Source organism: Prevotella veroralis DSM 19559 = JCM 6290, from assembly GCF_000377625.1.
In the GTDB taxonomy this organism is placed as follows: domain Bacteria; phylum Bacteroidota; class Bacteroidia; order Bacteroidales; family Bacteroidaceae; genus Prevotella; species Prevotella veroralis.
In genome coordinates this window covers 173014-222997 of record NZ_KB898328.1, presented here as the reverse complement: position 1 = coordinate 222997, position 49984 = coordinate 173014, and the positions used below count along the sequence as shown (strand labels likewise).

The following is a 49984-nucleotide window of genomic DNA, read 5'->3' as shown; positions in this document are numbered from 1 at the left end:
GGTTCGTTTCTTTTACCCATCTGTTTGATTCATAACCAAACAGACGCTTCTTGTACTACTTCTCTGTTTATGTAAATCTTTTCAAAGAACTCTTTTCTTATCACTCTATACGTTATAAGCAAACCGCCTATTTCGTAAAAGCGAGTGCAAAGGTATGGATAATTTTGATATCCTCCAAATCTTTTGAAAGAAAAGTTTGATAAAAAATGATTTTTTTGCGATAGAGAGGAGAAGAAATAGCCTACACCTTATATATATAATATCTGGGGAAAGCTTGACAAGAAGTAATCAGAAAAAAGATAGAGACTTGTAATAACGGGAAAAAGAAGTTCGTCTTAGCTCAAAGAGTACACTACTTAAGAGCCCAATTGGAGATTAATCTCCAATATTCTCCACAGTTGGTTTCTTTATCTCTGGTTTCGGAACCTTAACAGCTGGCGTAGTCTCCGCCTGCCCCTCGGGTACAGTTGGAACAATAACGGGCTCCTCAGACTCATCAGCAGACTCCTCTTGTCTTTTCTCAATAGGCTTAGGTTCCTCTTTCTTAACCTCCTCCTTCACTTCTTCTTTCACCTCCTCTTTTGTCAAAACAGGCGTCTTCGGACCATTATCAACACCAATAACTTCACCCGACATATCCACCTCGTACTTCCGTGGAGGCGCCATCTCGCGCGTTTCCATGAGTACACCCAAAACAAGAGAACCTACTGCCAAAACGATGGCACAGATAGCTACTGGTACTTTATAAGTTGGTTTCTTCTTCATTATTCATGTATTGTCTTACATCTACGTGCCCACGATCCAGCACGCTACAAATTTATTAAATAATTCAAAGAGAGGTGTTATTAGATAGATGATTTTAGTTTTTTTAAGACTGAAGATACAAAATGTACGGATTGTGAAAGTATATACATTCACAACTAATTATGCGAAGTACACGATTTCATAACTCATAATTCAAAATTACTAATGATGCTATAAAATTGCAACCACATCATTTGCATTTAATCAGTCAGAGTCCCTTTTATCCATATTAATACCTACTAATAGGTATTTTATTGTATGGAAAAGCAAATAAACGGCGTTTTATCAGTTTTTTTCTCTACCTTTGTTGGTTAGTCAGGATGATAAAAAGGGGAGCAAACCAGCAACGCCTTTGATGCACCCAGGCGGACAATGCAAACAAGGAAATAGATATGAAACTATCAGCATTACGAACGGGTGAGACCGGAATCATCGTTAAAGTCTCTGGACACGGAGGCTTCCGAAAACGAATCATAGAGATGGGCTTCATCGAAGGGAAGCAGGTGGAGGTGCTCTTGAATGCGCCTCTTCGCGACCCGGTGAAGTATAAGATCATGGGATATGAGGTCAGTTTGCGACATAGTGAGGCTAATCAAATAGAGGTTGTACCCGTTGATAAAATGCAAAAGGGGCAACAACAAGAGGGGAAACAGAATAGGAATAAAGGGGTGACTGCCGACCCGAAGGATGTGGAAGACCACGCCCTGACCCCGAACGGAGCATTGAAAGAGGCGGAGAGATGCAGTAAGACGATCAGTGTAGCACTCGTTGGCAACCCGAACTGTGGGAAGACTTCCTTGTTCAACTTCGCTTCTGGCGCGCATGAACGCGTCGGTAACTACTCCGGAGTGACCGTAGATGCAAAGGTGGGGCACGCTTCGTATGAGGGATATGAGTTCGATCTCGTCGACTTGCCAGGCACTTATAGCCTGTCAGCGTATAGCCCTGAAGAGCTATATGTGCGTAAACAGTTGGTCGAGGAGACGCCCGATATCGTCATCAACGTCATTGATGCGTCCAATTTGGAGCGTAACCTTTACCTCACCACACAGCTCATTGACATGCACGTGCGCATGGTTTGCGCCCTAAATATGTATGATGAGACCGAAGAAAGGGGCGATTATATTGATTACGAGAAGTTATCTGAGCTCTTCGGAACGCCTATGGTGCCCACAGTCTTTACCTCTGGACGTGGTGTGAAAGAGCTTTTTCATCAGGTGATAGCCGTTTATGAGGGCAAAGAAGATGAGAGTTTACAGTTCAGACACATCCATATTAACCACGGACATGAGATAGAACACGGTATAAGAGATATTCAAGAACATTTGAAAAGTTACCCTGATTTGCGCCAGAAGTATTCTACCCGCTATCTTGCCATCAAACTCCTTGAGGACGATAAGGATGTGGAACGACTCGTCCAACCGCTTGGCGATTCCCTAGAAATATTCCAGCACCGTGACACGGCGGCGCAACGTGTGAAAGAAGAAACGCACAACGATTGCGAAACAGCCATCATGGACGCTAAATACGGGTTCATTCACGGAGCCTTGGAAGAGTCGGGTTATACCACAGGGGATAAGAAAGACACCTATCAAACAACCCATCTCATCGACAAGATACTAACGAATAAGTACTTAGGGTTCCCTATCTTCTTCCTTATCTTGCTCTTGATGTTCACCGCAACATTTGTTATTGGACAGTACCCGATGGATTGGATCGATGCAGGAGTAGCCTGGTTGGGCGACTTCATCAGCCAGAATATGCCTGACGGACCTGTTAAAGCGATGTTAGTAGACGGAGTTATCGGTGGAGTAGGGGCTGTTATCGTGTTCTTGCCACAGATTCTTATCCTCTACTTCTTCATCTCTTACATGGAAGATAGCGGTTACATGGCACGCGCGGCATTCATCATGGACCGCTTAATGCATAAGATGGGACTGCATGGAAAGTCCTTCATCCCCTTGATCATGGGCTTTGGCTGTAACGTGCCAGCGGTGATGTCGACCCGAACCATTGAGAGTCAGCGCAGTAGACTCATAACAATGTTGATCCTTCCATTGATGAGTTGTTCGGCAAGACTACCTATTTATGTTATGATAACAGGTTCGTTCTTCGCCCTTAAATATCGGTCATTAGCCATGCTGTCACTCTATGTCATCGGTGTGTTAATGGCAATTGTAATGAGTCGATTGTTCTCTACCTTCGTTGTAAAAGGCGAGGACACGCCCTTCGTGATGGAGCTTCCTCCTTATCGATTCCCTACTTGGAAGGCGATTGGAAGGCATACTTGGGAGAAGGGAAAGCAGTATTTGAAGAAGATGGGAGGCATTATCTTGGTCGCATCTATCATCGTTTGGGCTCTCGGTTACTTCCCTCATACGGACGATCCGAGCATTTCTAATCAGCAACAACAGGAACAGAGCTACATCGGAAGAGTAGGTCGTGCGGTCGAACCAGTGTTCCGTCCGATGGGATTCAACTGGAAGTTAGATGTCGGACTGTTGGCTGGTGTGGGTGCAAAAGAGATTGTTGCATCCACGATGGGAGTGCTTTATTCTAACGACGATAGCTTTAAGGATGACAGTAACTTCAGTTCCGAATCAGGAAAGTATGTGAAGTTACACGAACAGATAACGCAAGATGTGGCACAATTACATGGTATTTCGTATGAGAAAGCCGAACCCGTTGCAACGCTGACAGCCTTTTGCTTCCTACTTTTTGTGCTCCTTTACTTCCCCTGTATAGCCACGATTGCGGCGATAAAAGGCGAGACGGGCAGTTGGGGATGGGCTCTCTTCGCAGCTGGCTACACCACAGTTCTGGCATGGGTGGTCAGTGCGGTGGTCTTCCAAGTGGGCTGTTTATTTATAGGATAAGGTATAGAAAAGGACCTTACAAGCCCTTACAAATAAAAAAGCTAGTTGTCTTAGGAATCCTAAGGGAACTAGCTTTTCTTGTTTATTAAGGCTCTTTCGGTTCTCTCAATGCCCTATTCTCTCTTACTTTCCCAGCCTCGCCAGAAACTTCAGAACCCATAGCTGCATCAGAGTCCCTAGTCCTCCAAGCCTCTTGAAAACACCTAAAAATAAAGAACAAAAAGCTACTCTGCGTCTCTCATAACCATCATAAAAAAAAGAAACGGCAGAGCACTCGCTCTTCCGTTACCTCCGAATAACCACCATCTCACGACGTTGATGTTTCTACAATCTTTACCTAAAATATAACTAAAAACCTAAATCTATTACTAACCTAAACAAATCTTCTTATTTAAATAGAAATCCTGAGCAATCTTAAATACCTATAAGTCACTAAGACCTAATCTATGACCCATTATGTATTATCTCGTGATTCTGATGCAAAGGTACAGTCTTTTTTTGAACTACCAAACGTTTCGTAGGATATTTCTTATCGAATCCATCATTTATTGATATATATCAATTATAAACCGTAATATTCGTTGGTTTTTTAGTTAATAATGGTAAGTTAAAACACAACCAGCCTCCCCCACAAGAAGAGGAAAAGCCTCACCCCCGCCCCCTCTCCGAATGTTAAAACCCCACCCAACCTCCCCCAAGGGGAGGAGTGCCTAACGGAAGCGAGTTAGGAAAAAGTTTCTTTAATTCAAAGAGGGCATTTCCTCGATGTGAAGGAAGCCTCTCTTCGATGCAACGGAACGCCCTCTTCAAATTGAAGAAGGCGTTTCTTTAATTAAAGATAATGCCAACCTGTTGGGACAGACGCCCTCGGCTGGAAACCCCTCCCAGCCTCCCCCAAGGGGAGGAGCGCCTAACGGGAACCTATTTGAATGGTTCTTTCTATCCAAAGGGATGCCACAAAGTAGGGACAGACGCCCTCGTCTGTCCGCCAGAACACAACCAGCGAAAGCCTCCCCAAGCCCCTCAAAAGGAGAAGATGTTGCCTGACGGGATGACACATAGGGGTAAATGGGCGGACAGACGAGGGCGTCTGTCCCTACAGTGTAGTGCTCTATTGCACAGAACAAACAACTTGTTTACTTGTCAACTCTCCACTCGTCCACTCTACCTAATCATAATTTTGATTTTTGAACTTTGAATTTTGAATTACACGTGGGCGTCCGCCTCTGTGGATTCCCATGTTCCTTTAGGAACTCTGTGTTGCCTTCAGGCTTCGTGCCATCCGTGTATTCCGTGTTAAGTGAAGCCTCACCCCCACCCCCTCTCCCAATGGAGAGGGGAGTAGATGGTATCATTTCCCACAGAACAAACAGCTCGTTTACTTGTCAACCCATCCACTCGCCACTCGTACCAACCACATCTTAGAAGTTAAGCAAGACCTTTGGGGAAGACATCCCCTCCTTCGGAGGGGCTTGGGGAGGCTTTAATTTTGAATTATGAATTATGAATTTTGAATTACACAAAGTGCTTAAAAGCTATACTGGAAGCCGACAGATGCGAACTCTTTAAGCTGCCAGAAAGCATAATGGGAGTCTCGGCTCACACCGTCATCGAAGCGGGGATAGATGAACAACTGGCTTGAGATGAAACGATTGAAGCGGAGGGTGAGGGTGTTCTCCCACTCCAGTTCGGCGCGCTTATAGGTGGTGTAGCCATAAAGACGGGTCTTCCATGAGAGCATTTCCATAATTTTCCACTCCAAGTCGACGGTGAACTCCGATCCAAAGTCGTGTAGGAAGTGATTGTCATTACCGATTCCCAACCGCTTTGACAGGCTCCGGAAGCGGGTGTACTTCATGTTATATGCCAACGGAGCAAGGTGTACATTGCCTTTCAAACGATGTTCGAACCAGTCGACCGAGTAGTCCATACCGAGAGAGAGGTTCAATGTGAAAGGTGCAAGGAAGTCGGCATATACTGTTGGATCATTCGACTTGTAAGCCCGTGAGAATTGCGTTTGTCCGATGAGCTGGAGCGTATAGTACCATCGTTTCGTAGCCTGTAAGCCCAGCTTGGAAGTAAGGCGTATCAAGTCCTCCGTACTCTTGAAGCTATGTAACGAGTCCGACCTGCTACTCTGCAAACCGTATCTTAGCTCCAAGCAGTTATCCCATTTCACCTTTTGTTTATTGTTATAATTAGCCTGCATGACCACTAAACCACGTGCAGCATAGTTGCTTTCGCCCCCTCGATACCAGTTTCCTGACACGTAGTTCTGCAAGAACTGCAGGGCATAGTCGCCTTTGTAAGTCCAGAAGTTAGGCTTTTTAACAAGTATTTCAACCGGTGCTTCGACGGGTTCAATAGGTGGTTCTTTCACCCTACTCACCATGTCCACCTCATGCTGAATAGGCTTTTCAATTTCATTGAGTGTCGTTTGTTGTTGCTGCACCGCCCGTTCCGTCGTACTCACTAAATCGGGTCGATTGAGGTAAAGGTGCATGAGATTGGCATTGAAATCACGCTCGGCATTGGCGTTAGAGAACAACTGTTGCGTCACATCCCGATAGAATGTCAATGGGAAGAGAAGCCGCATGTGGTTCTCATCTGCCACTTTCAGCGATGTTAGTTTCTGTTTTTTCGGTTTGAAAAGACTGTCTCTCAACGATTGCAAGGAGTCGGCATAGGCTTGAGCAACACTGTTTGTTGCATTGTCACCACGCACGGCCACGGTCGAATGATGCGATTGCGCAGCCACCTCAAGACCGATTGAGAGGAATAGAAAGAACAATATTTTCTGCTTCATATAATAGATATTCACCAATAATAGACTTACTGAATTGCAAAAGTACATCATTCTTTTTAATTACCTCGCAATTACCTGGAAAAACTAAGCGGAGCCTCCGCTCTATCCTTGAATATCGTTGGGTACAGAAAGTGAAGTGGTCTTTTATCGTACTGATGACACACTTTTCCATCGTTTTATTTGCTACTTTCGTTCTTTTTTAAGAACTTTGTCAACCGAAGTCTAAGCCTTTCTCTATCCATGGGAACGCCCAAATGGACTTTAAAAACCTATAGATTAATTATTTATTCTAACCTACATAATTTACAGAATGAGGCAAATTAAACTCTTACTATTGGCAGTCTGTCTGCTGGCAGCAGGTTCTGTCGTGGCTGCAAAACAAACGAAACATACGTTCGCCATCGCTAATGGCAACTTTATCTACGATGGGAAGCCCATCCAGATACACTCGGGTGAGATGCACTATGCGCGTGTTCCGGCTCCATACTGGCGTCATCGCATGAAGATGATGAAGGCTATGGGGCTCAACGCAGTGGCTACTTACATCTTTTGGAACCATCACGAGACGAGTCCGGGGGTGTGGGATTGGACCACAGGAACGCACAACTTGCGTCAATTCATTAAGACTGCGGGCGAAGAGGGACTGATGGTTATCCTCCGACCAGGGCCTTACTGCTGTGCAGAATGGGAGTTCGGCGGTTATCCGTGGTGGCTTCCTAAGGCAAAGGACTTGGTGATTCGCACCGATAACAAGCCTTTCTTAGACTCCTGCCGAGTATACATCAATCAGTTAGCAAAGCAAGTGCTTGACCTTCAGGTGACGCAGGGTGGACCCGTGATAATGGTTCAAGCAGAGAATGAATTTGGTTCCTACGTGGCTCAACGCAAGGATATTCCACTCGAAACACACAAGAGGTACGCTGCACAAATACGTCAGCAGTTGCTCGATGCGGGCTTTACTGTACCCATGTTCACGTCTGATGGCAGTTGGCTCTTTAAGGGTGGAGCCATCGAAGGAGCACTTCCAACAGCCAACGGAGAGGGGGATATTGATAAACTCAAGAAGGTTGTCAATGAGTATCATGGTGGAGTTGGACCTTACATGGTGGCTGAGTTCTATCCAGGATGGCTCAGTCACTGGGCGGAACCCTTCCCACGTGTATCGACGGAAAGCGTTGTTAAGCAAACAAAGAAGTATCTCGACAATGGTATCAGCTTTAATTATTACATGGTACATGGCGGTACTAACTTCGGATTCAGCGCCGGGGCGAACTATAGCAACGCAACGAATATACAGCCAGACATGACCAGCTACGATTATGATGCACCTATCAGCGAGGCGGGTTGGGCTACTCCTAAATACAACGCATTGCGCGACTTGATTGCAAAGTCGGTCTCTTATAAGGTGCCCGAAGTGCCTGAACGCATCCCAGTCATCGCTATTCCGAATATAACTTTGGGTAAATCGGTCGACGTAATGACGATGATTAACACGATGAAAGCCGTTGAGAGCGACCATCCTATGACTTTCGAGGAACTCAACCAAGGCTCTGGTTATGTGCTCTATCGCCGCCGTTTCAACCAACCCATCAGTGGACTCATGCGCATGAAAGGCTTGGCTGATTACGCCGTAGTCTATGTGAATGGTGAGAAGAAGGGCGAGTTAAACAAGGTATTCGACAAAGATAGCATGGAAATCAACATTCCTTTCAACAGCACCTTGGATATTCTTGTGGAGAACATGGGGCGCATTAACTACGGAGCACGTATCGTTCAGAGTTCGAAAGGCATAACCCGTCCTATCACAATAGACGATAACGAGATTACTGGCGAGTGGCAGATGTACCCGTTGCCAATGGCTTCTATGCCTGATACCAACCGATTACCAGCAGGCTACAAAGCAGGTTTACCAGTTCTTTATAGTGGTTCGTTCAACCTCGACAAAGTAGGTGATACGTTCTTAGATATGGCACATTGGGGCAAAGGAATCGTCTTTGTCAATGGTATCAACTTAGGTCGTTACTGGAAAGTGGGACCTCAGCAAACCCTTTACTTACCTGGTTGTTACCTCAACAAGGGCAAGAATGACATTGTAATCTTCGAACAACTCAACGACAAGAAGCAGTCCTCTCTATCGGGAGTCACTACTCCGGTGTTGGATAAGGTAGTGAAGTAAAAGCCTCCCCCAACCCCTCAAAAGGGGAAAGAAGGAGCCTCACCCCCAACCCCTCTCCGAATGGAGAGGGGCGTAAATACTACTATTAGCTTGCAAAATAATACTAAACGGGAATAGAGGTAATAATATTCTATAATTAAAGAAACGCCCTTCTCCAATCGAAGAGGGCGTTTCCTTGCAATGAAGAGGGCGTTTCTTCACATCGAAGAAACGCCTTCTTTATTTGCAAATAATACTATCTACTCCCCTCTCCATTCGGAGAGGGGCTGGGGGTGAGGCTTCTTATCCTACGTATCAAAGGCGTTGGGTGTCCCTCATAATATCGGTGTTTATCGAAGGCAAAAGCCATCTGCTCCTGTGCATCCCACCCACAGGTGAAGCTGTTGTAATCGGCATCCTTGAGCATTACCTCACGATAGTATATGTGTGTCGCATCCCTCCCGTAATCGCTATCTTTATCATTGTCATCACTCGAATCAACCGTTAATAACAACGATGGCATAGGGCTGAATGTGGCTGGATTAGCCCCCTTGACCAGTCTATTCTTCCAATAGACGTGGTGCAGGTCCTTACTCCAATCGGTGTAATCAAGCGATTGCAAGTGCTTTAAGTCAGTACCTGAAGGCATCTTCAGAAGCTCAAAGTTATAGACTGATTGCCCATAAGTATAATAGTTATCATTGATGTTTGACGGCGTTAACAACCGATAATCTTTCAATTCGCGAGGCTGTCCATCGTAATAAACACACGTCTTATCCTGTCCCACATGCCTATTGTCTTTATAAGTAAAGAATGTGGCGGCATCGGCACCCTGTACCACCTTATCTTGAAAATACACCTGTTTCTTGTCCTTGGCATACAGCTCGTTCAAACCTTTAAACGACTTCCAATCGCTGATCCGAAGCCTCTTTGCACCTTCTTCCTGCGCATTCTCACCCACATAATAGGCGTATTTACAATCCAAATCCCAGTTCCCTTTACCCATGCGGAACGTCTTATAATCAGCAACATGATAGGGCTTTCCATAGATGAAATAGTCTTTTCCGTCGTAAACCTTGCCGTTCTTTCCCACCTTAAAGGTCGTTGGATCAGCCCCTTTTAGCACCTCCCCAAGATAGTAAACATGGTTTTTATCCACGGCATAATCGCCTTCGTTGGTCATAACCTGGAATGTCTTGGCATCCGCCCCCTTAACCTCTTGAAGCATATAATACACATGGTTTCTATCCTTTGAATAGCTCCCGTCGATGTCATCTCCAATCCGTTTATAAGTGAAGAAGTCTGCTCCTTTTGGCAACTCTTGCGCTAATGGACTCACAGCTAAGAGTATGCTGAGTGCCAGTAATATAATAGGTGCGCCCGAGATGATATAAAACAACGATGCTTTCCCATGCTTCCTTGCCATCTTCTTAGCCATGAAGAGCAAGGGAATGATATATACAGGATAAAGCCAGATAACGAGTGTAACCACCCATCTGGATATATCAATAGCCAGCGGAACACTGCTTCTGTCATATAAAAAGAGAGTCCCCAAGGCAACTAAAGGCCATGCAAGAAGGAGTGAAAGGAGTAACATCGAAAAGAATATCTCACCGACTGTTACCTGTCCTCCCATGCGTCTCTTCATCCACGAACAACATTTATCTATCATTCCCATAACGATTCCTTGTCTTTAAATTCATTTGCTGCAAAGATACAAAAAAGGTGTGAAGAAATGAACAAGTCAAAATAATTTGCTATCTTTGTGGGCGTGTTTATGGCACATGAAAACCTAATCTTTATGTAGACCAATATAACCAATACCTTATTATATAACTATCTCCTCATGCAAAAGAACAGATTCTTTCTTTTACTGATAGTCGTTACTTTCAGTTGTGCCATGCGTGCGCAACAAGCCATCGGACTCATTCCTCAACCGCGCGAAATCGTTGCGACGGGTGGAACACTGCGTTTGCCTGCTTCGTTCTCGATAGGTGGTCGACAACTTCCAGATACTATCTTGACGGAAGCCAAGAACTTCGCTGCCCATTACCAGCAGGTAACTAACCGCCAACTCAAGGTTTCGAAGAATCTTAAGAACCCTTTTATCCATCTCATACACACGACAACCGAGGGCGCAGAAGGCTATCAGCTCCATATCACTCAGCGTGATATTACGATTAAGGCAACGACCACAGCAGGATTTTTCTATGCCTTCCAAACCATTAAAAAGCTCCTTCCACCAGCCTTCGCAGCACGTCAGAAGGTGGACAGAACAGCCCTCACTCTACCTTGCATGAGCATTACGGATAGTCCACGCTTCGCTTATCGTGGCTTCATGTTAGATGTGGCTCGCCACTTCTTCGGCGTCTCTGAGATTAAAAAACTGCTTGATCTCATGGCGAACTATAAGATGAATAACTTTCATTGGCACCTCACTGACGATCAAGGATGGCGTCTTGAGATAAAGAAGTATCCGCGTTTAACCACCGTTGGAGCTACTGCCCCGGGTACGAAATACTCGGATGTGAAGTTAGGAGAAGTGCGTAGTAACGAACCTTACGGACCCTTCTTTTACACGCAAGAGGAGATTCGCGATGTTGTAGCTTACGCTCATCAGCGACATATCAACGTGATTCCTGAGATCGACATGCCCGGTCACTTCATGGCAGCAATGGCCGCTTACCCCGAGTATAGTTGCGCCCCTGCAGGGCAGCACAGCGTTTGGACAGAGTGGGGAGTGTCTCATGACGTGTTGAATGTGGCTAATCCTGCAGCCGTGGACTTCGCTCGTGACATATTAAAAGAGGTGTGCGATCTCTTCCCCGGACGCATTGTTCACATCGGAGGGGACGAGTGTCCAGATGATGCGTGGCGGCAGAATGAGGCTTGCCAAAGCCTCTATAAGACAGAAGGACTTCATAACTACCGACAGTTACAGAGCCGTTTTATCAAGCAGATGGCGGATTATCTCCATTCGAGAGGACGCACGACAGCGGTGTGGAACGAGGCTATCACGGCTGAAGGAGCAGAGTTAGATCTGATCAAGGAAGCGAACGTGAAGGTCTATTGTTGGTATCCCGCAGCCCAGTCGGCACGCATGGCAGCGGAGCAGAAGCTCGATAACATCGTTACTTTCTTCGGCCCTTATTATATCAACAGGAGGCAGAGTACGACAGCAGATGAGCCTAACGCAGCAGGCAAGGGTGCGGATAGCTTGCGTGTTACCTATTGTGCCAAACCTGTTCCCGAAGGCTTACCAGCATCATTGCAAACCTATTACCAAGGTGTGCAAGCGACGTTTTGGACAGAGCATGTAAAGACAGTTTCCTACTTAGAATACCTCGCTTTGCCACGTCTCTTGGCTGTTGCTGAAGCGGGATGGACACCCGAAAAGCTCAAAAACTACGATAGTTTCCGTGAAAGAGTATCGAAGGATGCAGCCTACCTAAGCCTTGCTGGTTTCAATTTCTGTCGACGAGATCTATTGAAAAAGTATGTCGATAAGATACCTGTCAAGCCCTTGCAGTAATCGTGGGCACATATTCTTCGGTTATAGTGCATGCTTATCAAGGATTTTAACTATCTTTGCAAACAACCTAAACAATTACCTATTAGAATGAAAAAGACTTTACTTTCAGTTGTAATCATGCTCCTTGCGCACACGAGTTGGGCACAAGAAGCCTATCATCCCACGCCTGAAAACATTCAAGCACGTCAACAATTTCAAGATGAGAAGTTCGGTGTCTTCCTGCATTGGGGGCTCTACTCGATGATGGGAGTGGGCGAGTGGGTGATGCAAAACAAGGACATTAGCTATCGAGAATACCCTAAGTTGGCTAAGACCTTCTACCCTTCTGAGTTCGACGCAGACGCTTGGGTGAAGGCTATCAAGGATGCCGGTGCGAAATACATCACCATTACGACGCGTCATCATGATGGTTTCTCGCTCTTCAAGACGGCGACAAGTACCTATAACACTGTCGATGGAACGCCCTTCAAAAGGGATATTATTAAGGAACTGGCAGCGGCTTGTCAGCGGCAAGGGATCAAGCTCCACCTCTATTACTCACACCTCGATTGGGGGCGGGAGGACTATCCACAAGGGCGCACGGGACTTGGTACTGGGCGTGACAAGAGCAAAGCGAACTGGGCAAGTTACTATCATTTCATGAACACACAACTAACCGAGTTGCTCACAAACTATGGTCCCGTCGGTGCGATATGGTTTGATGGTTGGTGGGATCATGATAGTGATTCAAAGCCTTTCGATTGGCAGTTACCAGAGCAATATGCCCTCATTCATAAGCTACAACCGCAATGCCTCGTAGCCAATAACCACCATCAAACGCCTAACGAAGGCGAAGACATCCAGATCTTCGAGCGTGACTTACCGGGCGAGAATAAGGCTGGTTTGTCAGGACAAGACATCAGTCGGTTACCGTTGGAGTCGTGTCAAACAATCAACGACCACTGGGGTTACAACATTACCGATACCCTTTACAAATCGCCGAAGGAGTTGATTCAGATGCTCGTGAGGGCTGCCGGTAAGAATGCAAACCTATTGCTCAACATCGGTCCGGAGCCTGGTGGAGCCTTGCCAGACCTTGCCTTGAATAGACTAAAGGCTATGGGTGAATGGTTGAAACAATATGGTGAGACCATCTACGGCACTCGTGGCGGTATAATTGCACCTCACGACTGGGGCGTAAGCACGCAGCGTGGCAACAAGCTGTACGTCCACATCCTTGATTGCATAGACTCCAGTCTGTTCCTCCCAATGGGCAATCGCAAGGTAAAGAATGCTAAAGTCTTTGCCACGGGTAAGCCTGTTCGATTCACAAAGACGGGTGATGGTATAACAGTTAACATGGGTGAGGCTCCGAAAGCGATTGACTATGTTCTCGAACTCACACTTTAGACAATCTCACGGGACTATGAGCAATGATCTAACCAAGTCCTATTTCTAACGAAGAAAACAATTTATTTATCAATACAAAACATTTAGAAACAACGAAGAAAATGAGAAAGATCCTACTTTCCGTGGCTCTTATGATGGCGTCAATAGCCCTACATGCCACAGATGCAAACTATCGGGTAGTACCTTTACCACAATCTATTACAATGCAGAAAGGCGATGCTTTCGTCCTTGATGGTACAACTTCTGTGCTCTCACTAAGCACCGATGAGGCGATGCAACGCAATGTTCAATTCCTGAAACAATATATTCGTGAGACCACAGGCATTAGTCCCGAAGGCACCAGCAAGAAAGGTTCTGTTATCCTATTAAAGCTCAATGACAAGATTGAAAACGCCGAAGGATATGTCATAACAGTAAAGACTAAGAACATAACTATCGAAGGGAAGACAGCCGCAGGAGTGTTCTATGGCATACAAACATTGCGTAAGTCGTTGCCAGTAGAGCAGGCACAGAACGTCAGTTTCCCTACTGCTCAAATCGTGGATCAGCCTCGTTTCGGTTATCGTGGTACGATGCTCGATTGTGCGAGACACTATTTTAAGGTGGAATTCATTAAGGAGTTCATCGACATGTTAGCACTTCATAACCTCAACACGTTCCACTGGCACCTTACAGAAGACCAAGGGTGGCGAGTGCAGATAGACCGCTATCCGAAGTTAACAGAGGTTGGTTCGAAGCGTGCGCAGACGGTAATTGGACGCAACACAGGGCTTTATGATGGTATTCCTTACGGTGGTTTTTATACGAAGGAAGATATGCGTGAGATAGTAAAGTACGCCTCCGACCGCCATATAACAGTGATTCCTGAGATCGATATGCCCGGTCACATGCTGGGCGCACTGGCTGCTTATCCAGAGCTCGGATGTACTGGTGGACCTTACAAAGTGGCTGAGTCTTGGGGCGTGTTTGCCGATATCCTCTGTGCCGGGAATCCGAAGACTTACGAGTTTATCTATAATGTTCTCGATGAGATAACGGACATCTTTCCATCGAAATACATCCATATCGGAGGTGATGAGTCGCCTCGCGACAGATGGAAACAATGCCCCCGTTGCCAAGCGGAGATTAAACGACTCGGCTTGAAGGGATCGAACGGCTTTACCGCAGAAGCACAATTACAATGCTACTTCATGAGCCAAGTTGCGAAGCATTTAGCCGCTAAGGGACGCTCGATAATAGGCTGGGATGAGATCCTCGAAGGCGATGTCGACAAGGGCACAACAGTGATGAGTTGGCGCGGAACAGACGGAGGTTTCGAAGCTGCTAAGCGTGGTTTGGATGTCATAATGTCGCCTACTACGTACTATTACATCGATTACTACCAGACGAAGGACAATAGGCTCACGCTCATAGGAGGGTATCTCCCGACAGAGAAGACATATAGCTATAACCCCGTTCCTGATGATGCAACACCAGCGTTAAAGGCGCATGTTAAGGGTGTACAAGCTAACCTTTGGACAGAATATATAATGGGTCGTGACCTCGCTTTCTACCAACTCTTACCACGTGTGGCAGCCTTGGCAGAGACGGGATGGACCGATAACACGAAGAAGAACTACACCTCTTTTAAGGAGCGCGAAGCGAAGTTGAACATGCTTTACAAGCACTACGATTGGAAGGCATGTCAGGACATCTTCACCCCAGCAAAGTAATAGGAAGGAGCCATCCAGCCTTTCCCATAACCTCTCCTAACCTCCCCCATAACCCCACCTAACCTCCTCTAAGGGGAAAGGAGGAGCCTCACCCCCGCCCCCTCTCCGAATGGAGAGGGGGCGGGGGAGAGGCTGTAGATGGAATGGGGAGAGGCTGTAGTTGGACTTTGATGAGGCTCCCTTTCCTATTTAACAACAAATCTTCTCATTTCTTTGGAAGACTTCTCAAAAAGTATTACATTTGTGTCGACAAACCTAAATGGGGGTGATTACAGGAGATTAGACTCGCTGACTATGATCCTGACAGCCCTCCTTTAAAACCTAAAAGTCAGTCATTACCTATGCAAACTAAAATCCTATGCTGCATAACAGGCACTCTCGCCTTGGGAGCCATCCTACCTGCTCAGGCACAGAAGAAGCCCATGAACATCGTTTATATTATGAGTGACGATCATTCCTATCAAACGATTAGTGCCTACGACAAGCGTTTCATTGATACACCGAACATCGATTGGATTGCTAATCATGGTGTGAAATTCCAAGAGAGTTTCGTTGCTAACTCCCTTAGCGGACCCTCCCGAGCATGTATGTTAACGGGTAAGCACAGTCATGCAAATGGTTTCACAGATAACACCAAGACGTTTGATGGAGGACAGCAAACCTTTCCTAAGCTCTTACAGAGTGCAGGGTATCAGACCGCAATGATCGGTAAGTGGCACCTCACATCACTGCCTACTGGCTTCAACTATTGGGACATTCTCATTGGACAAGGCGACTATTACAACCCCGACTTCTTATGTAATGGCAAGCCACTAAAGCGTCAGGGATATGTGACGAACATCATTGCTGACCTCGCAATAGACTGGATGGAGAATAAAAGAGACCCCTCCAAGCCCTTCTGCTTACTAATGCACAACAAGGCTCCTCACCGTGTTTGGAACCCTGACACATGCGACTTGAACCTCTTTGATGATATACAGTATCCGCTGCCCGAAACGTTCTATGACAACTATGAAGGGCGTTTGGCAGCACAGAAACAGAAGATGAGTATTATCAAAGATATGGACATTGTCTATGATAATAAGATGGCGGATCATGAGCAGGAGATACACTCTGACAAGGAGTTGGAGGCGTGGGGAAGGCGAAACTATGAGCGTATGACATCCTCACAAAAGGCTCAATGGGATCGCTATTATGACCCAATTATACAGAAGTTTAAGGCTGATAAGCTCACCGGAAAGGCGTTAGCTGAATGGAAGTACCAGCGTTACATGCATGATTATATGCGTGTGATTCGATCGGTAGATCGCAATGTTGGACGTGTAATTGAGTATCTCCGCGAGAAGAATTTATTGGATAATACGATGATAGTCTACACCTCCGACCAAGGCTTCTACATGGGTGAACACGGTTGGTTTGATAAGAGATTCATGTATGAAGAGTCGTTCCGTACACCACTACTAATCTATTGTCCGGGAGGGAAACAAGGCGTTGTTGATGAGATGGTACAGAACATTGACTATGCTCCAACATTCTTAGAAGCAGCAGGAGTAAAGGTTCCTTCGGATATTCAAGGGCGTTCGCTCTTGCCGTTGTTACAGGGTAAGAAGCCTGCAGACTGGCGTAAATCGCTGTATTACCATTACTATGAATACCCCGCAGAGCACTCTGTCTGCCGTCATTATGGTATTCGGACGAAGCGTTACACACTGATTCATTTCTATAACGATATAGACTCTTGGGAGCTTTATGACCTCAAGAAAGACCCCTCACAACTACATAATATCTATGGAGAAAAGGGTACGGAGAAACTCACTGAATCGCTCAAGAAGGAGCTAAAAGAGCTGCAAGTACAATACAATGACCCCATAAGAAACCAATATTAGGTAGCGACCTTTGTACTTTTCAAGGACTGTTAACTATCATGAAGAAGCCTTGGCTCGGGAGAGTCAGGGCTTCGCTTTTTGACAGAAGAAGCCTCACCCCCAACCCCTCTCCGAATGGAACAACCCCACCCAGCCTCCCCTAAGGGGAGGAGTGCCTAACGGGAGCCAGTTAGGAAACGCTTACTTTAATTCAAAGAGGGCGTTTCTTCGATGTGAAGAAAGGCTCTCTTTGATAGGAAGAAACGCCCTCTTCGATTGGAGAAGGGCGTTCCTTTGTTTTTAGTTCTGCTGTTCCAGTTAACGAGGCAATGCCTCGTTACATGCCGACCACCCCTCCCTTTTTTATGCAAACGATGCTATTCACTCCCCTCTCCAATAGGAGAGAGGGGGTGGAGGAGGCTTTAGGAGGCTTTCTCCAAAGGGAGCCTATCCACACTTTCGCATACTATTTCAGAAAGAGTCAACGCAAAAAAGCAGAGGAGAAGATGGAATAATATAATTAAAGTTGTACCTTTGTAAGGTTTTAAATTACATATATTATGGTACAAGGAACGTACAACTTAGGGTTTATCTCTGATGAGGACATCTTCAATCACGTAAAGACTACGGTCTTAAAATATAAGACTTTCATAAATTTAAAGATGTTTAATAAGAATCTGATAGACCCTATTAAGCTCACTTTTGATGCTAAGGTATATGGTAAAACATTTGAGGAAATAATTGAGTCAGAATGTATTAGGCAAATAGATAAGACCAATAATAACCATATCGGCTACTTCCATCAGAATCTATTCAGCTATGCTGGCAATGGTTGGTATATACCTAAAACAGGCTTCGATGTGGCTAATGAAGAAAGAAAGATATATGTGGAAATGAAGAACAAACACAACACAATGAACTTTGCTTCAGCCCATGCAACATATATCAAGATGCAGCATCAACTCTTGAAAGTATCTAATTCAACTTGTATGCTTGTCGAAGTCATTGCCAAACAAAGCCAGAACAAGCCATGGAAGATTACTTTAGACAACCAACAATACGAACACGATAACATAAGAAAGGTATCAATAGATAAGTTCTATGAGATAGTTTTTAACGATGCTGATGCTTTTATGAAACTTTGTAAGGCTTTACCAACAATCTTAGATGATGTTATCGGTGAAACTGATAAGGGCTTGATTAACAACAGAGTATATAGTGAGTTGCAGGAACTCTCCGTCGACACGATTAAGAGTCTGTACTTACTTGCATTTGAGAATTACGAAGGATTTAGTCGCTTTTAACATGGAGTTATTCTTTACGATTAACAATATTGCGGACATATTAGGCGTATCTTTTCATACTGTTAATACGTGGGTTAAGAAGGGAACACTCATCTTAGAGCATGGGAATAAGGGTCAAGTGGGCTTCTATGCACATCAATTGAAGGGGATTCCACAAGTAGAAAGCATGGTTAATAGCAGTTGGGAAGAAGAGAGCAAGGTGCAACCTGTAAGAGACTTCACCTCTATTGAGCTGTTTGCAGGTGGTGGTGGACTGGCGTTAGGGATGGAGAAAGCAGGCTTTAAACACGTCCTTCTCAATGAGTTCGACAAGGCTGCTTGTGCCACTCTTAGGCATAATCGACCATCATGGAACGTGGTTGAAAGTGATGTCCATAACGTCTCTTTCAAGGATTATGAAGGGAAGGTTGACTTCCTTTCTGGTGGCTTTCCATGTCAAGCCTTTAGTTATGCAGGTAATAAAGCAGGCTTTGAAGATGCACGAGGGACACTCTTCTTCGAGCTTGCCAGAGCCGTGAAAGAGGTGAGACCAAAGGTGTTTATGGGCGAGAACGTGCGTGGTTTATATACTCATGATCATGGACATACGTTTGAAGTTATTAAGAGTGTGATAGCCGACTTAGGCTATACTCTGGTCGAACCACACATCTTGAAGGCCATACAATACCAAGTTCCACAGAAGCGAGAACGCCTCATCTTGATTGCTATTAGGAATGATTTAGCCGAGAAAGTATCGTTCCACTACCCCTCTCCTTACCATCGAATTGTCACTTTGCGAGACGCTTTCTTCAAAGGAGTTTTATATGATTGTGATGTCCCAAAGTCTATCGGGCAGCAATATCCTAAGCGTAAGAAAGAGATCATGGAGAGGGTTCCGATGGGTGGAAACTGGAAAGATTTGCCTGACAACTTGCAGCGTGAATACATGAAAGCAAGTTATAATATGGAGGGTGGTAGGACGGGAATAGCCCGTAGATTGTCCTTAGATGAACCCTCATTAACGCTTACTTGCGCTCCAGCAATGAAGCAGACGGAACGTTGTCATCCAACAGAAACACGTCCATTAACCGTAAGGGAGTATGCACGAATACAGACCTTCCCTGATAGTTGGGAGTTTTGTGGCAACATGTCAGCACAATATAAGCAGATAGGAAACGCTGTTCCTGTAAACTTGGCAGCTGCTGTTGGACGCTCTCTTATTAGATTGTTTAATGATATCGAAGCCTTGAACTCATAAGAAAGAGAGTGCTTTTCCTTACCATATAGGGGCTAATCGGTGTGTAACGAGGCTGAGTACGCACCACTCGAACTCCCCCCAGTAGGGACAGATGCCCAGGAGGAAACCCCACCCAGCCTCCCCCAAGGGGAGGAGTGCCTAACGGAAGCTAATTGGAAGAGCCTCACCCCGTTCCCTCTCCGAATGGAGAGGGGGAGTGAATAGTATCGTTTGCATAAGAAAGGGAGGGTTGGTTGGCATGTAACAAGGCATTGCCTCGTTAACTGGAACAGCAAGACTAAAAAGAAGAAAATACCACAAAGTAGGGACAGACGCCCTCGTCTGTCCGCATAAAGCGGGGAAGTTGGTTGCGGATCTGGCATTCCTTGGCGGACAGACGAGGGCGTCTGTCCCTACAGGTTGGCATGTTCTTTAAATAAAGGAACGCCCTTCTCAATATGAAGAGGGCGTTTCCTTGCAATGAAAAGGGCATCTCTTCACATCGAAGAAACGCCCTCTTTGAATTAAAGAAACTTTTTCCTAACTCGCTTCCGTTAGGCACTCCTCCCCTTGGGGGAGGTTGGGTGGGGTTTTAACATTCGGAGAGGGGGCAGGGGTGAGGCTGCAGATGGGTTAGTGTGAGACCTTAATTTAAATCATGGATTTTGCTTTTTGAATTATTTTCTATACCTTTGCGAAGTTAAAGAAAGGGCGAGGTAGCCCTTAGAAATCAATGGAGACCATAAGTGGTTATCAATTATGAAGAAAGTATTTGCAGCTTTTGCAATGATAACGGTTATGTCTTTAACGGGCGTAACCATCGTGTCAGCACAAACGAAAAGTAATCAAACTCCAGCAGTAACAGCCGTTGCGTCAGCCGATACTCTATCGGATGATGCACTCAATGATACGGGTGTTGCCGATACCAGTAAGGTGCAGTCTGCGACCCAGCCAATGGGTTTCCACCAGTCGTTGAAACGTAAGTTTATTGAGGGAAATGCGGGCTTCATGTCGCTTGTGGCACTATCATTAGTATTGGGATTAGCCTTTTGCATTGAGCGAATCATCTATCTGAGTCTGTCAGAGATAGACGCTAAACGCTTCGTTGGTAAGTTAGAGGATATGATTGAGGCAGGCGATATCGAGGGGGCAAAAACACTAAGTCGTGACACGCGCGGACCCGTTGCTTCAATCTGTTATCAGGGTTTGCTTCGCATTGACGATTCGATTGATAATATCGAACGGAGCGTTACCTCATACGGTAGCGTACAAAGTGCTAACCTTGAAAAGGGCTGTTCATGGATTACGCTCTTCATCGCTATGGCACCGTCACTGGGCTTCCTTGGAACCGTGATTGGTATGGTGATGGCATTCGATCAGATACAAGAAGCGGGAGACATCAGCCCTACGATTGTTGCAGCAGGTATGAAGGTCGCGTTGATCACCACGATTTTTGGTATCATCGTAGCCCTTGTTTTGCAGGTATTTTATAACTATATTCTATCGAAGATAGAGCACATCACAGCCCAAATGGAGGAGTCGGCAATCTCCTTATTAGACGCTATTATGAAGTATAAACTCAAGAGATAGCGGGCGAACGGAGGCTTGTTTCAATTCAAAATTCATAATTCAAAATTCATAATTATGATTACTTTCAATTGCTGAAAGCATCTATCTATATTGAGAATGATGGTTTATGAGTTAGGAATCAGGACTTATCATAATTTTGAATTGTGAACTTTGAATTTTGAATTGACGCTTATCATAATTTTGAATCGTGAACTTTGAATTTTGAATTGACGCTTATCATAATTTTGAATGATGAACTTTGAATTGTGAATTGACGCTTATCATAATTTTGAATGATGAACTTTAAATTGTGAATTGACGCTTATCATAATTTTGAATTGTGAACTTTGAATTTTGAATTAACTATATGATGAAGAAGATAAAAGGTATAACTAAGATGGATGAGGAGCGCATTTCGCAACGAATCCTCTATGTGATGGTCGCGTTAATAGCCGTTGTCTTCATGGCATTCTACCTAGTTGGATTCAACGAACCATTGGCAAGTGACCCTGCATTTAATGCTCCTTTGCTCACTGATGTACTGATCGGTTTCATGTGGTTCTTGCTCGTTGTTGCTGTCGTGGCAGCGTTAGTAGCGATGGTGAAAGGGCTGCGCACGAGCAATCAAGAGGAGGGATTGAGCAATGGAATACCGTCTCGGAAGATTGCATATATTACTTACGGCGTAACGATTCTACTCCTTGTTCTGTCTTTCGCATTGGGTTCTTCGAAGGCAATGATGGTCAACGGAGCACACTTCACAGATGCTTTTTGGTTGCGTGTGACCGATATGTTCGTCAATACCTCATTGTCACTTCTGGTCATAGCAGCTGGTGTTGTGATCTTTGGAGCAACCCGTTATTATAGAAAGGAACACCAGAAATGATGCGATTTAGGCGTGAAAAGAAACGCACAGTACCGAGCTTGAACACTACATCAACAGCCGACATCTCATTCATGTTGTTGATCCTCTTCCTCGTAGCCTCATCTATGGACCTCGACAAGGGAATCTCCCGTCAGTTGCCACCGATGGATAAGACGCAGAAACAAGCAACTGCCATTGACGGTAAGAAACTGATGCGTATTGCGATAGAGGACGATAATAAGGTGCAGTTGGAGGGTAAGGCTATTGCCGTGGGGACGCTCCATCAGCGTGTACAACAGTTTGTTGAGACGAACGGAAAGGCGCACATGATACAACTGCAAACCTCCCGTAAGGCTTCGTATGACGTTTATGTGCAGGTGCAAAACCAGTTAGTTGAAGCTTATAACACCCTTCGCAATGCTCGTTCGGAGGAGTTATTTGGAAAGGAATTTGAGCTTTGTAGTCGTGAACAACAGGCTCAAATCATGGACGAGATACCGCTAAGAATATCCGAAGTATATGCTATTCCTGCAACAGGAAAAGCCGAGAAAGGAGGTACGGAATGAGACTTTACAGACGTCGTAACCACGATATTCCTGCATTGAACACCGCTTCTTTGCCTGATCTTATCTTCTCCATCCTCTTCTTCTTCATGTTAGTTGTACACATGCGAAAGGCTACTGTACACGTAAAATACCAAGTACCGTCGGCTACGGAACTGTCCCGACTGGACAATAAGTCGCTCGTTCAACATATATATATAGGTCGACCGATGGACGAAACAGGCAAGGTAACAAGCCAAACACCCGTTGTGCAGATGAATGATAAGGTCACCAACATTCCCGAGATACGCAATTATCTCATCCATCTATCCGCCTCCATGCCTCCAGAACAGCGCAAGCAGTTAAGCGTGAGCATAAAGGCTGACCGTCACGTAGACATGGGTTTGATCATTGACCTTAAGCAAGCTCTGCGTGAAGCAAACATCCTCAACGTTAATTTCTCAGCCACTATGAGTCATAAAAAAGGGTAGGAATAATCACTGTTAGTTGTGGATTATTACGAAAGAAGACTTTTTTCTTTGCGGATTAAAGGCTTTTTTGTATCTTTGCAGATAAATAAATAGTTTATTCAGAATGGCACATAGAAGTTTAGACAGGCTTGACAAGAAGATATTGCACTTAATATCTGAGGATGCACGAATCCCTTTCCTTGAGGTCGCCCGTGCGTGTAATGTGAGTGGAGCAGCTATCCATCAACGTATTCAGAAGTTAACAAACTTAGGTGTACTAAAGGGTTCGCAATTTGTTATCGACCCAGAGCGTATAGGCTACGAAACCTGCGCTTTCATCGGTCTTAACCTAAAGAATCCAGAGAAGTTCGACGATGTTGTCGATGCTTTAAAGCAGATTCCAGAGATCGTGGAGTGCCACTATACAACTGGTGAATACGACCTCTTCTTAAAGATGTACGCACATAATAACCATCATCTGATGTCTATCATCCATGACAAACTCATGCCCCTTGGTCTGTCACGTAGCGAGAGTTCTATCTCTTACAACGCCGTTATCGACCGCGCCCTACCTATCGAAGGGATGAAGGTAGCCGATACAATGTTGCTTGATGATGATAACGATGATGACGAGTAAGTAATCACAATCAATCTAAATATTGATATCAAACAGGGATACACATGCTGTGTATCCCTGTTTTTGGTATATAGAGAGAACACCTCTTAAGTTTCCCGAAAACCCCACCCAGCCTCCCCCAAGGGGAGGAGTGCCTAACGGAAGTTAGTTAGGGGAGGCTTTTCTTTAATTCAAAATTCAAAGTTCATAATTCAAAATTATGATTACTTTGAGTTGACGAGGTGACTGGTTGACAAGTAAACGAGTTACTTGTACTGTTGTTAGATAGTATTATTTACAAACAAAGAGGGCGTTTCTTTGATGTGAAGAGACGCCCTTTTTATTGCAAGGAAACGCCCTCTTCAAAGCGAAGAAGGCGTCTCTTTGTTTTTAGTTCTGCTGTTCCAGCTAACGAGGCATAGCCTCGCTACACCCCGACTATACACCACTTCGTATGCAAACAACTCCGTTTACGCCCCTCTCCATTCGGAGAGGGGACGGGGGAGAGGCTGCTTTTCCAACAGAACAAACAACCCGTCTACTCGTTAACTCGTTTCCTTGTTAACTCTACCCAATCCCCATTTTGAATTATGAATTGTGAATTTTGAATTAAAAAAAGGTACAGACTCTTTATGATCTGTACCTTTTCTATAACGTTATGCGCCGTTACGACGACAACGCAACAAGCATATTAATTATTCACCGTACCTCCAACAATATCCAACAACTCGGATGTGATGGCTGCTTGACGCGACTTGTTATATTGCAAATTGAGTGAACGAAGCAACTCATCGGCATTATCTGTTGCCGTTTGCATAGCCACCATGCGGGCTGCATGTTCGGAGGCATTGCTGTCAAGAAGTGCTGTGTACACCATAAGATGGAGCAGCTTTGGCACTAAAGCCTGCAATACTGTAGGTAAATCAGGCTCAACGATGAAGTCATCATTCAATGGAGTAACGACCTCATTATTCGTCTTCTGTGTTTTAACCTGCCCTTTCTTCTTCAAATAGTCTTGTGCTGCTTTGGTTGAGATATCCGATGAGAGGTCACGTTCGGTATCACGATTCAGCTCTTCGCTAAGGTCTATTGGTAGGAAAGGTTTGCGCTGGAGAATCTGACTACCAGCACTCTTAAAGTGGTGATAAATCATCTCTACCCTATCAAACTCGCCTTTCAACCACTTCTGTCCCAGCTCTTTAGCAATATTACGACACTCTTCCGAGTTAGGCTTATCAGCAAGGTTTGGATAAGGATAGACGCATGTGTAACCACGTTTATTCGCTGTCTCAGCCACCTTTCGACCAACAGGATAGATCACAATATCATCCTTTGTCAACCCTTGCGCATGATATTCATCTATCGTATGCTGCATGAGCTTGATGACATTCGCATTAAATCCACCACAGAGCGAACTATTGGAGGAGAACACAAGTAAGGCTACACGCTTCACCGGTCTCTGTACATCAAAAGGAGTCTCGGTATTCGGTGTAGAGACAAGGAAAGCCTTGAGAATATGCTCGAGCATCGCTTCGTAAGGGAGCATGTTCTCGATTGCATTCTGTGCATGATGCAACTTACTCGATGCTACCATCTTCATTGCACTCGTAATCTTACGCGTGCTTTGGACACTGGCTATACGAGTCTTTATTTCCTTTAACGATGCCATTATGTACTGTCTTATTTATATTGTCCGGCAATATTGCCCATCACTTCTTCTATTACCTTTATAGAAGAATCTTCCAACTGACCTGCAGCAAGGGAACTGATGACGTCGGCGTAAGATGAACGCATACTATCAAGGAATTGCTCCTGACAATGGCGAACCTGATCAACTGGTACATCGCGCATCAAACCATGTACACCACAATAAAGGATGGCGATCTGCTCTCCTACTGGCATTGGGCTGTACTGAGGTTGTATCAAAAGCTGGTTATTCTTACGACCACGGTCGAGTGTCATTGCTGTCACTTGATCCATATCAGAAGAGAACTTTGAGAATGCCTCAAGCTCACGATACTGTGCCATATCAATCTTCAGTGTTCCTGCCACCTTCTTCATACTCTTTACCTGTGCAGATCCACCTACACGAGATACTGAAATACCGACATTGATGGCTGGACGGAAGCCCTGATTGAAGAGGTTTGACTCGAGGTATATCTGTCCGTCAGTAATGGATATCACGTTAGTTGGAATGTAAGCAGACACGTCTCCAGCTTGAGTCTCGATGATAGGTAAGGCTGTTAACGAACCACCACCCTTGACATGTCCCTTCATACACTCAGGTAGATCGTTCATCTGCTCAGCAATCTCTTGCTGGTCATTGACACGTGCTGCACGCTCCAATAGACGTGAGTGAAGATAGAACACATCGCCTGGGTAAGCCTCACGACCAGATGGACGGCGAAGGATCAAAGATACCTCACGATAGGCAACAGCTTGTTTTGACAAGTCGTCATAAACGACAAGAGCAGAGTAACCACGGTCTCTGAAGTATTCACCAATAGCGGCACCTGCGAACGGAGCATAGTATTGCATAGCTGCTGGATCGGCTGCAGTTGCACTCACGACAATCGTATATGGTAATGCACCACGTTCCTTTAGATTCTGCACCAAAGTAGCTACTGTAGATGCTTTCTGCCCTATGGCAACATAGATACAATATACTGGTTTGCCTTGTTCATAGAAACTCTTCTGGTTGAGGATGGTATCAACAGCAATCGCAGTCTTACCTGTCTGACGGTCACCAATGATAAGCTCACGCTGACCACGACCAATAGGAATCATTGAGTCGACAGCCTTCAGACCTGTTTGGAGCGGTTCCTTCACTGGTTGACGATAGATCACACCAGGAGCTTTACGGTCCAATGGCATCTCGAAAGAGTCGGTTAGGTCGATATCACCCTTACCATCAATCGCTTCTCCCAGAGGGTTCACCACACGTCCCAAGAAATTGTCATTCACACGGATTGAGGCAATACGATGTGTACGCTTAACGCTTTGTCCCTCCTTGATACCCGTTGTAGGACCAAGAAGAATACATCCGACATTGTCTTCCTCCAAGTTCATGACAATAGCCATAGTGCCATTCTCAAATTCAAGCAACTCATTGGCTTCAGCATTACGAAGACCATACACACGTGCTACACCATCACCAACGGTTAACACAGTGCCGACTTCATCAAACTTCTCCTCTGAGTTAATGCCTTGCAATTCCTTTACAAGAATCTCAGACACCTCACTTGGTTTAATTTTATCTGACATGTTATTAATTTATTACTTTGTTAATTGTGTGAGGATAGCATTCAGTTTGTTCTTCACACTCGCATCCATCCTGTAAGTATCATACTCGAGTATGAATCCCCCAATGAGCGATGGATCAACTTCGGTGTTGAACTCAACAGTACCCTGACTACGGGCTTCCACCAATGCTTTCATCTTATTCTCTGTTTCTTCAGAGACGGGTGAAGCGGTGATAACCTTGCCCTGAATGATATGTTTCTGCTTTCTATACAGAGAGACATAATCGTTTGCCATTAACTGTAACAGGTCTTCTCTATCCTCCTTCAGTACAAGAGAAAAGAAGTTACTAACCAAATCGGGACATTTGTCACCACAGGCTACTTCCAATAGTTTGCGCTTCTTATCCTTAGGAAGCATCGGACTCTCGATGGTCACACGTAAATTCTTTACTTGTAAGTAAGCCTGAGCAAGGGTCTGCATAATTACATATACCTTATCTTCAAGCCCTTGTTCACAAGTAGCCTTGAATAACGCACGAGCATAGCGAACCGATATTACACCTGTATTCATAAGCGTTTATTTACTTTCTGTACCATTAGAAGAAGCAACTTCATCCAATAAGCTATCGATGAGTTGAGCCTGTTCTGCAGATGTTGTCAACTGTTTGCGAAGAATCTTCTCAGCAATTTGTACAGACAACTCAGCTACCTGTGAACGGATATCACGTATAGCCGCTTGCTTCTGACTCTCTATCTCTGCCTTGGCTTCTGATAGGATTCGAGCACTCTCTTCATGCGCTTTCTCCTGAGCCTGTTCAACTATAGAGTCACGCGTTTGAGACGCTTCACGAAGTATCTGCGCCTGCTTCTCGCGTGCTTCCATAAGCAGCTCCTCACCTTGTTTCTGAATATTAGCAAGCCTCAAGTTAGCTTCCTCTGCCTTTGCTAAACTCTCATCTATATAGTTCTTGCGCTCATTCACCATCTTAATAATCGATGGGAAGCCCCATCGCCATAGGATGAAGAAGACCACCAGAAAGACAATTGTCATCCAAAAGAGCAAACCACTATCTGGCAATAATAATGACATAAGCTGCTAAATTACTTTTCTTATTACTCTTATTAACTAACTCCTCTTGTGTAGTTTAGAATACACAAAGAAGAGCGATAATAGCTGCGAAGAAGGCAACACCCTCTACCAATGCTGCAGCAATAATCATTGATGAACGAAGGTCACCGATCTTCTCTGGCTGACGAGCCATAGCATCCATAGCCTGACCACCGATACGACCAATACCAAGACCTGCGCCTACAGCTGCGATACCTGCACCGATTGCGGCGCCTAACTTTGCAGTCTCTGCTGCTAATAACAATGATGTCAACATAGTTTTTTACTTTTAATATTAATTATTTCTTATTATTTATTTCGTTACTTATGATAGATTAGGAAAGTATCACCTGTCTTTTAAGGGATTATCTCCCTACTCTATCCTTATTCCCTAAGCTTTCACCTTCTCTTCTACAGGCTCATGAACTCGTGCCAAAGAGATAAATACAGCACTCAACATCGTGAACACCAATGCTTGAATGAAGCTAACAAGAATCTCTAAAAGCATCATAAAGATACTCATTCCCACACTCACAATGGTCATGGAAGAACTAAGTACAATACCCATAGTCGCCATGATGAAGATAATACAGGTCAAAGCCAATGCAATAGCATGTCCTGCCATCATATTAGCAAATAGACGCACCATCAATGCAAAGGGTTTCGTGAAGATACCAAAAATCTCAATCACTGGCATCAAAGGTACTGGTACCTTCAGCCATGCGGGTACATCTGGCCAAAAGATATCCTTCCAATAATGCTTCGTACCCGAGAAGTTGGTTACTAAGAAGGTGCAGATAGCCAAAAAGAAGGTAATCGTTATATTACCCGTGAGGTTTCCTCCACCCGGTGGGAATGGTACAATACCCATGACATTAGCCACAAAGATGAAGAAGAAACAGGTCAATAAGTAAGGTGCATATTTATCTGCTTCCTTACCCAATGTTGGTTTTATCACTTCATCATAGACATACATCACGAACATGTGCATCAATCCAGTGAATCCCTTTGGAGCCTTATCTGTAACCTTGTGACGGCGACACCAGCGTGCTGGAATCAATATACAAAGTAACAAAAGGATAGCATCAATAAAGAGTACACACACCGACTTTGTAATCGAAATATCGAATGGACGTACCTCTGTCCCATCTGGTTTCAATTCAACAATACGCCGTTCATAATTCCCCTTTGTTGCTATAAACAAGTTAGGGTTATTCTTACAAGGACGATAACCAGCGTGTGGTCCATGTTCTAAAGGCTCTTCTGCAAAGTCTTCTGCCCAACCTGTATACCAACCATCCGACGTCTTCACGATAACTGGAAGATTGATGATGACGGGCTTATCTCCTATATTGGTAACATGCCATTCATAGGAGTCTTTGATGTGTCCCCACAATATGCCTTGCAAGTCCACACCGCCTCCCTTACTCTCTGATGCAGCCGCACCAGGTAAGAGAAGAAATAGCATTACAGCCATGCAAAGCAAATGCTTGAGATATTTCATTCGTCAATTATTAGTTTTATTGTTCTTTTCTACTTTAGAAAAATAGATGGTATCGAATGCTAATAGCACCAGATAGAAAATCATAAAGATGACCGCAAAGCTCAGAATCATAACTCTTTCCTTTACAATCAAGGCATAAACCAGAATCGTAAGGAAGGCTAATAGCATACGGAAAGCCGAACCAGCAAGATAAAACTTACCCAAAACAGCTGGCGACTTAGCCGCTATCGCTTTCCAAGCTCCTCCATAGATTGAGGCTGTGATGAGGGAGAATAACGCACTAATCGTTAGCATGTTAAGGTAAGAGGAGTGCATAGTCACTTGCGCAATCAATATACCCACAAGGTACAATCCAAAGATAATCCAAAGGTTCATCTTGTGATACCTCTTATACACCTTATTATAATCCATCATTCAAAAACCTCGTCTCTAAGAGAGTACTATCTTTATATCTCCACACAAAGACTCACCTCATTCTTCTTCACCTCGACGAAACCGCCAACGATCTGAAGCTCGTTCTTCGTGCCCTTCGTACTATAGACAACCTTACCTTCTACCAATGTTGAGATGATAGGGGCATGGTCGTTGAGTATCTCAAACTGCCCCACTGTACCCGGAACGAGCACACTATCAACTTCACCAGTATAGACAATCCTTTCAGGAGATACTATTTTAAGTGTCAGCATAGACAATCCTATTATTATTCTATTTCGGTATGGAAGACCATTACTTCGTAGCTGCAAGGAGTTGCTTAGCCTTCTCCTTGGCATCTTCTATCGTACCAACGTTCAAGAAAGCCTGCTCTGGGAGGTCATCAACTTCACCATTCAAGATAGCATTGAAGCCCTTGATGGTCTCTTCGATAGGAACCATTACACCCTTAATACCCGTAAACTGCTCTGCAACAGTAAATGGTTGAGAGAGGAAACGCTGTACACGACGAGCACGATTAACGACTAACTTATCGTCATCTGACAACTCATCCATACCAAGAATAGCAATGATATCCTGCAACTCATTATACTTCTGTAGTAATTGCTTTACTCTCTGTGCACACTCATAGTGCTCCTTACCCACGATCAATGGGTCAAGAATACGAGATGTACTGCCCAGTGGATCTACAGCAGGGTATATACCTAACTCCGTAATCTTACGACTTAACTCTGTCGTAGCATCCAAGTGGGTGAAAGTCGTAGCTGGAGCAGGGTCGGTTAAGTCATCTGCTGGCACATAAACAGCCTGTACAGAAGTAATAGAACCACGTTTGGTTGAGGTGATACGCTCCTGCATTGCGCCCATCTCACTCGCCAATGTAGGTTGATAACCCACGGCTGATGGCATACGACCCAGCAATGCTGACACCTCAGAACCAGCCTGCGTGAAACGGAAGATATTATCAATAAAGAACATGATATCGGCTGCTTCGCCGTTCTTACCACCATGATCGCGGAACTCCTCAGCAACTGTCAAACCAGAGAGTGCCACTGATGCACGTGCCCCAGGAGGCTCATTCATCTGCCCATAGACAAGTGTTGCCTGTGATTTCTGCAACTCTTCGGGGTCAACTAACGACAAATCCCACTTGCCTTCCTCCATTGCTTTGCGGAACTTATCGCCATATCGGATAACACCAGACTCCAACATATCACGAATCAGGTCGTTTCCTTCACGAGTACGCTCACCTACACCAGCAAAAACAGAGTATCCGTTATGCCCCTTAGCGATGTTATTAATCAGCTCCATGATAAGCACTGTCTTACCTACACCAGCACCACCAAAGAGACCAATCTTACCACCTTTCATATAAGGCTCAAGTAGATCGATGACCTTAATACCTGTCTGAAGCATTTCTTTATGGGTAGACAAGTCCTCAAACTTTGGTGCCTCACGATGGATAGGATATGCACCTTCCATCTTCAAGGCCTCCATACCATCGATAGGCTGACCTATCACGTTCATCATTCTACCCTTAATCTGTTCTCCGGCAGGCATTACAATCGGACTACCAGTTGGTACAACCTCAAGTCCGCGTTGCAGACCTTCAGTATTATCCATGGCTACGCAGCGCACAGTATCCTCTCCGATATGCTGCTGCACCTCGATAATCAAATCCTGTCCAGAGGGTCTTTTAACACGCAGGGCATCGTAAATCTTAGGTAAAACCTGCTCTGGATTCTCTCCCTTAGTATCAAAGAATACATCGATAACAGGGCCGATGATCTGGGAGATACGCCCATTAATCTGTGACATAAAATATGTTTGTTTTTTATTATTATTTCTTCTCTCTATATATAATAAGGTGTAACACTCCTGCAAGTGACTATTCGGAGCGATGGACTAAATACTTAGTTCGTCCAACACCTTAATGAGTTTGCGATCGAAAGGCTTATCCGAACGGATGGCTTCAGACAATGGAACGTAAACAACCTCATTGTTTCTCACACCAACCATGATGTTACGCTGACCCTGCATAATCGCTTCGATGGCACCAACACCCGTACAGCTTGCTAAGATACGGTCACGTGCTGAAGGGCGACCACCGCGTTGCAAGTGTCCAAGGATGGACACTCTCACATCGTAATCAGGGAACTCTTTACGCACACGATCGGCATAATACATCGCACCACACTTCGGGCTCTCTGAAACGATGACGATACAACTTCTCTTCGACTTGCGTATTCCACGCTCCATGAAGCGTGCCAACTGGTCAACATCAGTTGAGTCTTCAGGAATAATAGCAGCCTCAGCACCACTGGCAATAGCCGAGTTCTGAGCCAAGAAACCTGCATCACGCCCCATCACTTCAACGAAGAAGATTCGTTCATGGCTCTGCGCAGTATCGCGAATACGGTCTACACACTCCATGATAGTATTCATCGTCGTATCGTAACCAATGGTACTATCCGTTCCATAGAGGTCGTTATCAATCGTTCCAGGCAACCCAATACAACAGAAGTCATACTCTTGTGCGAACTTCATAGCACCCGTTAGCGAGCCATTACCGCCTATCACAACCAGAGCATCAATACCTTCCGCCACAAGATTGTCGTAAGCTGTCTTTCTGCCTTCCACTGTTGCAAATGCTTTCGAGCGTGCAGTCTTTAGAATCGTACCGCCTTGCCCGATAATTCCACTCACATTCTCTGTTGTAAAAGGCTTTATATCGTCAGTTACCAAACCGTCATATCCACGATAGACAGCCTTGATATTAAAACCATTATAGATGCCTGCACGTGTCACTGCACGGATAGCAGCATTCATGCCGGGCGCATCGCCTCCTGAAGTCAGAATACCTATTGTCTTTATTTTAGCCATCTTTTTCGCTATAATTCTTTTAGTAAATCATGCACAAAGATAATAAATAAATGAGATATAAGCAACACTGACTATAAAAAGTTACGATTTAGTTCAAAAAAATTAAACCTTACGTCAATCATTCTTCGGCATCCTTACTTCTGCTCCCTTTGCATCTCCTCTAACAGACATCACTTATCACTCGCAGCTATTCTCGTATATTTACATTCCATAGCATGGTCAATTTGCTGAATTTAGAGGTTTCCGGAAGTCATAAAAACACGCACTCTATCACTCTCTAATACCGTAATTTAGTTTTTATTATAGTTGCTGTCACTTTTAACATTTACGACAACTCCCTTATAAACAGCATATTACACCCATTAAAAGTATGACAGTAGTGACAGCAACTTTCAAACTGACATTGCCTTACTTAGTCTTTTCACCACCAAATCCTTAGCCCTTATCAGAGCACAGCAGCAATCTTCCTAATCTTATCCATGCGTTCCATATAAGAGTGGTTACGCTTAGACATGATAATTTTATCCCTTGCTTGTAACCGAAGCAAGGGATCGGCAGCAATGTCCAAAGACTTTGCAATCAACAAAGCTATTTGTGTGTTAATAGGGCGATGACAAACCACTCTATCTATAACAACGCTTGCGAAATTCAAAGAAAATATGTACTTTTGTACTGTATAACTACACTTTATTATGACAAAGAACCTTATTACTGCTCTTATCATAGCCCTTGCACTCTGCAGTGTGGCTGCTTGTAAGAAAGAGAGAAAGTCGAATGATATCATAACTAAGATGGCTCCGCGCCCGAAAGTACCAACCGGGCCGAAGAGCCTATCGGACTTTAAATACGAAAAGAAGGTCGAATGGATGGGCGGAACATATACTATCACGATTCATCGATATGCTGACAAAGACCTCGAATTAGCCGTAGATGAAGACGGAAGAAAGTATTACGACAATAAGGTGCAATTATCCATCAAGCGTCCAGATGGCACCACTTTCTATGACAGAACATTTACTAAGAACGACTTTAAAGAGTTCACCAACAACCACTACGGAGAGCATGGTTCACTCGTAGGGTTTATGTTTGACCATGTAGAAGGCGATGCCTTGCGTTTCGGAGTGAGCGTTGGTTCGCCTGACCCTAATAGCGATGAGTATGTTCCAATGGACTTTGTCATTGATAAGTCGTGCCGTGTTCGTATCTCAAATGCCACCGAGTTAGACACTGGTAGCGATCAGGATGCTCCAACAAAACCTAAGACTGAAGAGGAGATCTCCGAAGAGGAAGGGGTATAAAGAGGCTGTGCTCTCCCCCTCCAGCTCCCCCAGTAGGGGGGAGAAGGAGCCTCACCCCCAGCCCCTCTCCGAATGTTAAAACCCCACCCAGCCTCCCCCAAGGGGAGGAGTGCCTAACGGGAGCCGGTTAGGAAAAGGCATTCTTAATACAAAGGGGGCGTTTCTTCACATCGAAGAGACGCCCTTTTCATTGCAAGGAAACGCCCTCTTCAAAGCGAAGAGGGCGTTCCTTTAATTCTAAGATATTGTTATTAATATTTCTGTAGAGTATTAGCTTGAATGCAAACAGCACTATTTACGCCTCTCCCCAATAGGAGAGGAGGATGGGGTGAGGCTTCCTTATTTCTTATACTTAGCCAACAATTCGCCAAGAATCTCACCATGGTGAAGCTCCTGCCGGATATACTCCTCAATCTGAAGAGCTACATCCTCTCGACCCAACTCACGCAACTTGTCGGCAAGAGGTTGTAGGAACTTTCCTGCCCCCAACTCGCCTTTCTGCATGTTTTCCATCATCTGGAAGACATCCGAAGGGAGCTTTGCATTCAGCGTTGCATAGAACCCGGCATGCACAGACTCTCGATCCGCCAACTCGCGGAAACACTTTGCCAATTCCTCAGGAAGCCCCTGCTCTTCTGCCATCAACGCCAATGAGTAATAGTTCATCACACCCATTGCCTTGCTCATAGCGACTGCCTCGATAAATTTCTCAAGTCCTGTACCTTTCGTCAGACCGTATATTCCTTTTTTGTCCATTGTTTTCTCCTTACTATTTAGTAGTTTTCTTTACTACAAAACTTGGCTACCTTTATCCTTTGCAAGTGCCTTCTCCATAGCACGTTGTTCGGAGAGTGTCTTGATAACGCCGTCTAATTCAACTGATAAAGAGCGTAAAGTCTCAACGCCGGTAGCGTCACTGAGAATCTTTCCCAACATACAAGAAGGAATGCTGGCAGCCTCACTTTCAAGTGCTTTTCCACTCTCCGTCAAGTAAACGTAAGTCTCTCTTGCGTCCTTCTCCCCTTTCTTTCTCGTCACGAATCCTTCGGTTGCCATGCGCTGAATAAGCGGTGTTACCGTATTGGAATCAAGGTAGAGTCTATGCGCCAACTCCATCACCTTCTGTCCATCCTCCTCCCATAATGCCATGAGGACGAGGTATTGTGGATAAGTAATCCCCAACTTCTCCAACAGAGGATAATATGTTTGTGTGACGAGTCTGCTTGCTGTGTACAATCTAAAACATATCTGATTGCGAAGTTTAAGTTGGTCGTATGCCATATTTCTGTATCTTGTTTTAATTTGTGTTTGCTTGTGTCAGCCTTGCTATCAAGCTAACTTTCTTGTGTTGTTATCCCTCTTAGAATAATGTACAAAGGTACTATAATGTTCTAACTATCAGCTGATAGCATAAAATATTTAACACTTTTTGATAGTAAAAAGGGTGCTTCAAAGGTCGTTCTCACTATCTTTTAAAGGATAAAACGATTCACATATCCCACAAGATGAGCGTCTATGGGCACACTCTTCATGTGCCCGAACCTTTGAAACACCCCTTTCCTAAAACTTAGGCGATGTCCTTATTCAAAGTAATAAAGGAAAGTTGCAACGCCTTCAAGGGCTGGTTTGCGCTCGCCTTCAATCTCAATTTGAAACTTGATACCTGCTTTGCAAATGCCACGGAGGTTCTCAATGCTGTCGAGTTTGGCAACGAGTCGAACGCGTGAGCCAGACAATACAGGCTTTCCGAAGCGCATCTTGTCCATGCCATAATTAACCATCATCTTAAGATTATGCACCTCGATGATCTCCTGCCACATGTGTGGTAAGAGTGAAAGGGTAAGGTATCCGTGTGCAATCGTACTCTTATAAGGACTCTCCACCTTAGCCCGCTCTTGGTCAACATGTATCCATTGATGATCAAGGGTAGCGTCAGCAAAGAGGTTAATACGCTCCTGATCAACCAGTAACCACTCACTTTCTCCGAGCTTCTCACCTAATCGGGCAGCAAGCTCATCATAGTTATTTACAATTAATTTTGCCATTGTCTTGATTTATTGTAGTTGTTTGTTTGAGTAAACAAGTTAACGAGTTGACGTGTAGACAAGTTACTTGTTCTGTTGGATGTAGTGCCTCAATGTAGGGACAGATGCCCTCACCTGTCCGCCTAAAGAGAGGTAGATTGGGGAGGATTAATCGTGATTTGGCGGATAGACGAGGGCATCTGTCCCTACACGGTGATGTTCACTTCATTTGAAGAAAGCTTCTCTTCAATTTAAAGAGGGCGTTTCCTTGATGTGAAGAAAGCCTCTCTTCGATGCGACGGAACGCCCTCTTCCTTTTGACGAGGGCGTCTCCTCGTTCTTGCCCCTGCTGTTTCTGCTAATGAGGCACAGTTTCGTTACACACCAAGTGACCATCCCAACTGCCTTTTCGGTGCGATGTCTCCCACAAGACAAGCAACTTGTTTACTTGCTAACTCGTCTACTTGCCAACTCAGACAGCACTGCAAAAATACAAAAAAGAATCCGAACTGCAAAGCAATCAATCGACTGTCTCAAATGCACTATGGTAGCTGCGGAAGAACAGCAACTGCTCTTCTCGCTCCTCCAAATCGGCTTCCCATAAGGATTCCTCGCCTTGTTGATGACGCTCTAAACGCTTCAGACAACGTGTAATCTTACGTTTGTTGTTGCGCATCTGGAGTGCATCAGCCTGCACCGGACCAACCTCATCCAATGAAGCACGGCGCAGTTTCTGCATGAACCGATCGAACTGATTATAACGTAATGCCAGTTGCATCATCTTCTCCTGATCCTGTTCTATACCATCAAGTCCCATCAAATCAGCCAGATACTCATGCTGCCAATCGTCCGATTTGAGCCACATCCATTGGAAATAATGGTGGTCTTCCATCGCAATTAGCTCCTGTATCAACGCATCCTCATCCACATCTGTGGTCTGAAAACGTGTGAATACCATCCGACATAAGTCCACCGCATTCAGATCCATAGCCTCTTCTGTCTGCAACGCCTTCGTAACGATGATTCGCCAACGGGTGTCTTTATGTTTCACCAAAGCGTTGCGCGAACCCTGTAACAGCTCCGACAGCTTTCCTTGGGCAGCCTGCTCGCGCACCTTCTCCATCTTCTTTCGGAGGTTGCGAACCGATAGCGTGCCATCCTCATACCATATATATTGATAGCTCTGAGCCAAGTCGTCGAGGCTAACAGCAAACCGATCATCATCCTCGTTACCTTCGAAACGATAGGTATATTTGTCTAATTCGTCAGAAGAAATGGTCAGATCGCCCACTACCATAGCTCCATCTTCGCCCGTGATATTAAACCCGGAAAAGGGTAACTGCAGTTCCAAGGTAAACGGATCGCCCTCTTTATCAGGCATGAGGGTGCACGTCAGTGGCTTACCATCAGCACAATCCGCCTTATGAACTTTGTATCCTTCATCGGTCTTCTTCGCTCCTTCGACCCGTACCTCACCATGATACCAATCAATCCGAAAGGTTGTTGACTCGGCATCCTGGTGCACCATCGTGAGGAAATCGGCTGGGTCTACACCTAAATTGATTACTTCCGTAGGACGCACCTCCTCGTCATCATCGCCTAAGACCATCGCTTCAATGCGTCCCAGTGGGGCATTATCTTCCCACTCGGTAGTGCCTTTCGCACGAAAAACAACAAAGCTCTGGCGCACCTGCTCAGGCTCCCGTCCCATGCGACAAAGGCTGAATTGTGTGGCACGAGTTAGTAGCGATGCCTTCACGAAAGGGTTATAATCTTCTGACTGGTGATTTACTTCAGTCCATGCTTGTAGACTTTCTGTTTCGTTATCCATTGCAGTTTCCATCGTAAAACGTTATGTTTATGTTGTTGCCAAAGGGCAAAAAGTGGCGCAAAAGTACGAAAATTATCTGAGAAAACGGGTGCTTTCGTGGCAAAAGGTGATATAAAAAAGAGTTGTATCAAGCGTTGATACAACTCTTATAGTCTTTCTTCTCCAGTGCGACTGACGATGTGGAATTATAAAGACCGACTTATTGTCTTATCGTCGTCACGCTCAGTGAGAATTTAGAAGTTATTCTCCTGAACCTGGAAGAAGCTCTGTGGGTGGTTGCAAACAGGGCATACAGCAGGTGCATACTTACCTACTACGATATGACCACAGTTGCGGCACTGCCAAATGCAATCGCCATCACGAGAGAAGACAACCTTGTCCTCAATGTTCTTCAACAGCTTGCGATAACGCTCCTCGTGGTGCTTTTCAACCTGACCAACGCCGCGGAACTTAACAGCTAACTCTGGGAAGCCTTCCTCCATAGCGGTCTTTGCCATCTGATCATACATATCCGTCCACTCGTAGTTCTCACCATTTGCAGCGTCTTCTAAGTTCTTCGTCGTTGTTGGGATATCGCCTTCATGCAAGAACTTGAACCATAGTTTAGCATGCTCCTTCTCGTTTAGTGCGGTCTCTTCAAAGAACCCGGCGATCTGCTGGTAACCGTCTTTCTTTGCCTTAGAAGCATAGTAGAGGTACTTAGTGTGAGCCTGACTCTCACCTGCAAAAGCTGCTTTTAGGTTCTGCTCTGTCTTTGTTCCCTTCAAAGCAGATGGGTTGAACTCCTTGAACTTATCGGCTTTTGCGTGACAAACTGGGCACTCAGCAGGAGCCTCAGCACCCTCATACATGTAACCACAAACTGTGCAAATAAACTTCTTCTTCATAATGTTTTTGTATTTAAATAATGTATATCTGTTTTATTCTTCATTGATAGCTCCATCGCTCCTAACGATCAGCTCGCTATCAAGTGTTATCCTTTTAGTATCTTTGTAATTATTCCAAATCACGTTGCAAAGGTATGAATTATATCCGAAACAAGCAACTCTTTTCATATACTTTTACCTCTCAACTAATCTATTTAGACGATGGATAATTAGTAAAAGAAGCCTCTTCTTTAATTCAAAATTCAAAGTTCACAATTCAAATTAAAGCCTCCCCAAGCCCCTCCGAAGGAGGGGATGTCTTCCCCAAAGGTCTTGCTTAACTTCTAAAGTGTGGCTGGTATGAGTGGACGAGTGGACTGGTTGACAAGTAAACGAGTTGTTTGTTCTGTCGAAAAGTGGTACTATCTACTCTCCCTCTCCATTGGGAGAGGGGACAGGGTGAGGCTTCACAGTAGGGACAGACGCCCTCGTATGGGAACCCCACCCAGCCTCCCCCAAGGGGAGGAGTGCCTAACGGAAGCTAATTGGAATGGTTCTTTCTATACAAAAGGATACCACAAAGTAGGGACAGACGCCCTCGTCTGTCCGCATAAAGCGGGGAAGTTGGTTGCGGATCTGGCGGACTCTGGCGGACAGACGAGGGCGTCTGTCCCTACAGGTTGGCATTATCTTTAATTAAAGAGACGCCTTCTTCGCTTTGAAGAGGGCGTTCCGTCGCATCGAAGAGAGGCTTCCTTCATATCGAAGAAACGCCCTCTTTGATAGAACAAACAACTCGTTTACTTGTCAACCTGTCCACTCGTCAACTCTATCTAATCATAATTTTGAATTTTGAACTTTGAATTTTGAATTAAAGAAGAGCCTCCCCTAATTAACTTCCGTTAGGCACCCCTCCCCTTGGGGGAGGTCGGGTGGGGTTTTAGAGAACCTCTTTACAGCTTCACCTTCTTCTTCTTTCCTGCACTCTCATTGCTCATTCGATCCAGAGCAGTGACCACATAGACGTACTTACAACTGCCATCTTTATAATTCAAACGCACCTTATTGTCGTAAGGCACGGCTATAATCTTTGACGGGTCATCGGTATTAAGAGGCTCGTCGGGCGTGAACTGATAGACAACATATCGGTAGGCTTCATCCTGCCAGCCCTTTCCCTTCGGAGCTTTCCACGTCAGGTAATAGCCATCGCGCTCCCATTTTGCCTTCAACCGCTTAGGGTGCTTCGGTGCATCAGAGTCTATGAAAGGCATTAAGGGTTGCAAGGCTGGATAGCGCCAGTAGTCTGTTCGCAAGAGAGTTCCATAGTTTCCAGGGTTGTCAACAGCCGACTTTGCATACCAAAGTACCGTTCCATTGACATTTGCCGACTGCTGGTGTAAGCGGCGCTTAGCCGCTAACTGATGGATAGAAGGGTTCTGTGGATCAGCGAATTTGACGGTTCGCAACACGTCTTCACCTATGTATAATGGGCGTTTCCCAGCGTTGCGATTCCACCAACCAATCAATTCCTTGTAGTCAGCAGCACGATTGCCGATCTCCCAATAGAGCTGTGGAACACAATAATCAACCCATCCGTTGTTCACCCACTTTAGTACATCGGCATAGAGATCATCGTAGTTTTGAAGTCCATTCGTCCTACTTCCGTTACGAGGGTCAGTCTTTTGATTGCGGTAAATACCAAAGGGTGACACGCCAAACTTCACCCATGGCTTCGCTTTATGTATCGTTTCGCCTAACTCCTTGACGAAGACATCAACGTTATCACGCCTCCAGTCGTTGATATTCGAGAATCCTCTCGGATCCTGTTGGAAGTTGCGTTGATCGGGAATGGGCTGTCCGGCAGCAGGATAAGGATAGAAGTAATCATCAATGTGAAGTCCGTCTACATCGTAGCGGGTCACAATGTCGTTAACAACCTGGCATATATACTCACGATTCTCACGCAAAGCTGGATTCAAGATGTACTGTCCATCGTATGAAAAGACGCGTTCGGGATGTTGCACAGCGATGTGGTTATTAGCCAACTGGTTGGTTGTCTTCGTCTTAGCACGATAGGGATTGATCCACGCATGCAGCTCCATTCCCCGCTTATGACATTCGTCAATCATCCATTGCAAGGGATCCCAATAAGGCGAAGGAGCCTGTCCTTGACGCCCAGAGAGGAACTTGCTCCATGGTTCTAACTTACTTGGATAGAGCGCGTCACACTCCGGTCGCACCTGAAAGATGATGGCGTTAACTCCATCCTTTTGTAGTTCGTCCAACTGATAACGCAGGGTTTGCTGCATCTGTTGCGTTCCGATACCCTGAAACTGCCCATTGACACACTGGATCCAAGCCCCACGAAACTCGCGCTTTGACGGTTGACTCTTGGCAAAGATGCCCATACTCACAGCCATGAAAAGTACTATCAACGATAGAACTTTCATGCCTTCACGAATCTGTCTCATGTGTTTTATCTTTCTCTTTGTTATGTTTTTAATTATTAAAAATCGGTCTCCTCCGCTACACCTTATTATATATTAGCAGACAGGCGATGGTCTTCATTCATCCGCTGGCGTAGCTCTTCCCAACCTGCCACAGCCTCATTCGCTAACAGTTTATTGATCAGTCGGCTGGGAAAAGACGCAAAATAATCATCGGGAACACGGAAAGGACGCACCTTTCCATAAGTTGTTTGTAGGTAAAATTCTGGTTTCATAAGAGCATTATACTTATTACTTCTTTGATTCTGAATCGACCCATTGGTTTAAACAAGGTGCTATTTTATTTCGTTCTGAACGATGAGGAACATCACTCGTAACGCTTCATAATCGCTGTAATCTTCTCTATTGCAATGTGATAGGAGGCTTTCAATGCTCCGATACTCGTACCCAGTAAGTCGCTCATATCGCTATACTTCATCTCATCAAAGTAGTGTAAGGTGAATACCATACGCTGCACATCAGGCAAGGTGGCGATGGCTTCTTGCAGCAACGCCTGTCCCTTATCACCATCGAAATACTCATCAGCCAACAACTCACTGGCGATGTGCATTTCAGCTTCAGCCCCCGCGATAACCTCCGAACGCTTACAGCGTAGAAAAGCGAGCGACTCGTTGATGGCAATGCGGTATAACCACGTACTTAGCTGGGACTTGCCTTGAAAATTGTCAAGTCCTTTCCATGCCTTTAACAACGTATTCTGCAACACGTCATCGGCATCATCATGCGTAAGAACAATACTACGAATCTTCCAATATAGCTGCTCGCTATACTGGTTAACAATGTCTTCGAACGCTTTTTGTCGCTCTTCCGAGCTCGCCAACAAGCGAACTTCTTCCGATTCATCGAGGGGAGACACGATTGTCAAAAAGCTATTTCTGTATCAGACAAGAGGGGTATCTTGTCTTAACGAATTGATATTTTGCGGACTAACTTACCTACTTTCACGATGTAGCAACCCCTTGGGAAGTTCAGAGTGTAGTGCTTATCATTGCCATCAACACGCACATTCAGAACCTTTACACCTGTAATGTTATAGATCGAAAGAACCTCATTCTCTGCCCCAACAACATGTAGGATGTTGCTTGTGACAGTAATGGTGATTGACGGAAGCTCCTGTTCTATCATATCAGCGGGAGCTTCTGCACGAGCCGTAGTAACAACCCCCATGAGGAGTATTAAGGTGAGTATGAAAGGAGTAAATATCTTTTTTACCATAGACGAATGCTTTTATATTAGCTACAAAGATAACAATTTCCGCCATACCTTCACCTTGTTTATTGTATTAAACAGGGTATCTTTAATAATAATTAACCAAAGAAAAGAACAGAGGAACAGCTTGTTTAAGACAAAAAGGACTCTAAGTTTGCAGCAAGGATCTTAAAGTTCTTTTGCCTAAGAATATGTCAGTAAAAACGCATGTTATCGTGTTCTTTTGCCTAAGAATATGTCAGTAAAAACACATGTCATCGTGTTCTTTTGCCTAAGAATATGTCAGTAAAAACACATGTCATTATGTTCATTCTGTCTAAGAATATGTCAGTAAAAACACATGTCATTGTGTTCTTTTGTCTAAGAATATGTCAGTAAAATCGTATGTCATTGTGTTCATTCTGTCTAAGAATATGTCAATAAAAACCGTATGTCATTGTGTCATTCTGTCTAAGAATATGTCAGCAAAAACACATGTCATTGTGTTCATTCTGTCTAAAAACGTGTTACTGCATGACCAGTTATTATGTTACTCTGTCTTTAACACACCCTATTAGGTACTCTGTCTAACGAGAAGTGAGCTGAAACAGCACCCACAATTACTTGCAGGAGCTGCCCAGCTCACTGATATAAAACTTAAACCTAAATTATTTCTTGACTACTTTCAAGGTCTTGTAAGTCTTTCCATCCTTCATTACCTGTACGAAGTAGATGCCACGTGTACCACTGATAGCAACGTTAACAACCTGTCCCTGTACTGCATCAAACTGATTGCTCTGTAAGAGCGAACCGGTTGCGCCAAGGATATTTAATGTGTAATGACCACCCTCAGCGAAGCGCATGTTGACGCTTTCAACAAATGGATTCGGATAAACACTCAAGCCTGTTTCGGTCTCAACAGTAGATATGCCGTCTGGTAGAGCAGTGATTTCAACGATTTCATTCACCGTCTTCTCATCTTCACCCCATCCGTTCTTCAACTTCAAGGTGACATTCTTCTTACCCGGAGCAGCGTATGTAACAACTGCTGTCTTATCTGCTTCTGATGAGATCTTACCATCACCTAATACCCATGTAGGAGTGGTCTTCACATCGTAGGTACCAACGATACCAGGGAAACCGAGTACATCGTTGTTAGGTTGTTGGTCTACATAAGAAGCTCCGGAGGTGTTTTCACCACCGCTGCCAGAGACAACGACAACAGAACCGTCATAATCGCTACCAGCACTACCAAGGTTCTTGAACTTCATACCATTAGCCTCTTCAAAGGTGAAGTAAGCCTTTAGGTGAGAAGGTACGGAGCCTTCTTTATAACCCTTCATAGCCTCTAAAACTTCAGTTTCAGACAGTGGTTTGTCCCATACCTGAACCTCATCAATGACACCATTGAAGCCGCTCTTGTAAACACCACCGCCACCGATGAAGATGTCGGCAACCTTACTTGGATCGATACGACGGTCACTCAGTGCTACATCCTCACGACGCTTAGAGTTTGCGAAGCTGTGACTTGCAACTTGACGACCGTTGAAGTAGATCTTTTGAATGTTACCATCATCGTGGGTCACAACTATGTGGTTCCATACACCAGGAGTAATGCTATAGTCCTTAGTCATCACATCCTCGTATGGATTGTCATGTTCGGTCCAACCCATTGTATTGAATGACACCTCATTAGCAGGGTGACTTCTCCACTCCGGACGGATAGTTACCCAAAGGTCACCCCAGTTGTTGTGAGGCCACTTATCATAGATAGAGTTCTTGTTGATAAGGTTTGTTCCTTGCTTATCATGGTTGAAGTTATCAGCTTTGAACCACAATGCGTATGAATAAGACTTACCTTTTTGAACGTCACCAGGGATGCGGAACATCTTAGGATCATTGATTACCAAACCATGAGAAGCCTTACCTTCGCCCAAACGAGCGTCGTAGGTGTAAGTAACAGGCTTGGTGGTCTGCTCCATAGACTTGTTTGATGTGAGCGAGTTGATGTGAGGAACAGCACCAGTAGCTTCTGGTGTGATCTTCACCTTACCACGTGTTGTGGTTGACTTACCCTTACTATCAACAACAACGAGGTCGTAAGTACCTTCCTGCTCAACCTTGAATGTAGCACTTGTACCATTTTCCACGGTTGCAACAGTAGCCCCCGTCACAGAGTTCTTCAATGTCCATGACTTTGCAGCAGGCACCATCTCGTCAAGATACTTCAATGTGAACTCCTCGTTCGGCTTGATGACTGGGCGGTCAGCAACTACGTCGCTTAATGGCTGGTCATAATCAACTGTTTGATAGTTAGACCATACGATCGCTGAACCCTGCTTACCATCAGGGGCAACGGCACGCACTCCGAAGCGGCATTCACGCTTGTCGGCACCTGACAACATAGGTGCATCTACAACGTAAGCAGCCCATGAAGTTGTGGCGGTAAGGAGCTTTTCTTCCTGTCCTTTCTGCTGGAAGTAGATCTCATAATACCATGTTCCAACCTCATCATTATAGGTCTTCTCCCAGTCTTTCTCCTCCTTTGAAGCATACTGCAACTTAAAGTCACAAGCATTGTAACGCCCACGGAGCACCTGTACTTTCTTAATGGTAGGAGTAACAGTATTGAATGATTGTGCCTTATTACGCAATGCCATCTCACCAACATGGAGCTGATAATCAGCAGGACTATTCTCTACAACAAGTCCCATCATAGCCACCTTGTCACCTGCAACAAGCCCAAGTTCAGACGCCTTAACAGTGAATGTGCTCCATTTACCTGCAGTCTCTGTAGCAGGTAAATCGACTTGTTTGTAGTCAGTGGTGTGACCCTTCAATGCAACAAAGAGTTTCGCGTGTGACTCTGTTCCCTTCAATGTCTTATAGGTAACCGAGAACTCATAGTCAGGTTGCACCTCAAGCATGGTCTTAAAGAGCTTTACACGAGAGAAGTCGGTCTGTCCGGAGAGTGACAAACAAGAGCCTCCCCAATAAGCATCATCGAACGTTAGCTCTGCTTTCACCAGTCCGTTGATGTTACCACCATTCACTTGGTCGGTGCGATCAGTAATCCACCAACGCCATGTTGGCATGTAGTCTTGGGTATTGAGGTTATACCACTTATGATCAAAAGCGACCTGTCCATCCTTGCGGAAGCTCAATCCGTTACCAAGGTTGAAACGTGAGACAAATGGTATCTGTTGTATGGTTGACTTCGCTGTAAGGAATGTTGCAAGACCGTGGAAGTTCCTTAGGCTCGAGTTAGCCAACGTACAATTCGTTTTGATACTGGGCAGATAACCGGGGTTGTTATTACCTCCACTGAATATCAATTCTTGCTTCTTTAGATAGGCTTTCTGTATCGCTACGTCTGATGTTCCATCGTCGGTTGCACTCTGATGGATGAGACTTTGTGAGTGAGCACCCCAAAAGCCGATAGAGATGTCATTGTTTAGTAATGCACTCCAATGGTCATTCCGCAATGCACGTCCTTGTATATCAAAGCCTGCATAATAGTCAAAGCTACTGCGACCTAAGCTCTTCGCAGTGTTGACAGAACCGCTCAGAAGCCCATCATACCAGTTGTAGTTGGCAAAGAGCATATCGGTTGCAATGTGGTCTTTATCACCAAAGATCTTCTTGTTATGGTTACCTAAACCACCATCAAAGTGGATGTAACCACTATCAGCAGTACCATCATACCAGTGTACCTCAAACTTCCAATCAATCTTCTTAGCCTCTTTATGACATTCAACGAAGAAGTTAGTTAGCTCTTCCATTATCGTGGCTGAGGTACGAAACTCTGAGTTGAAACCGATACCATTGATGCCGTAATACTTCATTAAGCGCACGAATGGTGCAGCATACTTATACTTGTCGCCTTGTTTCTGAAGCAGTTTGTACAGGATTTTACCATAGGTGTTACCCGCAAAAGGATTTGGGTAAACACTTGCGCCATAGGGTATTGACATCACACAACCTACAGACACACCATTCTTATGGGCTACGTCAGTAAGACCGGCAGACGAACGAACCCATGGAGAAGTCCAGTTTCCGTGAATGTCAATGTATGACCAAAGACTGAAGTTATCGCCTTCAAAACAATAACGAGGCAATGCCTTCCACTTAGAGGTAGGGTCATCAAGTGGTGTCCAGAGACACATCTTGCGTTCTGACTTAACGTCCGGACGCACCTGATAATCACCATCTTTGATACGTTCCAACGGACGAACGCGAGAGATGTAGAACTGATCATCAATCGCACTAACGCCCTGTGGCTGTTTCATGTCTCCTTTCATCCAGGCTTCCAGATAGTTAGGGAGATCTTCAAACTTGGCGTCCTGAATGTCTAACGGATGTGTCGGAGTGCGCTGTGCAGTAGCACTCAAACAACTAACCAAAGCCAAGGACGCAAAAAGCGTAAACCTTTTCATGATTTAAATGTTTAGTTAATAATTGGTTTAAGGGGTTATTATTTTAGGTTTTTAAGGGGAGTTATTTTGAGAAGTGAACAGAGTTTTGAGAAGCAAAGGGAGATACTTTCATTTTATTGGACTCCCCTCACTTCTCAAAAAACATCTTATCTGCAGATTAACTTAACGGTACGAAGTGTCTTACCATCCTTCTTTACGTTCACAATATAAACGCCTTGAGCACCAAGATGGAGGCGAACATTATCGGCACCATTGACTGATAGACTCTTACCAGCTACGAGTTGACCATTGGTAGAGTAAATCTGAACAAGATAGTTACCAGCTGTTTCAATGTCAAGTAATACATCACGATCAACTGAATAAACCTTCATGTCAGCAGCCTCTGTACCATTGATACCTGTTGGATCAGCTTTCACCTTGATTACCTTGAAGGTGCGAGTATCTGAACCATGAGCATTCTTCAATGTCAAAGTTACCTCATAATCGCCTGGTTTAGCATACTTCAGTTTAGCAGAACCAGCAAGGTCGTTACCTGATTTCTCTATGATGGTTGCCTTCTTTGCTGCCCACTCTGCGGTTGTAGTAACCTTGAAGTTACCTGTAACAAATGGACTACCTGCATCGTAAGTAGGTGCATCTGGCACAAATCCTGCAACACCTTCACCTACTCCAGTACGTAGTTCGCCATGAGCCAACTTAGCTGAACCAACCTTACTAACAAAGTAGTTGTCACCATCAGCATTATCTTCAAAGTTCCAATAAGCCTTCAAACCGTCTTCATTGGTGTCGGTTGACATCATAGACTTTGTGGCATCGGCTTCAGAGAGATACTTATCATAGAACTTAACATCGTCTACCGTGGCATTCATTGCAGCTGTTTGATGACGTCCGAGACTGATACCGAGAATATTAGCATCCCACCAGCTCTCACTCGCATAACGCTCTGTACACAAGCCATCGCCCTCTCTGTCACCTATCTTCCAGTTGTGTGCTTTGGCTTTCTTACCATTGATATAGACCATTGGTTTTGTATCGGTTCCGTTGCCATCCATCGCTAAGATGAAGTGTGTCCATGCACCAGGAATGAAGTCAACTTTCCAACGTTGATGGTATTCAGGGTTACTTGCATTATTCCTCTTACGAAGTGTTACATCCAAGACACCGCTATTTGGATCGTATGTAGACCAAATAGTACCCCAGTTGTTTGCAGGCCATCCAGTACCAGGGTGACGCAAGTCAACGATCTGTGTACCGCCAGAGAAGCTATTAAACTTCACCCAGAAAGCAAGTGACCAAGCATGTTTATTATCAGACATACCTAATTCGGAAGCCTTAACAGCAATAGGTTTTTCAAGTGCCTTGATAGCTCTTGAGCCAGCACCGTCAGCCTTCTTACCTACATACCTCATAGTTACTTCATCCTTAGGCATAACCTCGATAGAAGTTGTCTGATCGTTGGCAGTTAGAGAGTTGATATGTGGTACAGCACCGACAGCATCAGAAGTAATCTGAATGTAGTTAGAGTATCTTACTTCCTTATTGACGCGATGTCCATTCTCTTTAACCATACCTGTAAGCACAAGGTCATAGAAGCCCGTATCGTTTAAGCCATTAACATGGATCTCCTTAGTGTTGTCACTGCTTGCAACAACAGTTCCATTATGCTCAATCTTCCAGTTTCCTGCCTCATGACGTGGGTCTACATAAGCTACTGTAAACTCTTCGTTAGGTTTGATGACAGACTTATTAGCCTTGATTTCATCATTATATTCGTACTGAGTAAAGATAGAGTGTTGCTCTGTGCCCCATGCTATGTCGCTCTCTTTCTTCATATCAAGAGATACAGCAGAAACACCGAACTTAATCGTACCCTCGCCCTCGAGATTAACTGGAACAGAGTAGTACATACCTGCCCAAGAGGTTGTAACACCCATCAAAATAGGATCTCCATTACCCTGCTGTGCCCAGAGTTTGAAGAGAGAAGTCTTCACATCCGTGTTGTAGCAAGGCTCACCTGCCGGCTTATTATTAGGCATGTTGAAGATGATCTTACCATCAACACCATTCTTTGCAGAGTGCAACAAGGTGGTAGATACTACCTCTGGCTTTGCTGGTTTCTCGAATGTACCACGTACAATAGAGAACTCGCCAAGATAGAGATTAAGGTTGCTTGCATTCTCCATCTTCAATGCAACGAGTGCAAGGTGCTTGTTAGCTAAGGTGCCATCAACGGTGATAGTCTTCTCTACCCACTTATCTTCATCTGTCTCATCAGAAGCATTCAATACCTTATAATCATTCTCGGCACTTACATTATCCTTTGTTAGAAGAACCAAAGAAGCATCTGACTTACCAGCCTTCACCTTATAACGGAAGGTGATCTTATCGCCTGACTTCAACTCAAAATCGGTCTTGAAGAGGTGGAGATACTCCTTAGGAGTGTTACCAAAGATGCGTACAGTAGAACCACCAAGATAAGCATCATCCCATACAAACTCGGCATCTAAGCCTGTACCATTATCTGGGACATCAATAGGCTGACGACCTAATAACTTGGTAGCAAACCACCAACGCCATGTTGGTAAGTAGTCCTGTACACCCACGTTAACCCATGGGCGGTCGTTCTTACGCTCACCATCATAGTTGAAGAACTTACCATTACCCAAGTTGAAATAGCTGATAAATGGTTCTTCGGTTAGATTCCATGACATGGAACTACGCGCTGTCATCATAGCAGACATACCTGCAAAATCAAAGTTGTCAGCGTTGTAATTCAAACTGTTATTGATTTCAAGGTTGTTAACAGGGTTACGTGAGCCACTTGAGAACCAACGCTCTGTACGCAACATATAGGTGCGTTGCTTGATTTCAGGGTCACTTCCCTTCTCACCACGGCTCTCAAAGAACATGTTCTGAGAGTGAGCTCCCCACAAACCAATAGAAA

The 49984-nt window shown here is 44.7% G+C and carries 40 protein-coding genes (1 of these 40 cut by a window edge); 15 read left to right on the top strand and 25 right to left on the bottom strand.

The genetic code is table 11. The annotated features are described in order from the left end of the window. Nucleotides 1-375 precede the first annotated feature (375 nt). Nucleotides 376-765, bottom strand: a complete 390-nt coding sequence (locus tag D464_RS0105675) for a hypothetical protein (protein ID WP_018910541.1) — start codon at nt 763-765, stop codon at nt 376-378. A 431-nt stretch (nt 766-1196) separates the two neighbouring features. On the opposite strand from D464_RS0105675, the gene feoB reads away from it, so the two are divergent. Next, the gene (feoB, locus tag D464_RS0105670; protein WP_018910540.1) at nt 1197-3680 is read left to right on the top strand and encodes a ferrous iron transport protein B; all 2484 of its coding nucleotides are present in this window, start codon (nt 1197-1199) and stop codon (nt 3678-3680) included. A gap of 1528 nt (nt 3681-5208) precedes the next feature. On the opposite strand, the gene D464_RS0105665 is transcribed toward feoB, so the two are convergent. After that, nucleotides 5209-6486: a DUF3078 domain-containing protein gene (locus D464_RS0105665; RefSeq protein WP_024985874.1), complete on the bottom strand. Its 1278-nt coding sequence runs from the start codon at nt 6484-6486 to the stop codon at nt 5209-5211. Between the two features lie 310 nt (nt 6487-6796). Here D464_RS0105665 and D464_RS0105660 point away from each other — a divergent pair, with 310 nt between their 5' ends. After that, nucleotides 6797-8662 carry a beta-galactosidase gene (locus tag D464_RS0105660; RefSeq protein WP_018910538.1) on the top strand — a complete coding sequence of 622 codons (1866 nt, stop codon included), beginning with the start codon at nt 6797-6799 and terminating at the stop codon, nt 8660-8662. Between the two features lie 235 nt (nt 8663-8897). Here D464_RS0105660 and D464_RS0105655 read toward each other — a convergent pair whose 3' ends face one another. Next, a complete protein-coding gene (locus tag D464_RS0105655) occupies nt 8898-10319 on the bottom strand; it encodes a DKNYY domain-containing protein (protein ID WP_018910537.1) in 1422 nt (473 codons plus the stop codon). 168 nt (nt 10320-10487) lie between these two features. Between D464_RS0105655 and D464_RS0105650 the strand changes: the two genes are divergently transcribed. The 11 genes from D464_RS0105650 to D464_RS0105595 all read left to right on the top strand — a co-directional run bounded on the left by D464_RS0105650 (nt 10488) and on the right by D464_RS0105595 (nt 23742). Then, nucleotides 10488-12173 (top strand): beta-N-acetylhexosaminidase, encoded by a 1686-nt coding sequence (locus D464_RS0105650; protein ID WP_024985875.1) that lies wholly within the window; start codon nt 10488-10490, stop codon nt 12171-12173. A gap of 87 nt (nt 12174-12260) precedes the next feature. After that, nucleotides 12261-13562: an alpha-L-fucosidase gene (locus tag D464_RS0105645; protein ID WP_018910535.1), complete on the top strand. Its 1302-nt coding sequence runs from the start codon at nt 12261-12263 to the stop codon at nt 13560-13562. A 101-nt stretch (nt 13563-13663) separates the two neighbouring features. Beyond that, entirely contained in the window at nt 13664-15274 is a 1611-nt protein-coding gene (locus D464_RS0105640) for a beta-N-acetylhexosaminidase (protein ID WP_018910534.1), read from the top strand. A gap of 341 nt (nt 15275-15615) precedes the next feature. Continuing rightward, complete coding sequence (locus D464_RS0105635) at nt 15616-17160, top strand: sulfatase family protein (protein WP_018910533.1); 1545 nt, start codon at nt 15616-15618, stop codon at nt 17158-17160. Between the two features lie 539 nt (nt 17161-17699). After that, nucleotides 17700-18443, top strand: coding sequence for an Eco47II family restriction endonuclease (locus D464_RS0105625; protein WP_018910531.1), 744 nt, complete (start codon nt 17700-17702; stop codon nt 18441-18443). A 1-nt stretch (nt 18444) separates the two neighbouring features. Next, nucleotides 18445-19680 carry a DNA cytosine methyltransferase gene (locus tag D464_RS0105620; RefSeq protein WP_018910530.1) on the top strand — a complete coding sequence of 412 codons (1236 nt, stop codon included), beginning with the start codon at nt 18445-18447 and terminating at the stop codon, nt 19678-19680. A gap of 738 nt (nt 19681-20418) precedes the next feature. Beyond that, nucleotides 20419-21249 (top strand): MotA/TolQ/ExbB proton channel family protein, encoded by an 831-nt coding sequence (locus tag D464_RS0105615; RefSeq protein ID WP_018910528.1) that lies wholly within the window; start codon nt 20419-20421, stop codon nt 21247-21249. A 349-nt stretch (nt 21250-21598) separates the two neighbouring features. Next, nucleotides 21599-22114, top strand: a complete 516-nt coding sequence (locus D464_RS0105610; RefSeq protein WP_024985877.1) for a hypothetical protein — start codon at nt 21599-21601, stop codon at nt 22112-22114. After that, the gene (locus D464_RS0105605) at nt 22111-22659 is read left to right on the top strand and encodes an ExbD/TolR family protein (protein WP_018910526.1); all 549 of its coding nucleotides are present in this window, start codon (nt 22111-22113) and stop codon (nt 22657-22659) included. Before D464_RS0105610 ends, D464_RS0105605 begins: the two co-directional genes overlap by 4 nt. Beyond that, nucleotides 22656-23126 carry an ExbD/TolR family protein gene (locus D464_RS0105600; RefSeq protein ID WP_018910525.1) on the top strand — a complete coding sequence of 157 codons (471 nt, stop codon included), beginning with the start codon at nt 22656-22658 and terminating at the stop codon, nt 23124-23126. Before D464_RS0105605 ends, D464_RS0105600 begins: the two co-directional genes overlap by 4 nt. 103 nt (nt 23127-23229) lie before the next feature. Beyond that, nucleotides 23230-23742, top strand: coding sequence for an Lrp/AsnC family transcriptional regulator (locus tag D464_RS0105595; RefSeq protein WP_004381606.1), 513 nt, complete (start codon nt 23230-23232; stop codon nt 23740-23742). A gap of 670 nt (nt 23743-24412) precedes the next feature. Here the strand turns inward: D464_RS0105595 and D464_RS0105590 are convergent. From D464_RS0105590 to D464_RS13125, 11 genes are all read right to left on the bottom strand, one after another. Next, nucleotides 24413-25390 (bottom strand): F0F1 ATP synthase subunit gamma, encoded by a 978-nt coding sequence (locus D464_RS0105590; protein WP_018910524.1) that lies wholly within the window; start codon nt 25388-25390, stop codon nt 24413-24415. 11 nt (nt 25391-25401) lie between these two features. After that, complete coding sequence (atpA, locus tag D464_RS0105585) at nt 25402-26985, bottom strand: F0F1 ATP synthase subunit alpha (RefSeq protein WP_018910523.1); 1584 nt, start codon at nt 26983-26985, stop codon at nt 25402-25404. A gap of 12 nt (nt 26986-26997) precedes the next feature. Continuing rightward, nucleotides 26998-27534: a F0F1 ATP synthase subunit delta gene (locus D464_RS0105580; RefSeq protein WP_018910522.1), complete on the bottom strand. Its 537-nt coding sequence runs from the start codon at nt 27532-27534 to the stop codon at nt 26998-27000. Between the two features lie 6 nt (nt 27535-27540). Further along, complete coding sequence (gene atpF / locus D464_RS0105575) at nt 27541-28053, bottom strand: F0F1 ATP synthase subunit B (RefSeq protein WP_018910521.1); 513 nt, start codon at nt 28051-28053, stop codon at nt 27541-27543. Between the two features lie 55 nt (nt 28054-28108). Further along, on the bottom strand, nt 28109-28348 hold the full coding sequence (gene atpE / locus D464_RS0105570) for an ATP synthase F0 subunit C (protein ID WP_004352373.1): 240 nt from the start codon (nt 28346-28348) through the stop codon (nt 28109-28111). 114 nt (nt 28349-28462) lie between these two features. After that, on the bottom strand, nt 28463-29575 hold the full coding sequence (gene atpB / locus D464_RS0105565) for a F0F1 ATP synthase subunit A (protein ID WP_018910520.1): 1113 nt from the start codon (nt 29573-29575) through the stop codon (nt 28463-28465). Between the two features lie 3 nt (nt 29576-29578). Next, nucleotides 29579-29989, bottom strand: coding sequence for a hypothetical protein (locus tag D464_RS0105560; protein ID WP_018910519.1), 411 nt, complete (start codon nt 29987-29989; stop codon nt 29579-29581). Nucleotides 29990-30021: 32 nt separating this feature from the next. Continuing rightward, on the bottom strand, nt 30022-30261 hold the full coding sequence (gene atpC, locus D464_RS0105555) for an ATP synthase F1 subunit epsilon (protein WP_004381651.1): 240 nt from the start codon (nt 30259-30261) through the stop codon (nt 30022-30024). 40 nt (nt 30262-30301) lie between these two features. Next, nucleotides 30302-31825, bottom strand: a complete 1524-nt coding sequence (gene atpD / locus D464_RS0105550) for a F0F1 ATP synthase subunit beta (protein WP_018910518.1) — start codon at nt 31823-31825, stop codon at nt 30302-30304. Between the two features lie 87 nt (nt 31826-31912). Continuing rightward, nucleotides 31913-32890, bottom strand: a complete 978-nt coding sequence (pfkA, locus tag D464_RS0105545) for a 6-phosphofructokinase (protein ID WP_018910517.1) — start codon at nt 32888-32890, stop codon at nt 31913-31915. Between the two features lie 445 nt (nt 32891-33335). Further along, nucleotides 33336-33542, bottom strand: coding sequence for a hypothetical protein (locus D464_RS13125; RefSeq protein ID WP_024985879.1), 207 nt, complete (start codon nt 33540-33542; stop codon nt 33336-33338). 40 nt (nt 33543-33582) lie between these two features. On the opposite strand from D464_RS13125, the gene D464_RS0105535 reads away from it, so the two are divergent. Continuing rightward, nucleotides 33583-34188, top strand: a complete 606-nt coding sequence (locus D464_RS0105535) for a DUF4738 domain-containing protein (RefSeq protein ID WP_018910515.1) — start codon at nt 33583-33585, stop codon at nt 34186-34188. A gap of 339 nt (nt 34189-34527) precedes the next feature. Here the strand turns inward: D464_RS0105535 and D464_RS0105530 are convergent, their stop codons facing one another. The 5 genes from D464_RS0105530 to rbr all read right to left on the bottom strand — a co-directional run bounded on the left by D464_RS0105530 (nt 34528) and on the right by rbr (nt 38930). Next, nucleotides 34528-34944 carry a ferritin family protein gene (locus tag D464_RS0105530; protein ID WP_004381747.1) on the bottom strand — a complete coding sequence of 139 codons (417 nt, stop codon included), beginning with the start codon at nt 34942-34944 and terminating at the stop codon, nt 34528-34530. A 33-nt stretch (nt 34945-34977) separates the two neighbouring features. Next, the gene (locus D464_RS0105525) at nt 34978-35469 is read right to left on the bottom strand and encodes a MarR family winged helix-turn-helix transcriptional regulator (RefSeq protein WP_018910514.1); all 492 of its coding nucleotides are present in this window, start codon (nt 35467-35469) and stop codon (nt 34978-34980) included. A 299-nt stretch (nt 35470-35768) separates the two neighbouring features. Next, entirely contained in the window at nt 35769-36233 is a 465-nt protein-coding gene (locus D464_RS0105520; protein WP_004381745.1) for a MaoC family dehydratase, read from the bottom strand. A gap of 499 nt (nt 36234-36732) precedes the next feature. Beyond that, complete coding sequence (locus tag D464_RS0105515) at nt 36733-38055, bottom strand: hypothetical protein (protein ID WP_018910513.1); 1323 nt, start codon at nt 38053-38055, stop codon at nt 36733-36735. Between the two features lie 221 nt (nt 38056-38276). After that, complete coding sequence (gene rbr, locus D464_RS0105510; protein WP_004381741.1) at nt 38277-38930, bottom strand: rubrerythrin; 654 nt, start codon at nt 38928-38930, stop codon at nt 38277-38279. 339 nt (nt 38931-39269) lie between these two features. On the opposite strand from rbr, the gene D464_RS13915 reads away from it, so the two are divergent. After that, nucleotides 39270-39605, top strand: a complete 336-nt coding sequence (locus D464_RS13915) for a hypothetical protein (RefSeq protein WP_018910512.1) — start codon at nt 39270-39272, stop codon at nt 39603-39605. A gap of 257 nt (nt 39606-39862) precedes the next feature. On the opposite strand, the gene D464_RS0105500 is transcribed toward D464_RS13915, so the two are convergent. The 6 genes from D464_RS0105500 to D464_RS0105475 all read right to left on the bottom strand — a co-directional run. Next, complete coding sequence (locus tag D464_RS0105500; RefSeq protein WP_018910511.1) at nt 39863-41380, bottom strand: glycoside hydrolase family 10 protein; 1518 nt, start codon at nt 41378-41380, stop codon at nt 39863-39865. Nucleotides 41381-41445: 65 nt separating this feature from the next. Further along, on the bottom strand, nt 41446-41631 hold the full coding sequence (locus D464_RS13110; protein ID WP_024985880.1) for a hypothetical protein: 186 nt from the start codon (nt 41629-41631) through the stop codon (nt 41446-41448). A gap of 92 nt (nt 41632-41723) precedes the next feature. Then, entirely contained in the window at nt 41724-42272 is a 549-nt protein-coding gene (locus D464_RS0105490) for an RNA polymerase sigma factor (RefSeq protein WP_018910510.1), read from the bottom strand. A gap of 47 nt (nt 42273-42319) precedes the next feature. Further along, complete coding sequence (locus D464_RS0105485; RefSeq protein ID WP_018910509.1) at nt 42320-42631, bottom strand: T9SS type A sorting domain-containing protein; 312 nt, start codon at nt 42629-42631, stop codon at nt 42320-42322. Between the two features lie 641 nt (nt 42632-43272). Then, complete coding sequence (locus tag D464_RS0105480; protein WP_018910508.1) at nt 43273-47040, bottom strand: endo-beta-N-acetylglucosaminidase; 3768 nt, start codon at nt 47038-47040, stop codon at nt 43273-43275. A gap of 146 nt (nt 47041-47186) precedes the next feature. Then, nucleotides 47187-49984: the 3' portion of an endo-beta-N-acetylglucosaminidase gene (locus D464_RS0105475; protein WP_018910507.1), read on the bottom strand. 952 nt of this gene lie beyond the right edge of the window; the window shows 2798 of its 3750 coding nt (coding positions 953-3750); its start codon lies beyond the right edge, outside the window — the gene reads right to left on this strand; the stop codon is at nt 47187-47189.

Bases quoted from the DNA above. Each gene is read 5' to 3' on its own strand.
- D464_RS0105675 (WP_018910541.1), bottom strand. From the start codon at position 765: ATGAAGAAGAAACCAACTTATAAAGTACCAGTAGCTATCTGTGCCATC.
- feoB (WP_018910540.1), top strand. From the start codon at position 1,197: ATGAAACTATCAGCATTACGAACGGGTGAGACCGGAATCATCGTTAAA.
- D464_RS0105665 (WP_024985874.1), bottom strand. From the start codon at position 6,486: ATGAAGCAGAAAATATTGTTCTTTCTATTCCTCTCAATCGGTCTTGAG.
- D464_RS0105660 (WP_018910538.1), top strand. From the start codon at position 6,797: ATGAGGCAAATTAAACTCTTACTATTGGCAGTCTGTCTGCTGGCAGCA.
- D464_RS0105655 (WP_018910537.1), bottom strand. From the start codon at position 10,319: ATGGGAATGATAGATAAATGTTGTTCGTGGATGAAGAGACGCATGGGA.
- D464_RS0105650 (WP_024985875.1), top strand. From the start codon at position 10,488: ATGCAAAAGAACAGATTCTTTCTTTTACTGATAGTCGTTACTTTCAGT.
- D464_RS0105645 (WP_018910535.1), top strand. From the start codon at position 12,261: ATGAAAAAGACTTTACTTTCAGTTGTAATCATGCTCCTTGCGCACACG.
- D464_RS0105640 (WP_018910534.1), top strand. From the start codon at position 13,664: ATGAGAAAGATCCTACTTTCCGTGGCTCTTATGATGGCGTCAATAGCC.
- D464_RS0105635 (WP_018910533.1), top strand. From the start codon at position 15,616: ATGCAAACTAAAATCCTATGCTGCATAACAGGCACTCTCGCCTTGGGA.
- D464_RS0105625 (WP_018910531.1), top strand. From the start codon at position 17,700: ATGGTACAAGGAACGTACAACTTAGGGTTTATCTCTGATGAGGACATC.
- D464_RS0105620 (WP_018910530.1), top strand. From the start codon at position 18,445: ATGGAGTTATTCTTTACGATTAACAATATTGCGGACATATTAGGCGTA.
- D464_RS0105615 (WP_018910528.1), top strand. From the start codon at position 20,419: ATGAAGAAAGTATTTGCAGCTTTTGCAATGATAACGGTTATGTCTTTA.
- D464_RS0105610 (WP_024985877.1), top strand. From the start codon at position 21,599: ATGAAGAAGATAAAAGGTATAACTAAGATGGATGAGGAGCGCATTTCG.
- D464_RS0105605 (WP_018910526.1), top strand. From the start codon at position 22,111: ATGATGCGATTTAGGCGTGAAAAGAAACGCACAGTACCGAGCTTGAAC.
- D464_RS0105600 (WP_018910525.1), top strand. From the start codon at position 22,656: ATGAGACTTTACAGACGTCGTAACCACGATATTCCTGCATTGAACACC.
- D464_RS0105595 (WP_004381606.1), top strand. From the start codon at position 23,230: ATGGCACATAGAAGTTTAGACAGGCTTGACAAGAAGATATTGCACTTA.
- D464_RS0105590 (WP_018910524.1), bottom strand. From the start codon at position 25,390: ATGGCATCGTTAAAGGAAATAAAGACTCGTATAGCCAGTGTCCAAAGC.
- atpA (WP_018910523.1), bottom strand. From the start codon at position 26,985: ATGTCAGATAAAATTAAACCAAGTGAGGTGTCTGAGATTCTTGTAAAG.
- D464_RS0105580 (WP_018910522.1), bottom strand. From the start codon at position 27,534: ATGAATACAGGTGTAATATCGGTTCGCTATGCTCGTGCGTTATTCAAG.
- atpF (WP_018910521.1), bottom strand. From the start codon at position 28,053: ATGTCATTATTATTGCCAGATAGTGGTTTGCTCTTTTGGATGACAATT.
- atpE (WP_004352373.1), bottom strand. From the start codon at position 28,348: ATGTTGACATCATTGTTATTAGCAGCAGAGACTGCAAAGTTAGGCGCC.
- atpB (WP_018910520.1), bottom strand. From the start codon at position 29,575: ATGAAATATCTCAAGCATTTGCTTTGCATGGCTGTAATGCTATTTCTT.
- D464_RS0105560 (WP_018910519.1), bottom strand. From the start codon at position 29,989: ATGATGGATTATAATAAGGTGTATAAGAGGTATCACAAGATGAACCTT.
- atpC (WP_004381651.1), bottom strand. From the start codon at position 30,261: ATGCTGACACTTAAAATAGTATCTCCTGAAAGGATTGTCTATACTGGT.
- atpD (WP_018910518.1), bottom strand. From the start codon at position 31,825: ATGTCACAGATTAATGGGCGTATCTCCCAGATCATCGGCCCTGTTATC.
- pfkA (WP_018910517.1), bottom strand. From the start codon at position 32,890: ATGGCTAAAATAAAGACAATAGGTATTCTGACTTCAGGAGGCGATGCG.
- D464_RS0105535 (WP_018910515.1), top strand. From the start codon at position 33,583: ATGACAAAGAACCTTATTACTGCTCTTATCATAGCCCTTGCACTCTGC.
- D464_RS0105530 (WP_004381747.1), bottom strand. From the start codon at position 34,944: ATGGACAAAAAAGGAATATACGGTCTGACGAAAGGTACAGGACTTGAG.
- D464_RS0105525 (WP_018910514.1), bottom strand. From the start codon at position 35,469: ATGGCATACGACCAACTTAAACTTCGCAATCAGATATGTTTTAGATTG.
- D464_RS0105520 (WP_004381745.1), bottom strand. From the start codon at position 36,233: ATGGCAAAATTAATTGTAAATAACTATGATGAGCTTGCTGCCCGATTA.
- D464_RS0105515 (WP_018910513.1), bottom strand. From the start codon at position 38,055: ATGGAAACTGCAATGGATAACGAAACAGAAAGTCTACAAGCATGGACT.
- rbr (WP_004381741.1), bottom strand. From the start codon at position 38,930: ATGAAGAAGAAGTTTATTTGCACAGTTTGTGGTTACATGTATGAGGGT.
- D464_RS13915 (WP_018910512.1), top strand. From the start codon at position 39,270: ATGAGTGGACGAGTGGACTGGTTGACAAGTAAACGAGTTGTTTGTTCT.
- D464_RS0105500 (WP_018910511.1), bottom strand. From the start codon at position 41,380: ATGAGACAGATTCGTGAAGGCATGAAAGTTCTATCGTTGATAGTACTT.
- D464_RS13110 (WP_024985880.1), bottom strand. From the start codon at position 41,631: ATGAAACCAGAATTTTACCTACAAACAACTTATGGAAAGGTGCGTCCT.
- D464_RS0105485 (WP_018910509.1), bottom strand. From the start codon at position 42,631: ATGGTAAAAAAGATATTTACTCCTTTCATACTCACCTTAATACTCCTC.
- D464_RS0105480 (WP_018910508.1), bottom strand. From the start codon at position 47,040: ATGAAAAGGTTTACGCTTTTTGCGTCCTTGGCTTTGGTTAGTTGTTTG.